Here is a 57,671-nt window from a genome sequence, read left to right as displayed (position 1 = left end):
CCCGCGGAGCGGTCCAGCAGCGTCCAGCGGTTGTGGGTGACGACGTACTGCGCCTCGCCCGTGGCGACGAACCGCCGCAGCAGCCCGACCGGCCCGCCGGCGACCCCGACCGCGCCGACGACGCCTTGCTCGCGCAGGTCCAGCAGCGCCCGCCACGGCCCGTCCGGCGCCACCGCGTCCTCGAAGGAGATGCGCTCGGGGTCGTGCAGGGACACCACGGGCAGGTGGTCCATCCCCAGGCGCTCGCGCGACTCCGCGATCGAGGTGCGCACGCGCTCGGCGTCGAACGGCCCGCTGGGCAGAGGGTCCACCTTCGTGGCGAGCAGCGACGCCGTCCCCGGGCGCTCGGCCCACGCCCGGCCGACGCGGACCTCGCTGTTCCCGCCGCCGTACTCGTTGCTGGTGTCCACGGTAAGCCCCGCGTCCAGCGCGGTGGCGAGCACCTGCGCGGCGGTGTCGTCGTCGACGCGCTCGGTGCGGCCCAGCGCGGACGTGCCGAGCGTCAGGGCGGTGACGTCCGCGCCGGTGGCGCCGAGCGGTCGGGTGCTGGTTCCGGTCACGGTGCGGCTCCTCGTCGTCGGGGGTGCTCGCACCACCCTGGCAGGTGGTGCGGGCGGTTCAGCCGCCGGACCGCGGGCGGCTGACCACGACGAGCTCGACGGACGTGTCGGTGGCGGCTGCCACCCTCCTGCGGGACCGGTCGGGGAGGGAGTCGGGTGGGCGCGTCGTGGCAGGAACCGGGCCCCGCGCCGCCCGCGTCGTCGGCGGCGACGGCGACGCTGATGCGGCGCACGGGCCGCCGGGACACCCGCCCGGAGCTCGCGCTGCGCCGCGAGCTGTACCGGCGGGGCCTGCGCTACCTCGTGGACACGACCCCGCCGGGCACGAACCGCCGTCGTCGGGCCGACCTGGTGTTCCGCGGCCCGCGCGTCGCGGTGTTCGTCGACGGCTGCTTCTGGCACTCCTGCCCGGTGCACCTGCACCCTCCGCGCGCCAACGCGCAGTGGTGGCGGGTCAAGCTCGCCAGCGTCGTCGCCCGCGACCGCGACACCGACGAACGGCTCGCCGAGGCCGGGTGGACGGTCGTGCGGGTGTGGGAGCACGAGGACGTCGCGGCGGCCGCCGACCGCGTCGAGGCCCTCGTCCGGCGACCGCGCCCGGTGACCGCGGCGGTGCCGACGGTGGCCTGACGGCGCGGACGGGTGATCACCGGGTGCGGCCGGGCGCCGTCCGCGATCTCGACTGGCGGGCGCTGCTGGAGGCTCCTACGGTCGCTGGCCACCGAGGAGAGGAGAACACGATGCGAGGCAGCGGACTCATCTGGACCATCGTCGGCATCTTGCTGGCGGTCGCCCTCATCATCTGGATCGCCGGCGCGCTCTGACCCGGCAGCCGCCCCGGTCCCGGTTCACGGCCGAGCCGTGGTCCGGGACCGGCGCGGGGCCGCAGGAGGTAGCGCAGCGGGGCCGCAGGAGGTAGCGCAGCGGGCTCCTGGCGAGACGTCAGTGGACTCCAGGCCCACCTCGAGAACGTCCCCGCGGGCGGTCACCCACCCGCGGGGACGCGGCCCTCAGGACTCGAACGCGGTGGGCAGGTACTGGTCGACGTTGTCGGCGGTGACCACGGGCGCGTACAGCTGCACGGTCCGCGGCACCTCCACCTCGACGAGGTCGCTCATCGCCTTGCCCTGCACGAGCAGGCGGGCCAGGCGGATGCCGTCGGCTGCCTGGGTGGACGGGTAGATGACGGTGGCCTGCAGGACGGACCCGCCGGCCTGGATCTCCCGCATGACGTTCGCCGAGCCGGCGCCGCCGACCATGACGAACTCGTCGCGCCCGGCCTCCTGGATGGCGGCCATGACGCCGACGCCCTGGTCGTCGTCGTGGTTCCACAGGGCGTCGATCTGCGGCGCGGCCTGCAGGAGGTTCGCGGCGGCGGCCTGCCCGCCCTGGACGGTGAAGTCGGCGGCGACGCGGTTGTCGACGTCGAGGCCGCAGTCCTCCAGGGCGTCGGCGAAGCCCTGGCTGCGGTCCTGCGTCAGGGGCAGCGAGTCGATGCCGGCGATCTCGGCGACGACGGCGTCCGGGTTGTCGCCGACCTGCTCGCAGATGTACGTGCCGGCCGAGACGCCCATGCCGTAGTTGTCGCCGAGGACGGTGGTGCGGGCGGCGAACGGGGTGGAGAACTCGCGGTCGACGTTGACGACGGGGATCCCGGCCTCCATCGCGCGGGTGGCGACGTCGGTGAGCGCGGCGCCGTCGTAGGGCAGCAGGACGATGGCGTCGACGCCGTCGTTGATGAACTGCTCGACCTGGCTGATCTGCAGGTTGACGTCGTTGGTGCCCTCGGCGACGCGCAGCTCGACGTCCTCGTAGCGCTCGGCCTCGGCCTGCGCGGCGGTGGTGATGGCGCCCATCCAGCCGTGGTCGGCGGCGGGGGCGGAGAAGCCGATGACGACGGTGTCGCCGGGCTCGTCGTTGGCGCCGGCGGGGGCGGCGGGTGCCGCCTGGCCGCCGCCGTCGCCCTCGGGTTCGGCGGGGGTGTTGGACGTGCAGGCGGTGAGCAGGGCGACGGTGCTGAGCGCGGCGCCGGTGGTGACGAGCCACCGGCGCAGGCCGGTGCGGGGTGCGGACACGTGATCCTCCTCGATCGGTGGTCCTCGGGCGGTGCGGGGTGGTGGGGTGGTGACGGGGGTCCTGCGGGGGTCAGGTGCTGCGCGAGCGGGCGGCGAACCGCTGCTGCAGCAGGACGGCGATGACGATGATCGCGCCCTTGGCGATGGACTGCGCCGAGATGGACAGGTTGTTCTGGGTGAAGACGTTGGTGAGGGTGGCGAAGATGATGACGCCGAAGACGGTGCCGACGATGGTGCCGCGGCCCCCGGCGAGCAGGGTGCCGCCGACGACGACGGCGGCGATGGTGTCCAGCTCGTAAAGCTGGCCGTTGGTGGAGGAACCGGCGGTGGTGCGGGCCAGCATCATCACGGCGGCGATGCCGGCGGTCAGGCCCGCCAGCGCGTACAGGTAGGTGGTGTGCCGCTGCACCTTGATGCCGGCCAGGCGCGCGGCCTCCGGGTTGCCGCCGACGGCGACGGTGCGGCGGCCGAACGTCGTGCGGTTGAGCAGGAACCAGCCGCCCAGCGCCACGAGCCCGAACATCCAGACGATGACGGGGATGCCGAGGACGCTGGCCTGGAACGTCTCCAGGAACGGGCGGACGGTGACGATCTGCGTGCGGCGGTTGGCGATGATTTCCGCCAGTCCCCGGGCGGCCACCAGCATCGCCAGGGTCGCGATGAACGCCACGACCCGCCCGTAGGCGATGAGGACGCCGTTGACCACCCCGCACGCCGTCCCCACCAGCAGCGCGGTGCTCACCATGACGATCCAGTGGAAGTCCGCCGCGATGGTCTGCGTCGCCAGCGTCGTCGCCCACACCGACGCCAGGCCGAGGACGGAACCGACGGACAGGTCGATCCCACCGCCGGTGATGACGAACGTCATGCCGACCGCCAGCACGCCGTAGACGGCGGCCAGCCGCAGGATCGTCAGGAGGTTGTCGACGCTGGCGAACCGTTCCCCGGCGGTGGCGTACCCCACCACGCACAGGGCGGCCAGGGCGATGACGAGGCCGATGCTGCGCCCGGCGCCGCCGCTGAAGGGGCTGCGGCGGGCCGGCGGCGCGCCGGGGGCCGGGCCGGTGCGCGCCAGCGGTGTCTCGCGGTCCGGGTCGGGGGGGACGCTGCCCGCCGTGGACAGCGGCGGCGGCTGCTGCTCGCTCACGCGGCACTTCCTTCCATGACGAGGTCGAGCACCCGGTGCTCGTCGATCTGGGCGGCCGGGCCGCTGTGCACGACGCGGCCCTCGGCGAGGACGAGGACGTGGTCGGCCAGGCCGAGGACCTCCTCGATCTCGCTGGAGACCACGACGACGGCGTTGCCGGCGCGGGCGAGGTCGTTGACGAGCGCGTACATCTCCGCGCGGGCGCCGACGTCGACGCCGCGGGTGGGTTCGTCCAGCAGCAGGACGCGGCAGCCGTGCACGAGCCAGCGCGCCAGCATCGCCTTCTGCTGGTTGCCGCCGGACAGGGTGCGGATCGCCCGGTCGGTGTCGGCGGGCCGCACGTCGAGGGCGTCGATCTGCTCGCGCGCGCGGGCCCGCTCGGCCCGCTCGTCGAGGACGGGCCCGCGGGCGAACCGGGAGAACGTCGAGAGGGTGATGTTGCGATACACGGGTTCGTCGAGGAGCAGTCCCTGCGCCTTGCGCTCCTCGGGGGCCAACCCGATCCCGGCGCGCACGGCCGTCGGCACGGAACCCTGCCGCAGCTTCCTGCCGTCGACGAGGACCTCGCCGGCGGTGGCGCGGCGCGCCCCGTAGACGGTCTCCAGGACCTCCGAGCGCCCGGAACCGACGAGACCCGCGAGGCCCACGACCTCCCCGGCGCGCACCGTGAACGACACGTCGGAGAACACCCCGCGCAGCGCGAGGTCGCGCACCTCCAGCAGCGCCGGCGCGTCGGCGGGGACCGGCGGGCGGGAGGGGAACACCCGCTGCACCGAGCGGCCCGTCATGAGGCGGATGAGGTCGGCGGTCGGGGTTCCCGCCACCGGCAGGCCGGAGGCGACGGTGCGCCCGTCCTTCAGGACGGTGATGCGGTCGCCGATCTGCCGGATCTCCTCCAGCCGGTGGGAGATGTAGAGGACGGCGACCCCGTCGGCGGTGAGCTGGCGCACCACCCGGAACAGGTTCGCGACCTCCTCGGAGTCCAGCACCGCGGAGGGTTCGTCCATGACGATGAGCCGGGCGTCGTGCGAGAGGGCCCGCGCCATGCTCACCACCTGCTTGCCGGCCGCGGACAGCGTGCCGACCTCGCGGGTGGGGGACAGGTCGCCGTGCCCGAGGCGCCGCAGCAGTTCGCGGGTGCGGGCGTGCGCGTCGTGCCGGCGGGTGACCCCGCCGCGGGACAGCTCGTGCCCCAGGTAGACGTTCTCGGCGACCGTGAGGCCGTCGACGACGTCCAGTTCCTGGTACATCGTGGCGATGCCGGTGCGCAGCGCGTCCACGGGGGAACTGGGGCGGACCTCCTGCCCGCGCCACTCCACCGTCCCGCTGGTGGGGCGGTGCGCGCCGGCCAGGACCTTGATGAGCGTGGACTTCCCGGCGCCGTTCTGCCCGAGCAGGCAGTGCACCTCCCCGGGGCGGACGTCGAGGTCCACCCCGTCGAGCGCGCGCACGCCGGAGAACTCCTTGACGATGCCCCGGACCGCGAGCAGCGGGGCGGTGGAACTGCCGGGCGCGTCGGCCCTCGTGCGGTCGTCCTCGACCATGCGGTGGAAACTAGGACCGCTTCTGCCGGGCGTCAAGCAAAAGTCGCGCGCTTCCTGCCTCCGGCCCCCTCCCGGGTGGCGGAACCCGTGCTTCACTGTCCGCCATGCCCGGGCACGTCGGCGTCGACGGTCTCAGCTCCACCCTCCAGCTCCTGCGGGACGGGCGGCCCCGCACGCGCGCCGAACTGGCCCAGCTCACCGGGCAGGCCCGCTCGACGGTCTCCCAGCGCGTCGACGCGCTCATCGCCGCGCGGCTCGTCGCCCCCACCGGGGAGGCCACCTCCACCGGAGGCCGGCCCCCCGCCACGTTCGCGTTCAACCCCGCCGCCCGCGTCGTCCTCGCCGTCGACCTCGGCGCCACCCACGCCCGCGTCGCCGTCACCGACCTCGCCGCCACCGTCCTCGCCGAGGACCTGCGCTCCATCGTCATCGGCGACGGCCCGGCCCCCGTGCTCGACGTCGTCGCCGCCGTCGCCCACGAGGTGCTCGCCGCGGCCGGGCGCTCACCCGCGGACGTCGCCGGGATCGGCGTCGGCCTGCCCGGCCCCGTCGACCACGCCACCGGCCGCCCCACCAACCCGCCGATCATGCCCGGCTGGCACGACGCCGACGTGCGCGGCGAGCTGCGCGCCCGCCTCGGCGTCCTGCCCGTCGTCGTGGACAACGACGTCAACGCGATGGCCGTCGGGGAGCACGCCGCCGCCTGGCCCGACGTCGACCACCTCGTGTTCGTCAAGGTCGCCACCGGCATCGGCGCCGGCATCGTCAGCGACGGGCGCATCGTCCGCGGCGCCCAGGGCACCGCCGGCGACCTCGGCCACGTCGCCGTCCCCGGCGGCGCCGACGTCCCCTGCCGCTGCGGCAGCACCGGGTGCCTGGAAGCCCTCGCCAGCGGCCGCGCCGTCGCCGCCGCGCTGCGCGCCGAGGGCCTGCCCGCGGAGGGCGGTGCCGACGTCGCCGCCCTCGTCGCCGCGGGGGACGCGCTGGCCGCCGCGGCGGTGCGCGACGCCGGGCGGGCGATCGGGCGGGTGCTCGCCGGGTGCGTCAGCCTGCTCAACCCCTCGGTCATCGCCGTCGGCGGCAGCCTCGCCACCGCCGGCGAGCAGCTGCTCGCCGGAGTGCGGGAGACCGTGTACCGGCGCTCGCCGCCCATCGCCACGCAGCACCTGCGGATCGTCACCAGCCGCACCGGCGCGCGGGCGGGGGTGATCGGGGCGAGCACGATGGTCATCGAGCAGGTGCTGTCGGGGGAGCTGCTGGACGGGATCGTGTGAGGGGTGTCGTGGGCGCGGCCGGCGGATCCCCTCAGCCCCGCCGCGCCAGGTCCTCCAGCGCCGCGGAGAAACGGCCGTTCCACGTGCCGAGGTGCGGCCACACCGCCGCCACCCGCTGCGTCGCCTCCTCCGCGCTGAGCCCCTCCTCGCGCACCAGCCAGGCCCGCAGCACCAGCCCCGTGCGGGAGGCGCCGGCGTGGCAGTGCACGAGCACCCGCCTGCCCTCGGCGCGCAGCGCGGCCACGTCGCCGAGCACGTCGTCGAGGACGGTGGCCAGCTCGGTGTTGCTGTCGTCGTCGGTGAGGTAGGCGAAGCGCTGCACCTCGTGGCCGAAGCGACCACCGGTGCGGCACAGCGAGACCACCGCGAAGTCGCGGTCGCTGCGGCGCGCGCCGTCGAGGTCGGCCGCCCACACCCCCGGGGCGACCTCCGTGGCGGGCAGGCCGGGGGTGGGGGCCGGTTCGTGCGGGCGCAGGTGGCGCTCGCCGTCGAGCTGCGCGGCCAGCAGCTGCAGGTCGCGCAGCTCCCACGTCCGGTCCCCGGACCCCGGGACCCGCCCGTGGACGACGGAGGTCCAGCGGACCGGGATGCCGGTGATGCCCGCGCGGGCGCCGGCGAGCGCCCCGGTGACGCAGGCGACGGTGTCGGTGTCGCCGCCGAGGTCGACCACCAGGCGCAGCGCCCCCTCGAACGTCGTCGAGCTGCGCAGCGCCCACAGGGCCGACCCCAGCGTCGGCCACACCGCGCCGTTGCCCTCGGTGGCGTCCTCGGGCCTCCAGCCCGGGTCGCACACCCGCGCCCACTTCGCCCGGTGCTCCTCCGCCACCAGCGGCAGCGCCCCGGCGACGGCGTCGTCGGCGTCCCCGCCCTCCAGCAGCACCCGCAGCACCTCGTGGAACAGCGCGCACCCCTCGCCCGCCGCGGGATCGCCGTGGGTGAGGGCGCTGATCCGCCGGGCGGCGTCCATCGTCACCCGCTGCCCGGCGCGGGCGAAGAACAGCGCCGCCGGGGTGGCGCGCATCAGCGAGCCGTTGCCCGCCGCGCGGTGCCCGGCGCGCACGTGCTCGGCCGCCGCGGTGTCCCACGGCAGCCCGGAGCCCAGCACCGCGGACGTCTGCACTCCGATGTCCGGCGGGCCGGCCTGCGCCCAGCGCTGGAACCGGGCGAAGACGTCGGCCTCGTCCAGGCCGTCGCGCTCCAGCAGCGACTGCGCCAGGAGCAGCGCCGTCTGCGTGTCGTCGGTGAACTCACCCGGTGCCCAGCCCAGGGAGCCGCCGCCGCACATCTCCGTGGCGGTCCCGCGCGCGGCGGTGGGGAAGCGGGTGCTGAACGCGCCCGGCGGGCCGAACTCGAACGGGGCGCCCAGGGCGTCGCCGACGGCGGAGCCCACGAGGGCGCCCATCACGCGGTGCTGACGGTCCACGGCCGCCTCCTCGGTCAGCGCAGGATGAGGATAGATCGACATTAGCGCACATCTGCGACAACATCGAGGGGTGGACGCGGACCTGTCGAGCTACGTGCGCCCGTCCGTCGCCGTGGACACCGTGGTGCTCACCGTGTCCCCCGACGGCGACCTGCGCGTCCTGCTGGTGCGCCCGCGCGACCTCCGGCACGGCGACTGGGCCCTGCCCGGCACGTTCCTGCACGAGGGCGAGACCCTCGCCGACGCGGTCCTGCGCTCGCTGCGCACCAAGGCCCACGTCGAGGGCCTGCGCCCGCGCCAGCTGCACGTCTTCGACGACCCCCGCCGCGACGACCGCGGCTGGGTGCTGTCGGTGGCCCACCTCGACCTCGTGCCCTGGGAGCTCCTCGGCGACGCGCCGGAGCGCGACGACGTGCGGCTCGCCCCGCCGGACCGCACCGGCCCGCTGCCCTTCGACCACGCCGCCGTCGTCCGCCTCGGCGTCCAGCGCGCCCGGCAGGACTACGCCACCGCCCCCGACCCCGCCGGCCTGCTCGCCGGCCCCTTCACGCTGCGGCAGCTGCAGCAGGTGCACGAGGCCGTCGCGGGCGAGGCGCTGCCGCGCGACACCTTCCGGCGCCGCGTGGAACCGGCCCTGCGGGCGACGGGGCGGATGAGCAGCGGACGGGTGGGGAAACCGGCCCGGCTGTTCGAGCGCCGCTGAAACGCAGTCCGCGCGCCGCGCCAGCGCACGGTCACGCGGCGAGCCCCTCGAGCCACGCCACGACCTCCGCCGGCAGGTCCGCGCGACGCCGCCACGACTGCTCGACGCCCGTCACCGACCGGGTCCAGTGCCAGGAGCGGTGCGCGCAGACGTAGAAGTCCACGGGCAGGTCGAAGTGGTGCCACGCGTTGGCGCGGCGGAAGACCAGGACCGCGGCGTTGCGGTCGGCGGCGTAGACCTTGCCGCAGCGGCAGAGCCGCACCCGGTCGCGGCGGACGCGCTGGTGGGACATCGGGTCTCCTCCCGTCGTGGTGGGTGGGGAGACCGTGGGGGACGGGTCCGACACGAGGGGTCCGGGCATCCAGTGCGCCGGGGAACCGAGGACGTTGCGCCACAACGGTTCGGCGGGAGAGCCACCGGACGTGCCGCCGTGGTGGGCGCTCCAGGTCCACCCGTCCGGAGCAGCGTCAGGCGGTCACGCACGCCGCTCCGAGGTGGCGCGAGCGCGTGGCGCCCGTCCCCGGGTGGTGGTGGGCGTAGGCGACGCGGACGGGGGCGGCGATCCCGGCGATGAAGTCCTCGACCTCCGCGACCCTGCCGGAGCTCGCGCGTGCCAGGTGGACGAGGTACGGGTGCCGCACCCGGCTGTTGCGGAACTTGGCGTCGTCACCGCGCAGGTGCTCCAGGCCGTAGTCGAGCCCCAGCTCGACCGCGATCGGCGCCTCGATCCGTCCGTCGCGGAACTGGCGACGGCCCGCGCGCGCGAGCTGCGTCGGCGCCAGGACGACGAGGTCGAACAGTCCCCGGCCGCCGCCCTTGTGCGCCTGCGGTCGCGTCTCGGGCCACTCCTTGTGCACGAGCTGCGTCGTCAGCCGGCCCCCGTCGAACGGGTGGAGGCCCGAGAACACGTCGTGCTGCTTGAGCAGGGTGAACAGCTCGGCGTGCAGCGAGTGCTCCACCCGGTGCAGGTAGGGGTGGGCGAGGAAGCCGTCGACCAGCGCGGTGATGGCCGACTCGACCGCCGGCACCGCCCGAGCGATCCACTCCTCGTCCTCCGCTGTGACGTCGACCAGCGGCTCGACCGACGCCCCGCCCGGTGAGGCGTCGTCCAGGAGGGTCCCACCGCGCTCGACCAACCAGTCCCGCAGCGCCTCGACGTCCTCGGCGCCGACCTCCTGCAGGAGGTCCACGCTCACCTCAGCCGTGACGGGCAGGCGGTAACCGACCTCCACCCCCGTCGCCGGGGGCGCGCGGTGGATGCGCACCGTCTGCGTCAGCGCACCGACCGCGTGCACGACCTGCCGGCCGGCGATGACCGTCTTCCGCGTGGAGGTCACTCGAGCACGCTAGGACGGGCCAGCCTTCCGTCCGCAGTACGGCGTGTCGCTCTCACCCCGCCGCGAACTTGAGGAACGTGCGAGGTTCGCACTCGCGTCTGCACGGCGCACTCCTACCCGGAGCGATGACCGGAGACTTCCTGCGCCGATCACTCACACACCGATCACTTGACCCTCGACGGGGGGACATTGATGCAGGCCGTGACTGTCCGCCCGCCTGATGTCACCCAGAGATGCCATGATGAAGGTGCAACGACGTGCGGGGCTCGCGGGTTCTGCACCGACGACGGGCGAGGCCGCCCTCGACCGGTGAGGTGGGGCGGGCGTTGAGGGGGACGGTCGTGAGTGACTGGACGGGCACGGCGGGCGAGGTCGCTCAGACGGTCGTCGAGCAGTCACGACGGTGTCTCGCCGCCTACCGGGAGGATCCCAACCGCGTCGAGTCGGACGCCGTCATCGAGATCTCCACGGCCGAGGGCGGCTACGGCCGCAAGCAGATCCACGAGCTGATCCAGAACGCGGCGGACGCCCTCAACGGCGGTTCCGGCGAGGTGCAGGTCCTGCTCACACCCGAGTGCCTCTACGTCGCCAACGAGGGGCGGCCGATGACCGTGGACGGCGTGAGCGCGCTGATGGCCTCCCACCTGTCGAGGAAGAGGTCCGACGAGATCGGCCGCTTCGGCCTCGGCTTCAAGTCGGTCACCGCCATCAGCGACAGCCCGCAGATCCTCAGCCGCTCGGGCTCCTTCGGGTTCGACCGGCACGCCGCAGCCGCCCGCATCAAGGAAGTCGTACCGTCGGCGCCGAAGACCCCGCTCCTCCGCATCGCCGAACCTCTCGACCCGGAGGAGCTCGCTGCGGCGGACCCGCACGTGCGTGACCTGATGCGGTGGGCCACGACCGTCGTGCGCCTCCCGCTGAAGCACGACGCCGTCCACGTCGCCGAGGACATGGAGAAGTTCCCCGAGCAGTTCATGCTCTTCGTGCCGCAGGTGCGGCGCCTGCGCTTGTCGTCGGTGCCCACCGAGCACGAGCGCGACATCACCCTGGACCGCCGGCCCGACGGCGTCCTCGCGCTCTCGACCGGCGGTGCGACGACGACCTGGCGGGTCCTCAGCAAGCAGCACAGGCCGAGCGCCGCGGCGTTGAAGGACGCCGGGGAGATCTCTCGACGCGACGTCGTCGAGCTGCAGTGGGCGGTACCGACCAAGGCCGTCGGTTCCCTCGGGCAGTTCTGGGCCTTCTTCCCCACGGAGTCGCGCACCACCCTGTCGGGCATCGTCAACGCACCGTGGAAGGTCAGCGACGACCGGCTCAACCTCCTCAAGGGAGCTTTCAACGAGGAGCTGCTCGTCGAGGTCCTGCCCACCATGCTCAGCCGTGCCCTCCCCGAACTGGTCGACCAAGAGGATCCCGCCGGCTTCCTCGACATCCTGCCCGCCCGTGGGCGGGGCGAGATCCGCAGCTGGGCGGACGGCACGGTCAACGAACCCGTCTTCGAGCGCTTGCGCGCCGCGCCCTGTGTCCCGGACCTCACGGGCACGCTGCGGACGCCGGTGGACGTCCGCCTGCATCCGAAGGGCTTGGAGCAGGAGTGGCTTGACGAGTGGGCCGCAGCGTCCGACGAGCACCACCGGTGGGTGCACCACGGCGTGGACCGCACCCTCGAGCGACGGCTGAAGGCGGAGCGGCTCCTGATCGCAGGGGACCGGGGCAGCGAGTCGGTCCGCGAGTGGATCGAGTCCCTGTGCACCTCGGGCACCGTCGACGCCTCAGCGGCGGCCGTCCAACTCGTCGCGCGCATCGTCCGAGAGCGCCCCGCGCTCGCCGACGAGGTGACGCAGGCCCGCGTCCTCCGCCTGGAGGACGGCAGCCTGGTGGCCCCGCGACCCGGCACCGTCTTCCTCAGGACGACTCCGGACGAGACCGGGTACTCGTTCATCGACGAGCGCCTGGCGCAGGTGCCGGTGGTCGTCGAGGCGCTCGGGAGCTTGGGCATCAAGGTCTTGGACCGCAGCGGGGAGCTGCGACACGCGCTGCGGTCGGTCGCGACCAGGGCGGGCGCGGACTGGAGCGACGTGTGGCGCCGCAGCAGGCAGGTGCCCGTCGAGCTGGCCGAGGCGATCTTCCGCGAGTGCGTCCCGCACCCCGTGTCGCGGTGGCTGCAGGTGCGGACCGCCGCGGGGCGGTGGCGCTCGGTCGCGTCGGCCTTCCTGGGGGGACTCGTCATCCCTCCGGACGGCCGCCGGGACAGGGAGCACCTGATCGATCCTCAGTACCACCAGCAGGACGTCGAGCTGCTCACCCGGCTCGGAGCGGTCAGTCAACCGGTCCTCCGGCACGACGCCCCCGACGAGGAGTGGCTGCGGGAGTACCGGGAGGTGATCGGCAAGGCGTTCGCCCGCTCGGCGACGGGGAGCAAGCCGGCACTGGACCGGCTGAACGTCGACGGCCCTCGGCCCCCGTGGCCGCTGCAGGTCCTCCCCGACCTCAGCCCCGAGGGTCGAGTCGTCGTGACGGAGCAGGTGCTCATGGTGGACGGCGGTGCCTCCTGGACCGTCCGGCACAGCTCCAACGCCGGGTACGGCCGCAAGAACTACGAGGGACCCGTCAGGTGGTGGCTGCGGCGCCACGGCATGCTGCAGACGTCGTGCGGTCCGTGGCCCGTCACCGCCTGTCTCGCACCCTCCGACGAATGGCCGAGCGACGTGCTCCCCGTGCCCGACGTCAGCGAGCGCATGGCGGCGCGCCTGGCCATCGCCCAGGAGCCCAAGGAGCTGGCCTCCGAGGTCTGGGCGGCTCTCCTGCGCGTCGCCACCTCGTGGCCCGACGAGGTCCGGCGCACGAGTCTCTACACGTGGGCGGTGCACTTCGCCGACAAGCCGACGAGCATCCGTGTCAGCGACGGGACGCGCGCGGTCGACGCGCCTCCCGACGAGGTGGCCGTCGTCGGTGACGCCCTGACCTACCAGTCGCTCCTCGCGCAGGGCAGTCCGACGTTGCACGTGGAGGACGAGGACGACCTCGAGGCCCTGGTCGACCGGTGGGGCCTCGTCCGGGGAGCTCGGCTCCTGCAGCGCGAGCTGGTCGTCGAGCCGGCCGGTGAGCCGGTCGCGCTCGCGGACGCGTTCCCGACGCTGCGCAACTACCTCCGCTCGGAACACGCGCACGTCGAGCTCCTGACGTGCACCGCGATCAGTCAGATCACGCCCACGCCGAAGGGGCAGGTGGTGACCTCCATCCCGTCCCTGCTGCACGAGGGACGGGTGGTCCTCACCGCGACAGACCCCGCGGAGGTGCTCCGGCAGGTCTCCGACGTCCTGGACCTCGGCCTGCAGGCGGCCGACGTCCGGCACGTGCTCGACGCGCAGGAACAGCTGAAGGTCAGGCAGCTGCGCATCCGCATCAGAGCTGCCGCCGACGACGACACGCGCCTGGCGGTCGCCGTCGGGCCGGACGCGCTGCGTCGGGCCGTGCCACAGCTGGCGCTCCAGGAGGCCGAGGAGTCCTCCGGCCGGTCGCTCACCGACCGCGAGCTGGCCGCCATGGTCCGGGCGGTCCACGGCACGGGGACGCTGCAGCACTTCCAACGCGTCCTCGAGGACCAGGGCCTGCTGCCTCCCGTCCGCTGGGCCGGTGTGACCGGCGCGCGCCGCTTCGTGACCGAGCTGGGTTTCCCCGTCGAGTTCGCGGGCATGCCGTCCGACCGGCGACCCGCTGTCTTCGAGGTCGAAGGGCCTGCCGTCCTGGGGCCCCTGCACGACTACCAGCAGACGGTCCTGGAGAGGATCCAGCGACTCCTGGACGGTGAGGGTCCTGCACGCGGGATCGTGTCGCTGCCCACCGGGGCCGGGAAGACCCGCGTCGCGGTCCAGGCGATGGTCGAAGCCGTCCGCGCCGGCAGGCTGTCGGGGCCCCTGGTGTGGATCGCGCAGAGCGACGAGCTCTGCGAGCAGGCGGTCCAGACCTGGGCCTACGTCTGGCGTGCACTCGGCCCCGGGGACAAGCTGTCGATCAGTCGCTTCTGGGGCACCAACGACGTGTCGGAAGACCCGTCGTCCTTCCAGCTCGTCGTGGCCACGGAGGACAAGCTCCGCGGTGCCGTCGACCACGCCGTCTACGCGTGGATCACGCAGGCGCAAGTCGTCGTCATCGACGAGGCGCACACCTCCATCAGTCCCACCTACACGAAGATCCTTGAGTGGCTCGGTCGGCAGAGCCGTTCTCGGGCGGAGCGTCGACCTCTGATCGGTCTGACGGCCACACCCTTCCGCAACACCAACGAGAAGGAGACCGAGCGGCTCGTGGGCCGCTACGACCGGCACCGCCTCGACGACGGTGCCTTCGACGGTGACCCCTACGCGGTGCTGCAGGAGCGCGGCGTCCTGGCGCGGGTGCGGCAGGAGGAGCTGCCCGGTGCGACGGTCGCCTTCTCTGCCTCCGAGCTCGCGGAGATGGGGCGCATGGGCTCGCTGAGCGTCGGCACTCTTCCCCGGAGCGTCGAGACTCGCCTCGGCGAGGACCGTGACCGCAACCGCCGCATCCTCGAGTCCATCGCCTCCCTGCCGGAGGACTGGACGGCCCTGCTGTTCGCCACCTCCGTGGAGAACGCCCGCGTGCTGGCGGCGCAGCTGACGCTGCGGGGCGTGCCGTCGGTTGCCGTCTCCGGTGACACCGACGCAGCCGTGCGCCGGCAGAGCATCGCCGACTTCCGCGCCGGCCGCATCCGCGTCATCACCAACTACAACGTCCTCTCGCAGGGGTTCGACGCTCCCGCCGTCCGTGCCGTCTACGTGACCCGACCGACCTTCAGCACGAACCTGTACCAGCAGATGATCGGGCGAGGCCTGCGTGGGCCGCTCAACGGCGGCTCGGAGGAGGTGCTCATCGTCAATGTGCGCGACAACCTGCAGCAGTACGGGGACCGCCTGGCGTTCGACGACTTCGACTACCTCTGGAACGGCCGGTGACGGACTCCGTGGCACTGGACGCCGAGCAGCGGCTCGCGGCCGAGGTGAGCCCCGAGACCCGCCAGGTGGTCACCGCGGGGCCCGGTGCCGGCAAGACGGAGGTCGTCGCGAGCCTGCTGCGCCACCTCGTCGAGGAGGAGGACGTCGAGGCGACCGACGAGCTGCTCGTCATCAGCTTCTCCCGGGCAGCGGTCGCCGCGGTGCAAGCCCGATCGCGCCGGGAGTCCGGGCGGTCCCGTCTCGTCACGGTGCGGACCCTCGACTCGTTGGCCTCCTCCCTGCTCGACGAGGCCGGGGAGCCCGAGGAGTGGCGTCGCTGGTCTTTCGACAGGAGGATCCAGCGCGCCACCGAGGTCCTGCGCGACGACGGGTCGGACGAGCTCGAGGCGCTGCGGCACGTCGTGGTGGACGAGGTCCAGGACGTCGTCGGCGTGCGCGCGGAGTTCCTGCTGTCGGTCCTCGAGGCGCTCGAGGACGACGCGGGTTTCACGCTCCTGGGTGATCCGCAGCAGGCCATCTACGACTTCCAGCTCCGCAGCGCGAACGACACGACCTCGGCGCAGCTGCTCGAGCGGGTCCTCAGCGGGGAGGGCGTGCGGCAGGTGGTCCTGCGCGGGCAGTACCGCGCTGCGAGCTCCGAGGCCGTCGAGGCCACCGCGCTCGGGCGTCGGCTCGACACCGCGCGGGCCGCCGAGCAGCCCGCTGTCGTCGAGGGCTTCGTCGACCGCCTGCCGCTCGTCGGTTCGCTCGACGAGCTGCGTCGCCTGCTACCGCGCTGGGAGGGCCGTACGGCCGTGCTGTGCGCGACCAACGGCGAGGCCCTGGAGGTGACCCGTTCCCTGCGGGGGCTGGGCGTCGACGTCGTCCAGCAGCGCTCCGCGCAGGACCAGGCACCGGCGCGCTGGATCGCCGACGTGCTGGCGGAACGAGCACGCCCGACCGTCTCCCGCGACGAGGTGCTGCTGGACCTCGAACGCGCGGGCGTCGACGCGGCCGCGTGGGGCTGGATGAGGTCATTGGCCGGCGGCAGGGGAGCCGAGCTCGACATCCCGTCCCTGGCGCGTCGGCTCGCCGCCGGCATCGTGCCCGTGGAGCTGCAGGCCGTACCCACTTCCGCGGTGGTGGTCTCCACCGTGCACCGCGCCAAGGGGCTGGAGTTCGACAACGTCGTCCTCATCAGCCCGGAGAGCTGGGTCGCCGCCGAGGGGGAGGACCCGGGTGAGCGTGTGCGGACGACCTTCGTCGCGGTGAGCCGTGCGCGCAGCAGGCTCGCCGTCCTGTCCCTGCCGTGGAACTGGCGCCTGCGCCACGACGGTCGGACCGACCGCTGGTACCTCGGCGGCAGGGAGAAGTACATGACCCTCGGCCTGGAGCTGGCCGGCTCCGACGTCTCCACCGAGGTGCCGCCCGGCGAGGACCTCCGGCTCGTCCAGGACCACCTGCGCGCCCGGGTGCTGGTGGGCGACGAGCTGACGTTCGCGCTCGACCCGCGCCGGTCGACCACCGAACGGCCGGTGTACTCCATCCACCACGACGGGCTGCTCGTGGGCCGGACCGGCGAGTCGTTCGCCGACACCTTCACGCGCCGCATCCGCCCCCGCCGCACCGGTCGACCCTGGCCCGACCTGGGCGCCGCCGCGGTCGACGGCGTCGTCACCGTCGCCGGGACGCCGCAGCCCGGATCGGCCCAGGCGTCGACAGTCGGCCGGTGGGGCTTGTGGACCGGGATCAGGATCAGCGGGCTGGTGGACCTGCAGTGGTCGAAGGAGGAGAAGTGAGCCCGTTGGACCCGTGGTACGAGGCGCGCGCCGAGGTGGTGCGGGCGCTGGAGGCCGACCTCCTCGGGGGACCCGAGGACGAGCTCCTCAGCGAGGCGCCGCTGGACCGCTTCATCGTCGGCATCCTGCGACCCCGCTCCGCGGGTGAGGTGTCACCGGAGGAGCAGGACACCCCGGAGGACGGCTTCAGCGGGGCGGACGCCGTCTTCGACCCGGCGGTCGCCCTCACCCGCACCCGGTACCCCTCCTCCATGGGGCTGACCTTCGCCGTGGACGCACGGGAGACGACGTCCGTCACCGTCTTCGTCGACGCCGCCCGCTACCGCCTCGAGGAGGGTGCCGGTGATGCCGCTGAGCCGGTGCCGGAGCCGGCGGTGATGGAGCGCGGCCGTTCGCTGCGCCGCCACGACGAGCGCTGGCGGAGGGTGCCGCTGACGGTGTCGGACCTCGACGTGCCGATCACCCCACCCCGCAGCGAGTCGATCCCAGTGGCTCCAGGGCTCGACCTCCGCATCGTGGCCCGTCCTCCGGCCGACCACGTCATCAACGTCACCGCCGTCCTCGTCAACACGCTGCCCGAGGGGCCGGACCGCCAGGACGGTGCGTGCTGGTTCCAGCCGCGCCTGCGGGTGCGGACCGGCGCAGGAGGCTTCGCGGAGCGTCCCCGTCCCCGACCCACGGGCGTGGACGACGAGGACCTGGACTCCTACGACCTGCTGTTCCGCGACGTGCGCAACGTCGCCGTCGGCCACGGCTGCGCGGTGGAGTGGCGCGACGCACCTGTCGTCACCGAGGTGGCCACCACCTTCGTCCCCCGCCACGACGTACCCCTCTCCCGACCGGGTGGGTCGAACACCGACGGCCTCCGGATGCAGCACCTCGCGACCACCGGCGACACCGATGGTCTGCGCGCCCTCCTCTCCTCCTACCGGTCGTGGATCGACCAGCAGGAGCGGGACACCCTCGGTCTCCCCGACACGCTGCTCAAGACCGCTCGACGACACCTGGACTCGGCTCGCCACGCCGCTGACCGCATCGAGCAGGGCATCGACCTCCTGGAGCGCGACCCGCAGGCGATGTCGGCCTTCCGCGGCATGAACGACGCCATGCAGCTGCAGCGCAGCCGCCAGGAGATGATCCGGTCCGGCGCCTCGGTCCCGAGCGACGAGCAGCACGCGTGGCGCCCCTTCCAGATCGCCTTCGTCCTGCTCAACCTCGTCGGACTCACCGATCCCGAGTCGTCGGACCGCGAGACGGCCGACCTGCTGTGGTTCCCCACCGGTGGCGGCAAGACCGAGGCCTACCTCGGCCTCATCGGCTACACCGTCCTGCTGCGCCGGTTGCGCGACCCGCAGGACGCCGGCGTGTCGGTCCTCATGCGCTACACGCTCCGGCTGCTCACCATCCAGCAGTTCGAGCGGGCCGCGGGGCTGATCTGCGCCCTCGAGAAGGTGCGGCGCGAGCGCGTTCCCGACTCGCGGGGCATCAGCCTCGGACTGTGGGTGGGGCGCGCGGCGACGCCGAACACCGTCAAGGAGGCCCGGCTCGCCCTGAGGGAGTCGAACCGGCGTGCTCCCGAGGACGACCAGGGCAGCCCGATGCAGCTGCTGCGGTGCCCGTGGTGCGGCACCCGCCTCGGTCGTGAGCAGTACGTCGCGGAGGCCGGTGACAGCCGGCTCACCGTGCGGTGCGCGGACGCCGAGTGCGACTTCGCCGATGCCCTTCCCGTCTTCGTCGTCGACGACGACGTGTACCGCGAGCGCCCTTCCCTGGTCATCGGGACGGTCGACAAGTTCGCCATGCTCGCGTGGAAGCAGGAGGCAGGTGCCCTGTTCTCGACGGACGGACGGGACTCCCCGCCCGACCTCGTCGTCCAGGACGAGCTGCACCTCATCAGCGGGCCGCTCGGCACCATGGTCGGCCTGTACGAGACGGCGGTGGACGCGGCGTGCGCCCGCCTCGGGCAGAAGCCCAAGGTCGTCGCCTCCACCGCGACCATCCGCCGCGCCGGCCGGCAGGTGCAGGCGGTGTTCGCCCGCGAGGCGCAGCAGTTCCCGCCCTCGGGCATCGACGCGGCCGACTCGTTCTTCGCCGTGCAGGCCTCCCCGGAGGAGAAGGGCACCCGGCAGTACGTCGGCGTCCTCGCCCACGGGGTCAGCCAGGCGACACTCCTCGTCCGCTCCTTCGCGGCACTGCTGCAGGCGGCCCAGGAGCTCGAGACGACCCATGAGGTGCGCGACGCCTACTGGACGCTGCTCGGGTACTTCAACAGCCTGCGCGTCCTCGGCGGTGCCTACATGCAGGTCATCGACGACGTCCCGGACCGTTTGAAGGTCCTCGCCGAACGGCACGGCGTCGATCCCCGCCGCATCGGAACTCCGCGGGAGATGACGTCGCGCGTGCCGTCGAGCCAGATCCCGCGCGAGCTGGAGATCCTCGGCACGGCCCACCCGGACGAGGCCAGCCCGCCGGTCGTCCTCGCCACGAACATGATCTCCGTCGGCGTGGACGTCGACCGGCTCGGCCTCATGGCCGTCGTCGGACAACCGCAGACCACCGCTGAGTACATCCAGGCCACCAGCCGGGTGGGTCGCAAGCACCCCGGCCTGGTGTGCGTGCTCTACAACGGCTCCCGCACTCGCGACCTGTCGCACTACGAGAGCTTCGCCACCTACCACCGCAGCCTGTACCGGCAGGTGGAGGCCACCGGTGCCACCCCGTTCGCGGCGCGCGCCCGTGACCGCGGCCTGCACGGTGTGCTCGTCGCCCTGGTCCGCCTGCTCGTGGCGGACGCCTCCGGGGACCGCAGCGCCGGCGCCGTCGACAGCTGGGGGGAGGACCTGGACCGCGCGGTCGAGGCGCTGGTCGAACGTGCGCGCTACGTCGACGAGGGCGAGGCCGCCGACGTCGAGGAGCAGCTCGACCAGCTCGTCGAGATGTGGCGACAGGCCGCGGACGACGAGGAGGTCGAGCACTACGCGGGGTGGCGCGACGCCCGCAAGGCCTTGCTCGCACCGTCCGGCTCCGCCGTCGACCGCGAGCGGGCGCCGTTCCCGGTCGACCTCCCGCCGTGGTCGACTCTGACGAGCCTGCGGGACGTCGATACGGAGACCACTCTGCAGCTGCGTCGAGAGAAGAGGGCCCGCACCCGTGGCGAGTAAGAAGGTCGCGTCGGCCAGGACGACCCAGCTGGTCTCCACGTACGGTGTCGGTGCCCTGTTCCCCGCCATGGACGAGAGCTTCATGGTCCTCGGGCTCAGCGAGTGGCCGGACCAGGAGGGGACCGAGATCGCCGAACCGCGCTTGGCGCGCGCCCTCGGCGTCCAGGGCTTCCGCACCCCGCCCAGCGGCGGTACCAAGGGACCGAGCGTGCCCGTCATCCGGTTCCCCCGGTGGTACTCCTGCCCGCAGTGCCACAGGCTGGACGAGCTGCAACGCTTCTGCTCCTGGGACGAGCACGAGTGCCCGGACTGCCACTGCACCCTGGTGCCGTCCCGCTTCGTCGCGTGCTGCCCCCGCGGTCACATCGAGGACTTCCCCTACTTCGCCTGGGTGCACGCCGGCCAGCGCGATCAGCAGCGCCAGGGCGATCACCGCATGCGCCTGCGCAGCAGCGGCGGCAGTTCCTCGCTGGGGGCGATCTCCGTCTCCTGCAGCTGCGGCGTCCAGGACGTCTCGATGGCCAACTCCTTCAACTCCGACGCCTTGAAGAAGCTGGCACCCTGCCGCGGGCAACGGCCGTGGCTCCACGGTGCCACCGACGAGGACTGCTCGGAGACGCTGCGGACCCTGCAGCGAGGCTCGTCCAACGTGTGGTTCTCCTCCGTGCGCTCGGCCCTGTCCATCCCGCCGTGGTCCCACACCGTCCAGCGGCTCGTGGACAGGCACTGGAAGATCCTGCGCAACGCGGGTTCCGACTCCCTGCCGAGCCTGGTCAGGGACCTGGCTCTGCCCGGCATCGACGTGGACGACCTGGTGGCGGCCGTCGAGGCGCGCCGCGCGGGGGAGACCTCCGAGGTTCCCACCGAGCACGACCTGCGCCGGGACGAGTACAAGGCCCTGTCGGCCGGCCAGCCGGACGCCTCCGTCCACCAGCAGTTCGTCGTGCGTCCCGTCGGGGCCCTGCCGGAGACGGTCGGTGACTTCGAACTCGTGTCCGAGGTGGCGCGGTTGCGAGAGGTCCGGGCGCTGGACGGCTTCACCCGGGTCCGACCCCACGACCCTCAGGAGGGCCTGGACCGTCGGGCTCGCCTCACCCTGGGCAGCCTCGACTGGCTCCCCGCCATGGAGGTGCTCGGGGAGGGGATCTTCCTCCGCTTCGATCCGCAGCGTCTGGCCGAGTGGGAGACCGGCGACTTCGCCCGTCGCCGCACCGCCGCCGTGCAGCAGGCCGAGGACCGCCGGGCGAAGGACTGGAACCTCACCGAAGCGGTGGTCGTGCGTGCCCGCGAGCTGCTGCTGCACACCTTCGCCCACGTGCTGCTCAACGAACTGAGCCTGGACGCCGGCTACCCGGTGGCCTCCCTGCGCGAGCGCGTGTACGCCGACGACGACCAGGCGGGAGTCCTCCTCTACACGGCCTCGTCCGACTCCGCCGGCAGCCTCGGCGGCCTCGCCGCGCAGAGCGCGCCGGAGCGCATCGAGAGCGTCATCACCTCCGCGGTGCGCCGCGCCTCCTGGTGCTCCTCGGACCCGGTGTGCATCGAGGCGACGTCCACGGGTGCCGACGGGTTGAACCTGGCCGCCTGCCACGCCTGTGTCGTCCTGCCGGAGACCAGCTGCGAGCGGCAGAACGTGCACCTGGACCGCGCCACGCTCGTCGGCACGCTCGACGACCCGTCGGTCGGCTACTTCGGAGGGCGACTGCTCACGTGAGCGTGGTGTCACCGCCTGCCCCGACCACTTCTAGGTGGGCTGGTCGGGGCCGCACCTTCCGCGTGCTCGACCTCTTCGCCGGGTGCGGAGGTCTCACGAGTGGCTTCGTCGCCTCAGGGGCGTTCGAGCCCGTCGGGGCGGTGGAGCTGGACGTCGACGCCGCGGCCACCTACGCGGTCAACTTCGGCGAGCACGTGCACGTCGGTGACATCGCAGGCTGGACGTGGCGTGGTGGCCCCCCGGTCGACGTGGTGGTGGGTGGCCCCCCCTGCCAGGGCTTCTCCGGGCTCGGCAGGCGCGACCCCCACGATCCGCGCAACGTGCTCTGGCGGGAGTACGTGCGCGTCCTGCAGAGCGTCCGGCCCGCCTTCTTCGTCCTGGAGAACGTCCCGCTCTTCCTGCGGTCGGGACAGTTCGCCCTCCTGGAGGACGAGACGCGTCCCGGTGGGCGCCTGGAGGGCTTCCGCCTGGAGGCGCACGTCCTCAACGCCGCCGACTACGGCGTCCCGCAGTCCCGCCGGCGCGCCGTGGTCGTCGGGCGACGCCGGGAGCTGCCGGAGATCGGGCCCCCGCCGCTCGCTGAGGCGTCGCCGGTCGACCTGGCCACGGCGCTCGCCGGGGTGCCAGGCCGGGCGGACGTCGCCGAGCTCCCCCTGCGTTCACGCACCGTCAACGGCGCTCCAGTGGCCGGCACCTACGCCATGGAGGAGCTGCACGTCACCCGCCGGGTCTCCGACGTCTGGCGTCGGCGCTATGAGGCCGTGCCGCCGGGTGGCAGCCGCCACGACCTGCCCCACGAGCTGCGTCTGCCGTGCTGGCGGGGCGACTTCGCGGGAGCCGGAGACGTCATGGGCAGGCTCCACTGGACCAAGCCGTCCGTCACCGTGCGCACCGAGTTCTTCAAGCCCGAGAAGGGCCGCTACCTTCACCCGGAGGAGCACCGCGCCATCACTCACTACGAGGCGGCGCTCCTCCAGGGCTTCCCGGCGGACTTTCGCTGGTGCGGCAGCAAGGCGTCCATCGCCCGGCAGATCGGCAACGCGGTGCCGCCGCCGTTGGCGCGGGCGATCGCCGAGCACCTCGCCGCAAGGCTTTGTTGAAGTGTGCTCCGATGACGAGGAGTCACCGCCGTGGTCATCGACCACCATCGACGAGGATCGGTGAAGGCAGCTCCGCCGACGGTGATCGAGCCGCCTCACATCAGCCGTGGCGCGTGATTTGCTTCACCAAGGTGTGGTTGTAGTGAGCCACGCGGCTGGGGCTCGCAGCGCCGGACGTGCTGCGACGAGGACTCATCCGGTGGACCCAGCCGACGTCGCAGGCGTCGCAGTAGGCGTCCATCACCTCGAGAGTCTTGTTCCAAAACCGACCCTCGTGCCACGAATGGCCGTAGTGCTCGCCGACGATGTAGTAACCGAACCGGCAGTCGATGGTGCATTCACCGCCGTGGAGGCTGCAGTCCCACGCGAGGACGGTGCCTTCTTCGGCCAGCTCCTCCTCGGCGATTGCGACGTCGTCGAGGTCTTCGGGTGACAATGGCGTTCGGACGAGCTTTTCGAAGTACTCGTCCTCGACGAGCCTTGCGACGTGGTCGGTCATGTGTCCTCCAGCGTGACGGTTGCCACCCTGCATCGAGTACATCCGAGGCGCGCTAAAGACTCTTAAGAGCGAATCACTCGCGTGGCGGTCCGTTAGTACACCTGCTGCAGCAGTGGTCGATCTCATCCAGTACTGGAGCTAGGTGCTCTCGATGACTGATCACAGCGTGTCTGGAGGAACTCAGTGACCGCGGCTTTCGAGTTCAGACTTCACATGGAACGCTATGGCCCTGGCCAGTCCCACGGGTACGGCATTGCCGATCTGTCGAGCGATGGACACTTTCGTGCCGTACCACTTGTACTCCCGAGGGAAGTCTTGGAGGAGGGCTGCTTCCAAGTGGGTGATCGGTCTGTTAACCGAATTGCTGGGCTCGTCCGGATTCCACCGTGGGTGCAGGGCAGGGTTCCACTGAGGGTGGAGGTAACGTCCCTTCTCGGGCTTGAAGAACTCTGTCCGGATGGTCGGTGATGGCGCATCCCAGCGCATGCGCCCCATCACATCCGTCGTGCCCTTGGGCTTGTTGCGCCAGCAGGGCGAGAGGAGCTCATCAGGCAGGTGATGCCGACCGCCGCCCGGGTGGATGTGCGCGTATCGCTGCAACGACATGGGGACGGGATTCCGGCCCACGTGGATCTCGAGTCCGGTGAAGGGCCCTGGGATCGGCTTGTCGAAGATCGTCTTGACCTCCTTGGTGGGGAGGTCGGTCACTTGAACGTCCCACGGCAGGTCGTAGATGCGGCTCCTCACCGTCTCCCACTCCTTGAGACCGAGCAAATCCGGCACCCGCGCGTGAGTGGGCTTCGGCGGTGTGATCGGTCCCATCTTCGGGTGCTCGTCGACGATGTCACGTCGCGTGCCGATGACGATCGTTCGTGGGCGACGCTGAGCGACGCCGTAGTCCGAAGCGACCAGGAGGGCGTGCTCCAACACGTAGTTTTTGAGGAGACCGCCATCGGCTTCTCTCAGGAGGAGATCGAACTCGCTGCTCCGGCGGAAACGGTCGACGTTCTCGAGGACGAACACCTTGGGATCGGCTTCGTTGACGAACCGCAGGTACTCCTTCCACAGCTTGTTCCTAGGGTCGTTGACGTCCTTGCTGCCGAGGTTGGAGAAGCCCTGGCACGGCGGGCCACCGATGACGAGGTCCGCCTTCGGAATCTCAGCCGTCGGGACGTCTGCGATGTCCTGACAGAAGACCTTCCCCTCCATGTGGGGGCGATTGGCCACGTATGTGGCCGCGGCGTGCGCATCGAACTCAACCGCCATGATCGATCGGTAGCCTTCGCCCTCGAAGCCCAGCGACATCCCGCCACACCCGGCGAAGAGGTCGATCATGGTGAGTGCACGTGGCATGCCAGCAGTGTAATTTACGCCGACGACACAGCTGTGGAGGCGACCTACCATGGACGCATGTGTCCCGCGTCGTGGGCCTCGTCACCTGGCGTAGCCGCCAGCATGCGGGGCAACAAGGGGCGGGACACGTCGCCGGAGCTCGCCCTGCGTCGAGCCGTCCATGCGCTCGGCCTGCGCTACTTCGTCTCCCGACGGCCCCTCAAGTCGCTTCGGCGGACCGCCGACCTCGTCTTCCCGAAGGCTCGGGTCGCTGTCTTCTTGGATGGGTGCTTCTGGCACGGATGTCCCGTGCACCACACGGTGGCCAAGACCAACGCCTCCTTCTGGGCCGAGAAGGTCGACGCCAACCGCCGCCGTGATGCGGAGACCAACCGGCTGCTGCAGGAGGCGGGATGGACCGCCCTGCGAGTCTGGGAGCACGAGGAGGTGGGACAGGCCGCTGCTCGGGTGGCCACCGTCGTGCGTGCTGCACGCGGCGCGGACGACGGCGATCACTCCTCTCCTCCTGCTGTGAAGTGAGCAGCTGGGGGGTAGCGCCGCGCCACCCCCCAGCTCGTCACGCGGCGTCAGTGGCGTCCGACGGCCCCGCGGAGCGGTCACGGCGCTTGGCGGCCCGCAGCAGCTCATCCATCAGCTCGGTCATCTTGTCGATGCTGTGCGTGGGGACGCGTGGATCATCGGGTCCCTCAGGCATCCGGTCGACGATCCGCAAAGCATCGACGGCATCCTTCATCCACGCCTCGCGGCTGGAGGCGTCCAGCGGCTCATCAGGGGCGATCGCGTCGACCAGCAGGGTGGACGCGGCGGCATTCGCGGCTTTGGCGAGTGCGTTGGCCGCGTCCCCGCCCAGGGGCTTGCCCCCTTCGGGGAAGAGGACGGTGACAGCGGCCTGCACGGTCGGTCTGTGGTGCGCGATGTCCATCCTGAACAGGTTGTTCATCAAGTCCTGGTTGCCGTACGCCTTCACCACGGGGGTGTAGTTGGGACCGTCGCGGAAGAGCTCTGCACCCCACCACAGGCGCGCCAAGGCGTGCTTGGTGGGATCACCGTGGAAGCGGTCCGCGGCCGCCGGCTCACCCGGCACCGGCTCCCCGCTCTTGATCGGAGCCCATCGCCACCTCACGTAGTCGGGACAAACCACCAGACTCACGTACAACCAGAACGGTCGACGTGCCGCCTCACGCCGCGACAGGCGCAGCACCGAGTGCAGTCGCGGTGCCAACCAGGCGTCGCTCTTGGCGCGCTCCTCGAGCGTGAAGAGGTCCATGGCCTCCGCCACGATCCGCCGGGCACTCTCGGCTTCGACCTCCGGAAGACCTTCTTCTCGATCGGCGTCCCTGCGGTAAGCGCTGAGGTCCAAGGCCCCGCCGTTCAAGCGCCACCCCGTGGAGACGTGGCTCGCGGCGGCCGGGTCCAGACCCGGGATGCTGCTGGGCATGCTCATCACTCCTCGTCCTCGGTGCCGCTGCGACCGATCGCGTCGAGCGACTTGCGCAGGGTCTTTCCGTACCCGACGTGCTGCCGCACCGCAGGTAGTAGGCGTTCCTGCAGTCGCGCCGCGCTCGACGGTTCACGACGAGCCTCGAATGCTTCGCGCAGCGCCTCGTCGAGCGACATCTCTGGGTACAGGCGCGGCAGCAGTGCGTCCAGAGCGTTGCGCTGCCACTGCTCGTCAGGTCGTCGGAGGTCGCCCTCCTCGTCGAGCACGGCTTCCAATGCCGCAATGAAGAGGGCGGGCCAGACGTGGGAGGCGACGTCGCTGAGCACCTGATCGCGCAGGACCCGCTCCGCGAGCGGACGCCGTGCCTTCTCGGTGAGCAGTGCCTTCAACGTGGAGAACCCCTCGTTGAGGTACAGGTGCGGCTCCTCCGCGTCCAGGCGCAGGAAGCAGACCTCGTCCTCGAACGCCTTGAGGTAGTGCACTTCTTCCGGTGGGTTGACGAAGTCGATCCAGGTCGTCCGAACGCTGTTCTGCGGCTCGCGGGGCGGCCGGTCGTCGAAGGACACCGACCAGGGCAGCGCGAAGCCCGCTTGGCGGTTCGCCACCCCCTCGATGCCGGCGACGATCGTCCCGCGCAGCGAAGCGTCCCCGTACCAGTCGCTGCGGTCGATCTCCAACTCCCCTTGCCACCGTGCTCCCTCACCGGTGCGGTGCAGTGGGACGGAGACGCGTGTGTTGGATGGACCGCAATTCAGCACGACCAGTGCGCGGACGTCCTGCAGGTCGGTCTTGCGCTGCTCGAACTCGGCAGCCGGCCCGTCCAGTTCGACGGCGAGGCGTGCCGTGCTCCATCGGCTACCGTCCTGGGTGCGCAGTTCCACGGCACGGGAGTCGTGGAAGATCGTCGTCCACGGCATCTCCTTGCCGTCGAGCTCCACGCGCGTCACCCGCAGGGTGACCGTGCCCTGAAGCTCCAGGTACGGGAAGAGCTCCAGGCTCATGCCCGTCCTCCTTCCTGCGCGCGGACGTCGATGAGCGCCTTGGAGTGGTGCGCCTCGACGGGGTGGGTGGATGGATCGCTGCGCCCCTTGAAGACGAGAGTCCTGGTGCCGGGCGGAGCCACGAGCCGGCCGTCCTGCACGGTGCACGACCGCACGGCCTCCAGGTCCGCCCAGTCGACGCTGATGGCGGCGCCGCTGTCCGTGGCGAACTTCAAGGTCGGCACGAGGCGCCACTCCGTGATGCCGCGCTGGCGCGCGCTCGGCAGTGAGATCGTGGCCTGGACTACCCAGGCGCCTGCCTCCAGCTTCCCGCTTACCTCCTTCACCTGCGGGCGAGAGACCTTCGTGACGGGAGCGGCACCGAGGCGCAGGAGCCGCTTGAGATCCTCCGGACCGTCCGACTGGTGCATCGACGGCCGGCTGAGCGCCTCCCGGACGGCCTTCTCCGCGGCACGACGGAAGTCCTCCAGCCGCTGTCGAGCGCCCCGCGCGTACGATGTCGTCAAGTCGCCCGTGGCGGTCCACTTGTCGTGCGCGGGCGGCTCGGAAGCGCGCAGGAAGGCCTCGGCGGCCAGGTCGGCGGTGTTGTCGCCGGACGCACCGCCCGCGAGCAGGACGGCGTGGAACGGAGGGGCTCCCACCGGCAGCGCTGCGATGCGCTTCTCGCAGATCGTCATAAGGCTGCCGCGAAGTTGCGCCATGCTTCCCAGGTCCGCTTCGTCCGGCTGAGCCAGTCGAATGAGCAGGGTGGCCTCGTGTTCTTGCTTGCCCTGCTCGCGAGGGGGTAGGCGCTTGGGGACGCTCAGCGGGATGGGGATGCTGAGGACGTCCCCGGGCTTCTCCAGGAGGTCGGGACGGTCGACGGTGTCGCCGGCGTAGTGCTTCTCCAGGGCGTCGACGAACCCGGGCTTGGTGCCCCCGTGGGCCACGACCTTCGAGCTCTTCTGCACCCGGTTGTACTGGGTACGGACTTCGACGCGGAGCCTCGGGGCGTGCCCGAGCGGTGGTGTCATGGCCGCCCAGAAATTGCGGGCCATGCTCTCCGCCAGGCGTTCAGCCATGCCTTCGACAGCCGTCTCCTCGCCCGACGGGTCGAAGAAGCCCACGATGAGGAATGAGGTGCCGGGATCGTCCCCGTCCCGCCTGAGGAAGAGGTCATCGGCGAGGACTGGGTTGTCGAAGACGGACTGCACAGGGCGCTGCTTCAGTCGAGCGTCGTACCGGCTCGGATCATCGTCGGGTCGACCAACCCACACCGGTCCGGCGTAGTCGACGCCGTCGATGGTGTGCGCCGGCAGCTGGCCGCGCCCGAAGAAGCGTTGGGTCCCCGCCGCGTCGGACACCGACAGTCGACTGTGCGCGAGGACCAGTGAGAACTCGCTGCACCCCCACATAGCGTTCTTACCGAGGCCGAAGCTGCCCCCGGCCCCCTCGCTCTTCTGGCTGTCGAGCTGGTTGCGCAGGACTGCGGTGAACGCACCGGGCCCGTACTCGGGCCCGGTGAGTCCGCCGGCGCCGTAGTCGTCGATGCGCAGGAGCAGGAGACGTTCCTCCTCATCCAGTCGCTTCAACGCCTGCGCAATCTGACGGGCGGCCTTCCGTCCCGTCTCACGAGAAGCGGCCTCAAGGTGACGCCGGTAGCTCCTCCACCAGGCGGCGTCCTGGAAGTCGGCGAGGTCGCTCCCCGACAACTCGATCACGGTGAAGACCATGCTCACCCCCGACCCGTCGTCGGTGGCCGCGTCGCCGCTGTTCTGGCCCACCTCGCGCGCAAGGATGCGCAAGTCCAGCTCGAAGGCGTGCTCGGCCACGTTGCCGAACTCACGACCACCATCGGGCGGCGTGGGCCTCGCGTAGGTGGTCAAGCTCCCGCGGTACGCGTCTCGCAGGCCCTCGACATCGATAGGGATGGTCCCCTCCCCGTCGAGGAGGAAGCGCGGTGGTACCTCCAGCGCCTCGGCGACCTGCTGCAACCGGGTGCGCGCCGGCACGGTGCCCCGCATCCACGTGCTCACGGCCGCTGCAGTCACGCCGACCGCGTCGGCGAGAGCTGCTTGCGTAAGACCACGTGCGCTGAGGGCAGCCTGGAGGCGGCTGGCGAAGTCGTTCATGAACCGCCGTTCTCGGGATCTTGATGGTGCGATCACCATAGCGGTATGGATCACGGTCTAGTCAAGTAGGACTTGATGATCGAGTCGACAGTCATTTAGATGGCCCAAGAACTCAAGTCTCACCTTGTGTGAGCGTCGTTCTGCACGGGGGACCCCTGAACGGGCCATCAGGTCGCCACCGACCTGCGTCGTTGCCTGTCGTGAAGACCTAGACGACAGGGGGTGCGGGGTGGCTCGGCGCCGACGGACTCTGCAGGTGCCGTCTCCAGCCGACGGTGGAGACAGGACAACACGCAAGGTGCGCGCGGAGATCGCCGCCTTCGGCCACGACTTCTTCGAGCTCGTGGACGTGCGGCTCGCCACGACACACGGCGAGGCATGGTGGGGCGGAAGCGAGACCAGCCCTCTCAGGCAGCGGAACGGCTTCGACATCCGGCGAGTCCCGGCCCTGCTGGGCGAGCTCTTGAGCGGTGGCCCGATGGCCACACTGCTGCCGGCTGACGACGCGTTCCTGGGACTCGTGGCGCACGTGCGCTTCGAGTGTGCTCGCTACGAGCAGTTCGAGGACCCTGACCCGAGTCGGGCGCGGCGCCTGCTCGAAGACATGAGGGAAGTGAGTCGTCGCTCCAGGAACGTCCGAGCGGCGACCCCGGTCGGGCACTCATCGACGTCGGCGCACGAGTCGGCCGCCCACCTTCGCCGGACCGGGGTGACCGTCGTATCGCCGGTCGGCCCGGAACCGCGCCGGGGGACGGCCGTGAAGGGGGCGGCGAAGACCGTCTCGTTCGAGGAGCCGACCTCGCCGGGCCTGCCGCTCGTACCCGGGGCCGTCGTCACCGGACCCCCGCGAGGAGAGCGCTGCACGATCACCGTCTACGGCGACATCGTGCACCGGGCGACCCGTGACGTCCTCGGAGACGCCGTGGGGGAGTTGGCTGCGGCAGTCCTGAACCGCATCCGTGTGATCAAGCCGACCGGTGCGATCTGGGTGGACACTGCAGGCGTCGTGACGACCGTCACCGGCGACAAGACCCGGTACGTCACCACGGTTGCGCCGTGGGAGTGGTTCCCCGGGCACGTCACCCCGCCGCCGGCCCCTGTGGTGGTGAAGCGTGTCACCGACAGGATCGGCCTGCGTGGCTGTCCGGTCGACGCGTCCGTGGTGCGCTCCTGGGGCCGAGCGCAGGGGTACTCCGTCGCTGAGCGAGGGTCCCTCAGCGCCGCCCTGGTCAGGGCGTACAACGCTGTCCATCCGCGCACGCCCTACTCGGCGTGAACCGTCGATGAGAATGCGTTGCTGACCGATGGGGGTTTTTCATTCAGTTCTCTGCCCATCCCTCCAGATGCCCCGGCATCCGTGGTGCAGAATGAGTCAGCTCCCGTCGTAGCTCGCTTCGAGGAGCGGGCGGGCGCGCTCGAGGTCGGCGATCGACTTCAAGGTGATCTCCAGGTCTCCGGTGCCGTAGTGGCCGATTCCCTTCATGTTCCGCGTGAAGCCGGGCTCGAACGTCATGTCGGTGTCGACCACGCGAGCGTAGACGACGATCTTCTGAGCTTGTGGATGGACCTCGACGCAGGCAAAGTTGCGGAGGCGACGGAAGGCGAAGTAGAACTTCAGCACCTTCTTGGTCACGTCATCTCCGAAGGAGATGGCCAGTTCCTCCACGGCGTCGTACAAGTCCCTGACGTGTTGGGGTGCCTGCGCGTACAGCTGTGCAGCCGTCTTCTCGCCGCTCGCGCTCTTCGATGACACCTGAGCAGGTGATGTTGCACTGCCGCCATCTCCACCAGCGGCCGTAGCCTGCGCGCCGGTGGAGGTGAGCAGTTCGAGAGCCAAGTACTCGCCGCTGTAATTCCGGTACCGCACGAGCTCGATGTTGCGATCGATCTGCAACACCGCGTACTGGTCGTACTTGGTGAAGTCACCGGCTACGCACACCAGTCGAGGTCTCGACCAGTCGATGTTGTCCGCCGCCTCTTTGTCCAGTCGATCGAGCGTCAAGAGCTGGAACTCCGCTCGATGGTCCAGCAGCCAGTCCAGGTAGAACAATCCCTGGTTGATGACGTTCTCGTTGGTGGAGCGTTTGTACTCGAAGATGACTGGGGTGCCGTTCTCGTCGAGACCCAGCGAATCGATGCGGCCTCCGTGCTTCTTCCCGGTCGAGTACTCCGATGCGAGGAAGCGCACGCCGAAGAAGGCTTCCATGTGCTTCTCCAGAAGTGCTTGCAGAGACTTCTCAAGTGGCATCGCAGTGCCCTTGAGCTCGTGCGCACCCGTGGCGTCGATGGCGAACAGCTTCAGGTCACTCACCGAGCCAGCTTGGTGGTGTTGCTGGCTCCGCGCAACGAGATGTTGCCGTGAGCGACGAAGATGGTGGTGTGTCGGGCACACTGGTAGCAGGACGTCAGAGAGGTCGTGCAGTGACTCAGGAGTGCCTCCTTCACCAACTGCTAATACGGGCACGGTCGGCTCCGCTGGCAGCAGTGCGACGAGGGGGTGTGCCGGCGTGATTGCTCTTGATGACGTGAAGGCAGTGGACTTCACCGCAGCCCCCGGCTCCGTGGTCGAGGTCCGTGACGAGCAGTGGCTCGTCACCGGCGTGGAGCGGGCCAGCGACGGCTGGATCGTCCACGTCCAGGGCCTCAGCGAGCTGGTCCGCGAGACGACGGCCACCTTCTCCACCGCTCTGGACGACGTCGCGGTGGTCGACCCTTCCGCTGCCCGGGTGGTGGCCGACGGTTCACCGGGCTACCGCACGGCCCGGCTATGGCTGGAGGCCATGCTGCGGAAGTCGCCGGTCCCGCTGACGGACCCGGACCTCACCGTCACCACCCGGGGGCTGGCCGACGCCCTCGGCTACCAGCAGGCCGCCGTCCGCAAGGCGCTCGATCCGGACAACCTGCGCCCCCGCATCCTGCTGGCGGACGCCGTGGGTCTGGGCAAGACCATCGAGATCGGCATGATCCTCGCCGAGCTGGTCCGTCGCGGTCGCGGTGAGCGCATCCTCGTCGTCACCCCCCGGCACGTGCTGGAGCAGATGCAGTTCGAGCTGTGGACGCGCTTCGCCCTGCCCTTCGTGCGGCTGGACTCCACGGGGATCCAGCGCATCCGGCAGAAGCTGCCCGCCAACCGCAACCCGTTCACCTTCTTCAAGCGCGTCATCATCTCCATCGACACGTTGAAGTCCGACCGCTACCTCGCGCACCTGCAGAAGCAGCGGTGGGATGCCGTCGTCATCGACGAGTCCCACAACGTCACGAACTCCACCTCGCAGAACAACCGCCTGGCGCGGCTGCTGTCGTCGCGGACCGACGCGCTGGTCCTGGCGTCGGCCACGCCCCACAACGGCAAGGCGGAGTCCTTCGCCGAGCTCATCCGGATGCTGGACCCGAGCGCGGTCGGACCGGACGGGACGCTGGACGAGGACCAGGTCGAGCGGCTCGTCATCCGCCGGCACCGGCACAGCCCCGACGTGGCGAGCGTCGTCGGCGGGGACTGGGCCGAGCGCCTCGAGCCGCGCAACGTCCTCGTGCCCGCCTCGCCGCAGGAGAACGAGGTGGCCCGCGAGCTGGAGACGACGTGGCTGCACCCGGAGGGCGGCTCCTCGCCGTACTCCGGCTCCACCGCTGCCCTCTTCCCGTGGACCCTGGCGAAGGCGTTCCTCTCGTCCCCCGCTGCCTTGCGGGAGAGCATCGCGGAGCGGACCAAGCGGTTGGGCACGTCGCTGACGGCCGCGCAGCAGCAGGAGGCAGATGCACTCCAGCGACTGGACGAGCTGGCTGCCGCCGTCGACTCCTCGACATCGGCGAAGTACCAGCGACTCGTCGAGCACCTGCGCTCCATCGGCGTGGGGCCGCAGCAGCAGGTGCGTGCGGTCGTCTTCGCCGAGCGCGTCGCGACCTTGAAGTGGCTGCAGGCGTCGCTGCGCCAGGACCTGAAGATGCGCGCCGACCAGGTCAAAATCCTCCATGGTGGTCTGACCGACGTGGAGCAGCAGGAGATCGTCGAGTCGTTCAAGCAGGCGTCCTCACCGATCCGTGTCCTCGTCACGGGGGACGTCGCCTCGGAGGGCGTGAACCTCCACGCCCAGTGCCACCACCTCGTGCACTTCGACATCCCGTGGAGCCTCATCCGCATCGAGCAGCGCAACGGTCGCATCGACCGCTACGGGCAGAAGTCCCGCCCGCAGATCACGACGCTGTTGCTGGACCCGGACAGCGAGCGCTTCGCCGGTGACCTGCGCGTGCTGGAGCGGCTGGTGGAGAAGGAGCACGAGGTGCACAAGGCGCTCGGTGACTCGGCTTCCCTCATGGGCAAGTACGACGTGGCCGCGGAGGAGGACGCTATCCGCAAGGTCCTCGCCCGCCAGGCCGACCTCGACCAGGAGGTGCGCACGGTCGCGCAGGTGACCTCCTCCGGAGGCATCGCCGGCTTGTTCGCCAAGCTGACGGCGACGGCACCCGCGGCGCCGGCAGCGCCCTCGACGGGCACGGCGCCGACCGGCGTCTACGCCGGTGACCTCGACTTCGTCCGCGAGGCGCTGACCGAGGCCTTCGTCACCCCGGAGGCGTCGCCGCCCAACGGCATCGGGTGGCGCGAGCACACCGGTCACGCGATCGCCGAACTGGTGCCGCCGGCGGACCTGCGCCAGCGCCTGGAGGTGCTGCCGCAGTCGTACCTGGCCGAGCGCCGGGTGACGCAGAAGGTGCTGCTGGCGACGACGCGGCAGTGCGGCCTGCAGGAGCTCGCGCAGGCTCTCGCCGACGAGTCGACGTCGCTGTGGCCGGAGGCTCACTACCTCTCCCCCCTGCACCCGGTGGTGGAGTGGGCGAGCGACCGCGCACTGGCCAGCCTCGGGCGCAACCAGGTCTTCGCCGTCCGCGGGGACGTGGAGGACATCAGCGTCCTGCTGCAGGGCACGTTGACCAACGTCCGCGGTCAGGTCGTCGCGCAGTCCTTCCTCGTGGCGACGCACCCCAACCCGGACAACCCGGCGTTCGCGCTCGTCGAGCCCTTCGCCTCCGCCGCGGCCGCGCTGGAGCGGATCGGGTTCGCCGGCCCGCAGACCAACCCGGGTGCTCTGCCGACCGCGGACGAGCTCACCCGCTTCGTGGCTCCGGCCGGCCGGGCGGCGGAGCAGCAGATGGAGACGGTGGTCGCCGCGGCGGAGCAGGCCACCCGTCGACGGGTCGCGCAGTGGGCGCAGCGCACCGACCAGTGGGATCACGACGCCGGTGCGCTGATCCAGCGCTCCGAGGTGCGGGACCGACGGCGGCGCGTGGAGGAGGAACGAGAGGTGGCGCAGACGATGCTCCCGGAACGGCGGCTCGTCCGCCCGCTGCTCGTGGTCGTCCCCCGCGACGCCGGTGTCGAAGGAACGGGAGAGAACTGATGGCGACCAGCGACGCGATCCTCATCGGTGAGGACTGGATCTCCGAGCACTACGTCAACACGGATGCCAAGAGCCAGTCGTTCCAGGCGAAAGTCCTCGAGCGGCGCAAGACGTGGGACGAGGCCGGCGAAGGCGGCACCCGCGCCCGCTTCGTCGAGCAGCGCGGCTGGCTGCTCGACCAGCTGTCCGTCCTGAGCGCCGGCGGCGACGACGCCGACGTCCTGACCGACGCGGACGCCGGCCTGCCGGAGGTGTACGCCCGTCTGCGCCAGGTCCTCGGCTACGACGGCACCGGCCTGCACACCATCCGCACCGGTCCGGTGCTGCACGTCAGCGCCCCCGGCATGGCCGAAGGCGCTCCCTTGGTGATCATCGAGGGTCGGGCGACCACCACGGTGGAGGCTCTCCTCGCCAAGGACCTCGCCACCCTCCTCACCCCCTACCCGGTGGACGAGACGACGGAGCTGCGCTCGGTCGTTCGCACGGTGTCCGCCCTCTTCGTCGCCGACCACGCCCCCGACTACGCCCTGGTCCTCGCCGGGCGCCATCTCCTCGTCGCCGAACGCGCCCGGTGGGCGGAAGGCCGCTACCTGGCTGTCGATCTGCAGCTCGTCTGCGAGCGCAACGACGCCAAGCGCGGCGGCGAAGTGGACCGGGCGCTCACGTGCGTGGCGGCGGAGTCCCTCGCTCCCGACGCTGAGGGCGACGTGTGGTGGACGGGGGTGCTGGAGGAGTCCATCAAGCACACCGTGGGGGTTTCCAAGGACCTCCGCGAAGGGGTGCGCCTGTCCATCGAGATCCTCGCTAACGAGGTCGTCACCCGGCGCGCGCAGCAGGGCCTCGACCCGTTGCCGGCCGATCAGGCGCAGCCCTTGGCCAAGCAGTCGCTGCGCTTCCTCTACCGGATCCTCTTCCTCCTCTACGCGGAGGCCTCTCCTGAGCTGGGGGTGCTGCCGGCTGGGGCCCCGGAGTACGAGCAGGGCTACAGCTTGGACCGCCTCCGTGAGCTGACCCTCGTGGAGCTGGCGAGCCCGGCCGCGAAGGACGGCACCCACCTCTACGACTCCCTCGCGGTGCTCTTCCGCCTCGTCGACCGCGGCCACGACCCCGGTGCGGTGGACGCCGAGGGTGTCGTCCGCGAGGGGCTGACCTTCCGCGGTCTGCGTGCCGACCTCTTCAAGCCGGAGGCCACCGCGCACATCGACGCGGTGAAGCTCGGCAACGACGCCCTGCAGCGGGTGCTGCGCCACCTCCTGCTGAGCAAGGAGCAGCGCGGCCGGGACCGCGGCTTCATCTCCTACGCCGAGCTGGGCATCAACCAGCTCGGCGCCGTCTACGAGGGCCTCATGAGTTACACGGGTTCCTTCGCCGAGACGGACCTGTACGAGGTCGCCAAGGGCGGCGACGCCTCCAAGGGTTCGTGGGTCGTGCCGGTCGACCGGGCCGACGGCATCTCCCCGGCCGACTTCGTCCGTGTCGAGGACCCGGTGACGGGGGAGGAGACGCCGGTGCTGCACGAGCGCGGCACCTTCGTCTTCCGCCTCTCCGGCCGGGACCGCCAGCAGTCGGCGTCGTTCTACACGCCGGAGGTGCTGACGCGCTTCGTCGTCTCTCAGGCGTTGGAGGAACTGCTCGACCAGGACGGCACCACGACGCCCGCCGCGGACATCCTGCAGCTGACGGTGTGCGAACCGGCTCTCGGCTCCGGCGCGTTCGCCATCGAAGCGGTGCGGCAGCTCGCCGAGCAGTACCTGCGCCGCCGCCAGGAGGAGCTGGGCGAGCGCATCGACCCAGACGAGTACCCGCGCGAGCTGCAGCGGGTCAAGGCGTCGATCGCCCTGCACCAGGTGTACGGGGTGGACCTCAACGCCACTGCCGTCGAGCTGGCGGAGATCTCCCTTTGGCTGGACACCATGGTCGCCGGGCTCGAAGCGCCGTGGTTCGGCCTGCACCTGCGCCGCGGCAACTCCCTCATCGGCGCCCGCCGCACGGTGTTCCGCCGTGACCAGGTCGCCAAGGGCGAGTCGTTGACGGCCATGCCGACCGACGTGCCGATGACCTCCCTCGCCCAGGACGTCGCCGACGGCACGCTCGCCACAGGCGTCGGGGGAGGGGTGCACCACTTCCTGGTGCCGGCGAGCGGCTGGGCCTCTGCCGTCGACGCTAAGGAGGCGAAGACGCTCGCACCGGAGGCGCTGGACCGGCTGAAGAAGTGGCGCCGCGCCGTCCAAGCCAAGCCGACGAAGGCGCAGGCCGATGCCCTTGTCGACCTGTCTTACCGCGTGGAGGCGTTGTGGCAGATCTCCCTGCGGCGGTTGCAGATCGCCGAGCAGGAGATCCGTCGCGCTATCCCGCTGTGGGGTATGCCAACGCCGACCGGCGGTGGCGCAGTACAGCGGGAGCAGATCGAGGCGGCCCTCGCCGACGCCAGCGGCGCCTACCAACGGCTGCGGCGCGTCATGGACGCCTGGTGCGCGCTGTGGTTCTGGCCGCTTACCGACACGGTGACGACGCGAGTGGTCGACGGGCGCGAGGAGCGCATCGACCCGCCGAAGCTGGCGCAGTGGATCGACGCACTGCAGGGGCTGCTCGGGCGGCACGAAGGCACGAAGCGTAAGGCGACAGTAGGACACGACACCCTAGTCGCCGGCGCGACATGGGATGAGCTGGGCGACCATGAATCGATTGACTTGGGTTTCGCCAGTGCCAGGACGATCGACAGTGTGCTGCGCGATCACCCATGGCTGGTCGTGTGCGAGTCAGTTGCCAGACGGCAAGGATTTTTCCACTGGGACCTTGATTTCGCAACGGTATTCGTGCGAGGCGGTTTTGATTTGCAAGTTGGTAACCCGCCATGGGTGCGGCCAAGCGTGGATATCGACGCCCTTTTGGCAGAGGGGGACCCCTGGTGGCAGCTTGCGCTGAAGCCCTCCGAGAGCCTGCGCGCCTCGAAGCGGGTTGAAACGCTCGCCTTGCCTGAAGTTGCTGACTTGGTCACTGATGGCGTATCGGAGGCATTATGCACGGGGGCTTTCGTGGGCGCCGTACAGCAATACCCCCATCTGGCGGGTCTGCAGCCGGACTTCTATCGCTGCTTTATGGCGAAGACTTGGCGCCATTGCTCAGCGCGAGGTTCCATCGCACTCATTCACCCAGAGACGCACTTTACAGATGAAAAGGCAGAGCGGCTGCGCGCGGCGGCTTACACCCGGCTTCGACGGCACTGGCAGTTCATCAACGAACTTCAACTGTTTGATGTTCACCACCTCGTGAGCTACGGGGTGCATGTGTACGGCGCTACCCGCCCTAAACCCTCGTTCCGGATGGCCACGTCGCTATATCACCCGGACACCGCGGTGCGGTCAATGGCACACGATGGCTCAGGTCCTGAGCCAGGGCTCAAAGATTCAGAAGGCCGATGGGACTTGCGGCCACACTCCAGTCGCGTTCTTATGGTCACTCCCGAAACTCTTGTGACGTGGCACTCCATCCTTGAAAGCCCAGACCGTGCAGTCGATTCAACTCGCATGGTCTATGCGGTCAACAAGTCAACGGCTGCTGTCCTGGACAAGCTATCGCGTGGGCAGCGTATCGGTGATGCTGCATTAGAGGTTTCCTCGGGATGGCATGAGAAGAATGATAGGTCGAAGGGACTCTTCGAACTCTCGTGGGGTCGCGCCTCGTCATGGGACGATGTGATTCTCCAGGGTCCACACCTTTTCGTTGGAACGCCTATCTACAAAACACCAAACAAAACACTGATGCATAACCAGGATTGGTCGGCCACAGATTTCGAAACTCTTCCGCCTAATGCAATCCCAGTGACGGCTTACAAGCCTTCTGGTGACCGTTATGAGTATGATTGCAGCTACACGCATTGGGGAGCCGAGGAGGATCCCAAACCCTCGCGGGATTACTACCGCGTCGCTTGGCGGTACATGGCGGCTAATAGTGGTGAGCGAACATTGCACCCCGCGATGATTCCTCCTGGTGCTGCGCACACAGATGGTGTTGTGTCGATGGGGGGCCCTGAGGTGCCCCTGCGACTGTTGGCGGCCATTGCCGGCCAGATGTCTTCACTCGTACTTGATGCTTCCGTGCGATCGGCTCCTAAGTCGACCATTCGCGGAAGCACGGTCCGGCGGCTTCCGGCGACGGTGGATCATGAGCTCTTAGACGAGCTTGTGCTGCGCACTCTCCGATTGAACGCTGTTACCGAAGAATACTCGGAACTTTGGGAAAAGTGCTTTGTCTCTCAATGGAAGTCGGACACTTGGGTTGGAGGACTTGAGTATCTAGGTCGACCGTCAGTTGGGAACGTCGGGGAGACTTGGTCTCCCCAGTCGACGCTACGTCGGGCGGCTGATAGACGACAGGCATTAGTCGAGATTGACGTGCTAGTCGCTCTGATGCTCGGTCTAACCGCTGATGAACTGTGTGCTATCTACCGCACTCAGTTTCCCGTCCTTTATGGCTATGATCGCAACGTCTATCTATACGACGCTAACGGCCGTCTGGTGCCGAATTCCGTCCTCACCGTTTGGCGTAAGAAAGGCGACGTCATCACCGAGTCCGAGCGCACCGCCACGAACCAAGCGGGCAACACCTACACCTACGAGCTGCCGTTCGTGACGCTCGACCGTGAGGCGGACATGCGGCAGGCATACGCCGTCTTCGAGCAGCGCCTCAAGGAGCGTTCGTGAGCGAGTTGCTCCCTACCGTCCAGGCCGAGGACGTCCGCGGCAGCCTGCTCGACTACCTCACGACGACGTTCGCGCTCGCCGACGAGGACGCCCGAGCAGCGCTCACCGACTTCCTCACCGACCCTGAGTCGGGGCTGTTCAAGGGGCCGTACGTACGGCTGCGCCTGCCTTTCCGCCCGGCGGACGAGGGGTGGCGTGAGTCACTGGATTGGTACAGCGGCTTCCCGCCGTACGGGCACCAGGCTGCCGCGTTCCACCGCCTCAGCAGCGCCAACCTCGGGCCGGCCAAGCCCTGGCCACTACCCACGCTCGTCACCACGGGAACTGGCTCTGGCAAGACCGAGGCGTTCCTGATTCCGATCCTCGACCACGTGCTGCGCGCGAAGCGTGCGGGGGAGACGGGCACCAAGGCGGTCGTCCTCTACCCGATGAACGCCCTGGCCAACGACCAGGCCAAGCGCCTCACGCAGCTCCTGACCACCGACCCGGGCCTCGCCGGCGTCACCGCCGCCCTCTACACCGGTCAAAAGGGTGGAACCCGCACCAAGGTGACCGTCGACGGGTTGATCACCGACCGCGCCGTCATCCGCAGCGACCCGCCCGACATCCTGCTGACGAACTACAAGATGCTCGACCAGCTCCTGCTGCGCGCCGACGACGCCTCACTGTGGGCGAAGAGCGCTCACAGCCTGCGCTACCTCGTCCTCGACGAGTTCCACACCTATGACGGCGCCCAGGGCACCGACGTGTCCATGTTGCTGCGCCGCCTCGGCCTCGCCCTCAAGAGCCACTGGAAGGACGGCGACGAGCGCCTCACCGCCGAGGACCGTCAGCGCCCCCTTGGTCGCATCACGCCGGTCGCCACCTCCGCGACCCTCGGCGACAAGGGTGACCCCGAGGCGATGCTCCACTTCGCGACCACCGTCTTCGGTGAGGAATTCGCCGCCGACGGCGTCGTCACCGAGTCCCGCCTCACCGTGAAGGAGTGGATCGGCAAAGCGCCCACGACGGTCCAAGAGCGCGGGTACGAGGCGATCCCGGTCGATGACGACCTCGCCGCACAGGTGGTCACCGCGGTTGATGCCGTCGACGGGCACGCCGACGGCCGGCTCCTCACGGAGACCGTCGTCTCCCACCTCTACGGCACGACCGGCGCGCCCCCAGCGCTGCGGGACGCCACGCCGACTGAACTGCTCGACCTGCTCCGTGTCCACCCCGTCACCGAGCGCCTGCTCGCCGCCGCTTCCCACGCGGTGTCGTTGCGGGACCTCGCCGCCGCCCTCGTCCCGGTGAGCCTCGGTGCGCGCGACGGTGCGGCCCGCCAGGAGCGGGCCGAAGAGTTCGGCATCGCCCTGCTAGCCGCCTTCAGCCACCTGCGCGCCGCCGTCGGGCGGGACGCCCCTTCCGTCGACCTGCACCTGTGGGTGCGGGAGCTCACCCGCATCGACCGCTCCGTCTCCCACGTCCCCCGCTACCTGTGGAGCGACGACGGTGACCTCGTGACTGCGGACGGGGACGACCCCACCGACGCCGGCAACGCGCCCGCCCTGCCGGCGCTGTACTGCCGGCACTGCGGCCGCTCTGGGTGGGGCGCCGTCCTCGCCCCGACCGGCTCGGACCTCGACACCGACGACGCGAACATCCGCCGCCGCCGCATGGCCCGCGACGAACGCTTTCGCCCCCTCGTCTACGCCCCCACCGAGGGCGACCGGGCCGTCGCCGACCCCGGCGCGCGCGTGCAGAACCTCATGTGGTTCGCCGTGCGCGAGCGCCGCCTGCTCGCCACCGCACCCGACGAGACTGCTCTGCGCGGCGGTGGCGTCCTGCCCGTCCTCACCCACCTCGGCGCGGACGCCGGGGAGCAGTCCCTCGACGACACCTGCCCCTCCTGCCAGCAGACGGACGGCATCCGTTTCCTCGGCTCCGCCATTGCCACCCTGTTGTCGGTGACCCTGTCCACCCTCTTCGGCGCCCACGACCTCGACGCGCAGGAGAAGAAGGCCCTCGTCTTCACCGACAGCGTCCAGGACGCCGCCCACCGGGCTGGGTTCGTGCAGACCCGCTCCTTCAGCCTCACCCTGCGTGCGGTGCTGCGCGAGGCGGTCGGCGAACACGACCTCAGCCTCGACGACCTCGCCGACGAGGTCCTCACCCTCGCCGGTGACGACCCCCACCGCCGCTACCGCGTCGTGCCGCCGCAGCTTGTCGACCACGAGCAGTTCACCCCGTTCTGGCAGGCGCCTCGCCAGCGCGACGTTCCTGCGACCGTCCGAGCTCGCGTCAAGCGCCGGCTCCAACTCGACGCGGCTCTGGAGTTCGGCCTGCAGTCCCGCACCGGCCGGACCCTCGAACGCACCGGCAGCGTCGCCGCCGAAGTGGCCGTCGCCGCTCCTCAACTGCTGCGCGCGGCGGAGCAGGCGCTGGAGGAAGCCGGCGAACTCCCCACCCTGGAGGGCCTCGACGAGCCGGGCGCACGGGAGAAGGCCGCCTGGGTGCGCGGCGTGCTGGAACGCATGCGCCAGCGCGGCGCCATCGCCCACCCCTGGTTCGAGCGCTACCAGCGGGAGGACGGCAACCGCTACAGCATCTGGGGCGGCCGGCCCCGCTCCGACGGCATGCCGGCCTTCCCCAGGGGCCGTGCGGCGCCCGGCTACCCGCGCATCGGCGGAGCACGCCTGGAGAAGTCCACCGACCTCGACGCCGTCGCCACCCCCCAGAGCTGGTACGCGCTCTGGACCGCGCGCACCCTCGGCGTCTCACCCCAGGACGGTGCCCGGCTGGCCCGGCTGCTGTTCCAGCGGCTCGCGCACCTCGACGTCCTCGGCGTCACCACCAGCAGCAGCAATGCGCAGATCTACCAGCTCCGCCCCGCGTCCGTCGTCCTCACCCCCATCCGCCTCGAAGCCCTGCGGGCGGGGGAGCACACGCTGGTCTGCGAGGTGTGCCAGGCCCTGGAGCCGGTGAGCCGGACCGTGGCCGGTCAGCTCGACGGCGCACCCTGCATGGTCGCGCGTTGCGCCGGTCGCCTGGTGCGGGGCGAGCGCGACGACAACTTCTACCGGCGGATGTACGCCTCCACCGGGATCCAACGCGTCATCGCCCGCGAGCACACGAGCATGCTTGAGGACGAGGTGCGGCTGCGCTACGAGGAGGCCTTCAAGCAGCAGGACCGCGACCCGCAGGCGCCCAACGTGCTCGTCGCCACCCCGACGCTGGAGATGGGCATCGACATCGGTGACCTCTCCACCGTGATGCTGGCCGGCCTGCCCAAGACCGTGGCGTCCTACCTCCAGCGCATCGGCCGCGCCGGCCGCCTCACCGGCAACTCCCTCAACCTCGCCTTCGTCACCGGTCGCGGTGATCAGCTGCCGCGCCTCGGCGATCCGCTGTCCGTCGTCAACGGCAAGGTGCGGCCACCCGCCACCTACCTCGACGCCGAGGAGATCCTCCGGCGCCAGTTCGTCGCCTTCCTCGCCGACCGGATCGCGCGCACCTCCTCCGCGCCGCACCCCCGTTCCGCCCTCGAAGCCATCGGCAGCACCGACCCCGGTTCGTACCTGCAGGCGCTCATCGCGGATGCGGAGGAGAACACCGAGGAGCGCCTCGAGAGCTTCCTCGCCGGTTTCCCCACCCTCACCGACGCCGCGCGCGAGCGCCTCCGCGCGTGGGTTACCCCGTTGCCCGACCTGCCGGGGGCCAGTGGTCTCGCGACGCGGTTGCACGCCGAGTCGCAACGCTGGCAGCACACCGTCCAGACGCTCACCTTCCGCCAGCAGGAGATCGAGAAGTCCCTACCCGCCCTGCAGCAGATCGCCGCCTCCCCAGCCGCCACCGACGCCGACAAGCGCGCCGAGCGCACGGCCAAGGCGGCGCTCCGCCTCACACGCGGCGAGCTGGCCGAGCTGCGCGGTGAGTACTGGATCGGCGTGCTGGAAGGGCACGGCCTCCTGCCGAACTACACGCTCCTCGACGACAGCGTCACCCTCGACGTCACGCTCAGCTGGACCGACCCGGACACCGGTGAGTACCAGAACGACCCCGTCAGCTACCACCGCGATGGTAGTCAGGCGCTGCGCGAGTTCGCACCGGGCGCCACCTTCTACGCCGGCGGCTACCGCATCGTCGTCGACGCCCTCGACCTCGGCCACGACGGTGAGGCCGTGCACACCCTCGTGCTGTGCCCGGCCTGCGGCTACGCCACCGATGCCGCGCCGCCCCCGGCCTGTCCCCGGTGCGGCAGCACCGCCATCGCCGACACCAAGCAGCGCTTCGACGTCGTCGAGCTGCAGCGGGTCTCCTCGGCCATGCGCCGCGACGACGCCGTCATCACCGACGACCGCGACGACCGCATCCGCGAGCCCTTCACCATCGTCACCGCCGTCGACGTCGACCCCGACCGCGTCACCCGCCGCTGGTACGTCGAGGGGTACGGCTTCGGCGCCAAGCACCTGCGCGACCAGACCATCCGCTGGATCAACATCGGCAAGGGCGGCGTGCGGGCGACACCGCGGACGCTGGCCGGCGAGGACCTGCCAGCACCGCTCTTCCGCGTCTGCTCCTCCTGCGGGCAGCTCGACACCGACACCCGCAGGAACCGGCCTGAGGAGCACCGCCCGTGGTGCCCGCGGCGCTCTGCGAGCACGGAGGACACCCGGAGCGTCGCCCTCACCCGCACGCTGAACACCGAGGGCCTCGTCGTGCGCCTGCCCACGTCCGTCACCCTCGGGGACCACTTCGCCGTTCCGAGCCTCTCCGCGGCGATCATGCTGGGGTTGCGGGAGCACCTCGGGGGCGCTCCCGACCACATCGCGGTGACCACGATCGTTGACCCCACGCCCACGAACGGGGGTGACAACAGCGCGGCCCTGCTGCTGCACGACGTCGTCCCCGGCGGTACCGGCTACCTCGCCGAGCTGGCCGACCCCGAGACGGTGTGGACCATCCTCCGCGCCGCGTGGGCGGTGTTGAAGGACTGTCCGTGCCAGCGGGAGCAGCGCCTCGCCTGCCACCGCTGCCTCCTGCCGTTCGCTTCACCCCACCAGGTGCGCTCGGTCTCCCGCGCCGCGGGGGAGCGGCACCTGCGCGACATCCTGCTCGCCAGCGGACCGGTGGACGCCGAAGAGCCCCCCGTGGACATGGCGTGGAAGTACACCCAAGACGAACCGGACGGCGACGACCCGGAGTCCACCCTGGAGAAGCGCTTCCGCGTCGCCTTCACCAAGCGGCTGCAGGCGATGGGGGCCACGGTCAAGGACCAGCCCACCAGCTCCGGGAACCGCTCGATCATCACCCTCGGCGGCAACGGGCGGGTCTGGACGCTCGAACCGCAGCAGATCACCCTCGGCTCCAAACCCGACTTCATGCTCCGCTGCAGCCAGGCCGGCATTCCCGAGGTCGCCATTTTCACCGACGGCTGGCGCTACCACGCCAGCCCGGTGATCAACCGCCTCGCGGACGACGCGACCAAGCGGGCCGCGCTGCGGGCCAGCGGACGCATCGTCCTCGGCATCACGTGGCAGGACGTGCAGGCGGCGCAGAGCGGCACGGTCACGCCGCCGAGCTGGTGGGACGCCGTCGCCGCCGGCCACCTCATGGCCGGGTCCGAAGGGCAGCTCAGCCAAGCCCTGCTCGACCTCGTGACGGGTGGCCCCTTCGACCTGCTCATGTGGTGGATCCAGAACCCGGACCCCGACGCGTTGGCGCGCCTCGCCCACTGGCTGCCCTGGTTCCTGCTCGGCTCCGCGTCCGCCACCGGCGTCGCCCTGCCGGCGGGCACACTCACCGCCGCCGCGGACGCCCTCGACGGGGACGTGCCGGTGCAGGACGGCGGTGCGACGTGGTTGTGGACGCAGGGGTCGGTCGCCGTGGCCGCCGACCTCGTGCACCCCGAGACCGGCGCGACGAACGTGGCGCTTGTGCTGGACGACCGCCCTGAGCAGCTCGGCCTCCACCACGCGGACGCGTGGCGGACGTGGCTGCAGCTGAGCAACCTGCTCGCCCTCCGCCAGCTGCCCACCGTCATCACCACCCGCACCCACATCGACACTGCGAGCCCATCCGCTGTCGTCCAGCCGACCGCTCCGGCCGTGACGGCTGCGCTGCCCCCCGAGTGGCAGGAGCTGCACGACCTCGGCACCGCCGTCGAGCAGCAGCTCATCGTGGCGCTCGCCGCCGCCGGCGTCTCCGTGCCCGTCCAGGGCGAAGAGTCGCCCGAAGGCATCCCCCTCGGGCTCGCCTGGCCCGACCAACGCGTCGTCGTCGACTTCAGCATGGACGACGCCGACAAGGTGGAGCTCGACGCGGCGGGATGGCACGTCGTCGAGCCCGACGTCGAGGCCGTGCAGACGGCCCTCACCGCAGGAAAGGCGTAGCCGTGCCCCAGATCGTCATGGGACCCAACCAGACCGGTGCGCTGGACGCCTCGGTGAAGAAGCAGGCCTACGCCTTCCTCGAGAAGCTGACCGAGAACGACGCCCTCCCCGGCCTGCACATCGAGCCCATCAACGGCTCTGCCGACGACCGCGTCCGCACCGGGCGGGTCAACGACTTCTACCGCGCGGTCCTGTTCAAGCTCCAGGGCCAGGCCTCCACAGCCACCTACGTGTACCTCGGCGTCCTGCCGCACGACGACGCCATCGCCTTCGCCAAGAAGGCCTGTCTGACCGTCAACCCGGTCAACGGCATCGCCGAACTCATCATCGCCACCGCGGAAGAGCAGACTCCCGGAAGCGCCAAGCCGCCAGCGGTGAGCCCGAACCCTCCGGTCGTCGATCCCGACACGACGCTGCATGCGCCCCACGCACCCGAGCCTGCTCCCACGCCCAGCCCTCTGCTGCCCTCGCTCGGGCTGGACCGAGCTGTCCTGGTCGACGACATCGGCATCCACCCGGAGGTCGCGGACGCCGCCCTCACCGCGACCTCCGAGGACGACCTCCTCGCCCTCGCGGAACGGATCGTCCAGTGGCAGGGCATCGCCCTCCTCGACCTGGCCAGCGGCAAGAGCGTCCAGGACACCAAGGCCGCGTTGAGCATCGGGGACGACGTACCCGTCCCGGCTTCGCAGACCGCCCAGGACGAGCGTCTCATCGTCGCCCTGCAACACCCCGCGGCGAAGATGCAGTTCGCCTTCATCGAGGACGACGAGGAGCTGCGTCGAGCGATCGAGGACGATTCCTTCGCCGCCTGGCGGGTCTTCCTCCACCCCGAGCAGCGCAAGTACGCCACGACGAGCTACAACGGGCCCTTCCGGCTCTCCGGGGGCGCCGGCACCGGCAAGACCGTCGTCCTGCTGCACCGGGCTCGCCACCTCGCCCGCGAGGACCCCAGCGCCAGCATCCTGCTCACCACCTTCACCAAGACCCTCGCCGAAGCCCTGCGCAACGACCTGCGTCGGCTCGACCCGGACCTGCCGTTGCCCACCAGCATGGGCGATCCCGGGGTGTACGTGTCCGGCATCGACGCCGCCGTCAGCGCCGTGCTGCGCACCCGCAGCGAGGTGCAGCCCGCTGTCGAGCTGGTGCTGGGTCAGCGTTCCAGCGAGATCGGACAGCGCACCAGGGAGGAGGTCTGGCAGGACGTCGCGGCCGTCGGAGACGAGCTGCCGAGCGAGCTGAAGAACCGATCGTTCCTCGTGCCCGAGTACTCCCTCGTCGTGCTCCCGAACCGGGTGACGACCCGGGATGCCTACCTCACCGTCCGTCGACCCGGTCGAGGAGTCTCCCTCGACCGCAAGAAGCGCCTCGGCGTCTGGAAGGTCGTGGAGGCGTACCGGGCCCGGGCGAGCATCGACGGCAGCATCGACTACACCGAGGCCGCCACCATCGCCGCCGCTGCGCTCGACGCTGAGGCCGCCGCCGGGGGAGCCCGACCCTTCGACCACGTCCTCGTCGACGAGGGGCAGGACCTCACCCCGAGCCATTGGCAGTTCCTGCGCGCGCTCGTCCGCGAGCACCGCGACGACCTCTTCATCGCCGAGGACTCGCACCAGCGCATCTACGGCCAGCGTGTCGTGCTCGGCCGCTACGGCATCCGCATCGTCGGACGTTCCCAGCGGCTCACCTTAAACTACCGGACGACGGCGCAGAACCTGCACTACGCGGTGGGGGTGCTGGAAGGAGGGCAGTACGTCGACCTCGAAGAGGGCGCCGAGCAGTCCTGGCAGTACCGGTCGGCTCGCAGTGGGCCAGCCCCTCGCGTCGCGCACTGCGACACGCTCTCCCAGGAGCTCGACACCGCGGCCGAGGCGGTGCGCAGCTGGCTCACCGCGGTGGACTCACCGGAAGCCATCGGGCTGTTGGTCCGCGACGCTCACCAAGCGCGGCAGCTGACCCGCGGGCTCGAGGACCGCGGGATCGACGTGCGGATGGTCGACCACGGGACCGTGCGCCCCGGCCAACCACTCGTCATGACGATGCACCGGGCCAAGGGCATGGAGTTCTCCCGCGTCCTCATCTTCGGCGTCGACGAGGACCTCGTGCCCGCCGCCTACCTGCTCAAGGGACTCACGGACGCCGACCGGGACGACCTGCTGCTGCGGGAACGGTCGCTGCTGTACGTGGCGGCGACGCGGGCACGGGACGAGCTCCTGATCACCACCGGCGGCAAGGCCAGCGCGATGCTGCCCGCACTCCGCCCCGCTCCCTGACTGAGACGAGACGCATCCCGGCGGGTTGATCCGGTCGCAGGCTGCTCCAAGTGGGGCGTCTTCCTCGACCCAGAACCCGAAGCGCCCGAAGTCCTCATGGACAGGGAGCCAGTCGAGCAGGTGCTCCGATGCGGCGGGAGGTGTGTGGTGCAGGTCCAGTACATCGTCGACTTCGACGTCCGCGGGTGCGACCTGCCCGACGGTCGGAGCGTCTTCGACGCCCTCTTGCGGCATGTGCAGGAGTGGCTGGAGTTCGGCCACCTCGACATCCCCGACCTCACCGCTGTGCCGGCCGACGGCGCGTGCGAGCTGCGCCGGAGGGGCCTGCCGCCCGCCGACGCGTCGTGGACGGTGGCGGAGGGACCGCGGCAGCTGTCGTGGCACCGGGTCCGAACACCGTCCAGCGCGGCGGTGCGCGTCGACCTGCGCGCGCCCATCCCCGGCGCCCACGCCGTCCACGTGACCGGCGTGACGATCGCCCACGACGACACCCGCGAGGCGGCGACGCTGCGGGTCGTCACCGGGCGGGAGTCGCTGGGCGGCTGGATCGCGCCTGCGCCACTGTCGTTCCTTCGCCGGCCCGCCGTCGTCCGCCGCGTCGTCGAGGACCCGGCGCTGGACGTCGTCGCCTACGGGCACCCGGTCGACGGCACCCGCAGCGACGTCACCACTCCCGCAGAGGTGCAGGTGCTCGTCGAGTCGTTGGCTCGGCAGGAGCGGCTGCCGGTGCTGCTCGTCGCGCCGTCCCACGTCGACCACGCGGCCTTCGCCGACGCGGCTGCGCTCGAGCTGCCCGGTCTGGCGACCGTCGTGTGCGTGCGGTCCGCGGGTGCCCGGCAGGCGCTCGCCCAGCAGTGGGCGGGTCTGGCCCTGACGCCCGGGCAGGCGCGGCTCGTGTGGCCGGACGCGGCGTCGTCCCGGCACCCGATCCTGGACCTGGGTCGGCTCGAGCGGGAGCCGACGGCGGTGCTGCTCGACGAGCTCGTGCGCACGCTGGCGCCGCTGTCGGTCGTCGCCCGAGGTGTCGACGTGCCGTTCCGGCGCGTCGAGCGGGCCGCGCGGGCGCTCGCGCGCGCCGAGCTGGCCGCCCGCGTCACCTCCGCCGGGGCCGCCGGTGACGAGCACGCCGAGCTGGCCGCGCTGCGCGCGCAGGCCGCGGCGGCCGAGCAGGAGGTCGAGGAGTGGGTGGGGGAGGTGCAGCGCCTCGAGGCCGAGGTCGCCGCCCTGAGCGAGGCCCTCACCCGGCCGGCGTGGACGCGCCCCGCCGAGGAGGCGCTGCCCGACTGGGACGACGCTCCGGCGCTGGACCCCTCCAACGCCGGCCCGCTGCTGGACTTCCTCGAGCAGCGCAGCGGCGGGCGGCTGCGGTTCACCGCCGACGTGGCCCGCACGTGGCGCAAGTCCGGGTACGCCCACCCGCACCTCATGCGGCAGGCGCTCGTCGACCTTGCCCGCGCCGCCGTCGCCTTCGCCGATGCGCAGGGGACCATCACCGCCCGGCTCGGCGACTGGTGCCGCGAGACCGCCGGCCTCGACGTGGCGATGACCGACCTGGCCCTCAAGCGGTCTGGGCGAGCGCGCTTCGAGTTCGAGGGGCGGCAGCTCGACGGCGTCCCGCACGTCAAGCTCGGCGACGCCAAGAAGCCGAACGAGTGCGGGCGGATCTACTTCGCCCACCAGAGCGAGCCGGCGCGGTTCGTCGTCCACCACGTCGGCGTGCACGACCTGCACCCGTGACCGCCGTCGTCAGCACCACCGAGCCGGCCGGCGCCTCGCAGCTGCGGCTCGCCCGCCGCGCGAAGGCCGAGGCCGCCGAGTACGCGCGACTGCTGGAGGACGCGCAGCGCCAGTACCGCCGCCACCGCGCCGCAGGCGTCTCCGAGCAGCGCGTCTTCCGCCTCCTCGCCGCCATGGAGTCCCTCGGCTGGCGCACCCTCGCCGACCGCAAGTGGCCCGGCACCCGCGCCGCCAACGTCGACCTCCTGCACGTCGGCCCCGGCGGGGTCCTCGTCGTGGACGTCAAGAACTGGGCGGAGCCGGAGGTCGTCGGCGGTCGCCTGCAGCGCGGTCAGGACGACGCTCAGGACGACGTCGACAAGCTCCTGCGGATCGCGGACCTGGTGGAGGAGAGCACCGCCGACGTCGGCCTCGCGCCCAGCCAGGTCGTGCCCGTCCTCGTCTTCGCCGGCCGCAGCATGCAGGCGCGCATCGGGCGGGTCGTCGTCCTCGGTGAGCAGGACGTCGTGCCGTGGGTCAACCGGCTGGGCGGTGCGCTCACCGCCCAGCAGGTGCGCGAGGTGGCCGACGTCCTCGACCGGGACTTCGCACCCTACGAGGATCCCGGCGCGGTGGAGGACCCGCCGCAGCTGCCCGTCGTCGTCCCGCTGCCCGAGACCGCAGCGCAGGGGGAGCAGCTCGCCCTACCGACGCTGCAGGACGTCGAGCAGTCCCTCCTCGACCGCGCGTACAGCACCTCCGTCGAGGAGTGGATGACGTTCCTGCACCCCGCGCAGGTCAAGGTGGTCCGGCAGAGCCGCAACGGACCGGCGCGCCTGCGCGGACCGGCGGGAACGGGGAAGACCGTGATCGGCCTGCACCGCGCCGCGTACCTCGCCGCCCGGCGGCCGGGGCAGGTCCTCGTCGTCTCCTTCGTCCGGACCTTGCCGACCGTCCTGGAGGGCCTCTTCGCCCGGCTCGCCCCCGAGCACGCCGGGAAGGTCGTCTTCACCGGGCTGCACCGGTGGGCGTCGACCTTCCTCGCCGACCGGGGTGTCGCGGCCGGCGTCGACGGCACGCGCGCCGACACTTGCTTCTCGCGGGCCTGGATGGCCGTGGGGCGCGACAAGCTCGGGGACATCGAAGGCGTCGGCTACTGGAAGGACGAGGTCTGCAAGGTCATCAAGGGGCGGGGCCTCACCGAGTTCGAGCAGTACCGATCCCTGCGGCGCGTCGGGCGCTCCACCCGGCTCGACGCGGCGCAGCGGGAAGCGGTCTGGGAGCTGTACGTCGCGTACACGGTGTTCCTGCGGGAGGCGGGCGTCCGCGACTTCGACGACCTGCTCCTCCTCGCCCTCGACGAGGTCCGTCGACGCCCGCTCGACCCGCCGTTCTCCGCCGTCGTCGTCGACGAGGTGCAGGACCTCAGCCGCGTCGGCGTGCAGCTGCTGCACGCCCTCGCCGGCGACGGCCCGGACGCGCTCACCCTCATCGGTGACGGGCAGCAGTCCGTGTACCCCGGCGGGTTCACCCTGTCCGAGGCCGGTGTCAACGTCCGCGGGCGCTCGACCGTCCTGCGCACCAACTACCGCAACGCCCGCGACGTCCTGCAGGCGGCCTTCGACGTCATCTCCGCCGACGAGTTCAGCGACCTCGACGACGACCTGCAGATCGGGCAGCGCGACGTCGACACCGCGCGCGCCGGCGGCGTGGTGGTCCGCGTCGACGCGGCGGACCCGCGGAGCCTGGACGCGGCGCTGACCTCAGCCCTGGAACGCGCTCCCGACGACGGGGTGGCGCTCAGCGACTGCGCCGTCCTCGCCACCACGACCAAGGAGGCCAACCGGCTCGCCGGGGTCCTGCGCCGCAGCCGCCTGCCCGTCGTGCCGCTGGAGGACTACGCCGGCCGGCCCGTCGACGCCGTCAAGGTCGGCACCATCAAGCGGTCGAAGGGGCTGGAGTTCCGGGCGGTGTTCCTGTCCGGTGCTCAGGAGCAGCCGCCACCGCGGCGGGCGGGGGAGTCGGACGAGGCCCACCGCGACCGGTGCGCGCTGCACCGGCGGGAGTTGTTCGTCGGGATGACGCGGGCGCGAGACAGGTTGTGGCTGGGACGGCTGAATCCGTGACGAATCGCCGCTCCGGATCCGAAGCCGCGGTCACGTCGTCGCGGCGTCGTGCTCCAGCGAGGCGCGCAGAGCAGCGATGAGCGGCTTCAGCTGGAACTCGGCGTTCCCCCGCTCGATCCTGGGGCGTCGCTTGGCGATGTGCTTGCGGTACGTGTCCTCGAAGGTGAGGGCCGCTTCCTCGGCTTCCCCAGGCGCGACCAGGCGGCACTGCGCCACCACCAGGCTGAAGTCGTCCAGCGCGCGCTGGAACGCCGCCTTCTTGTCCGCCGTCGGGTCGAGCGTCCACTCCGACGATGCCCGCTGCACCCGCCGGTCGCGCTCGACGACCTGTGTGGAGAATTTGACCATCCGCGTCCGGTCGGCCGCACGCAGGGTCAGCCGCGCGAGATGCTCGGCGTGCTCCCGGCCGCGCTTGTTGGCCAGGTGCGCGAACGCCAGGCCTGCGATGCCGATGACGACGGTCGACACCGGAGCGATCCACTCAGCCGCCACTACGGACCTCCTCCAGACAGTGCTGAGGAGGCTACCGTCCGTGTCCGTCATCGGACCTCCGATGCATCGCGGCGCCAGCCTTCCCGGCGCAGCTGACGAGGAAGTGGTCATAATCAAGGTTCTTGCTCAACCTTGATTATGATGCTGACATGGTCCGCCTGATGAGCGCCGTCTGGAGCCCTGACCCGGCCGACGTGGTGGGGCTGCCGCGGCGGCACCGGCAGCCCTGCCGCTACGACGCCTTCGTGCCCGACACCCTCGTGGGACGGGAGGTGCTCCTGCCCGCCGACGTGATCGCCGACGTCTCCGACGCCGAGCGCGCCGTGCAGCGCCTCAACTCGACAGCCTTCCGCGGTTGTGAGGCGATCGCCCGGCTGCTGCTGCGCGCCGAGGCGGTCGCCTCCTCCCGCATCGAGGGACTGGAGATCGGTGGCCGTCGGCTGGCGCGCGCCGACGCGGCACGTGCCGCGGACGGCTCCTCGCCCGACGAGGGCGCCGCGGAGGTCCTCGGCAACATCGACGCGATGCGCGCCGCCGTCGACGACGTCGCCCGCCGGCCCCGCGTGGGCGTCGGCGGCATCCTCGACATCCACCGCGCCCTGCTGGGCGGTACCCGCGACGCCTCCTGGGCGGGCCAGGTGCGCGACCAGCAGAACTGGATCGGCGGGTCCAGCTACAACCCCTGCCGCGCGGACTTCGTGCCCCCGCCGCCCGGCGAGGTTCCGGCGCTGCTCGACGACCTGGCCGCCTACCTGGAGTCGGACTGGCACTCCCCGCTCGTGCAGGCGGCGATCGCCCACGCGCAGTTCGAGACCATTCACCCCTTCGCCGACGGCAACGGCCGTACCGGCCGCGCGCTCATCCACGTCATCCTCACCCGCCGCGGCCTCAGCCCGCGGCACGTGCCGCCGATCAGCCTGGTGCTGGCCACCCGCAGCGCCGACTACGTCGCCGGCCTCACCGCCTACCGGGCCGACGGCCTCGCCGACTGGCTCGCCGTCTTCGCGGCCGCGACGACGGAGGCCTGCGAGCGCGTCGCCGGGCTCACCACCGGCCTCGCTGAGGTGCGGCAGCGGTGGCGCGACGCGGTCGGCGCCGTCCGCGCCGGCTCCACGACCGCCCAGCTGATCGACGAGGTGCTCCCGCAGGCGCCGGTCCTCACCGTCACGCAGCTGGTGCGGCTCACCGGACGCTCCGCCCAGGCCGTCAACGAGGCCGTCGACCGCCTGCACACCGCGGGCGTCCTGCGGCAGACCACCGCCGGGCGGCGCAACCGCGCCTTCGAGGTCGACGGGCTCATCGACCTCATCACCGGCTTCGAACGGTCCCTCGCGTCACCGGCGGGCGACACGGCAGTCGAGCCGCCGGCGCGGCCGGTGCCGCGACGACCCCGGTGATCGAGCTGCGCTTCGTCGTAAATTGCAAGCAGTGGCGCTCCGCAGACGATTGCTTGTGATTTACCGAGCCGGGAATCACAAGCAGGAGCGCCGGGGTCGAGAAGTCGCGACGTCACCATCCTCGGCAGCGCCATCATCACCAGTGAGGCCTCGCGCAGGACGTCGACGGCTCTCGCTCCCTCCCGCGGTGCCCCATGCTCGGCCAGGTCGGCCGCCGGCAGGAGCGGTGAGGCCACCGGTGGCTGGGCGGGCACCGGCAGGTCCACCGCGTGGAGGACCACGTTCACCTCCTGCTCGCCCAGGCTGCTGTCGGCAGTGCGCTGCCGGACCCGTTGAAGACTGACCTCGAGGGCTCCTGCGGCTCCCGCCACGCCGAGCGAGCGCATGGCACAACCTGGCGGTCGAGCAAGGGTTGTGAGAGACCCGGTGCCCGAGATCAGCCTCCCGACATCCTCCGCGCCACGTCCCGCACCAGCTGCCGTCGCCGCGCAGGCGAGCCTGAGGACCCCGTCGACGCCGCTTCCATGCTCGCGCGCAACCCCACCTTGAGCGGTTCGGGCGATGCCAGGACCGCCTCGTTGCGCGCGACGAGCGCCTCGAGGTCCGCCTCCCCGGGCAACCGGTCGGACTTGCCGAGGTTGCACGCGGCGCAGGCGGCGACCAGGTTCCACAGGCCGTTCAGGTCCAGGTCGCGCAGCTGCAGCCGGTTCATCAGCGACCAGGGGAAGACGTGGTCGACGTGCGCGGCCCCGGGCTCAGGGCTCAGGAGCGCGTGGCAGTAGAAGCAGCGACCGTGCTGGAACCCGCGCAGGGCTGGCAGGGAGGACGCCACCGCCGCACGCCGGTGCGGCATGAACAGCTCGGTGCCGTCCGCCGACGGGTACAGGCCCACCGACCGGCTGCTGACACCCGCGGCGAACGCGGACTCCACGATCGACCACCGCGACGCCAGCTCACCCTCGAGGGCGTCCGTGGCGAAGACCACCTCCAGCATCGCCGGGGTCAGGCGCACGACCCGCAGGCCCCGCACGCCCTCCACCTCGAAGAAGCGGTGCGCCACCCCGCCCTGGGCGTTGTGGAAGTGCTTCATCGGCATCGTGACGATGTTCTGCACCGCCATGCCGTGCAGACGGTCCGAGGGGCCGCGGTCCTCCAGCAGCGCCTCCCGCTCCTCGCGCACCACGTTGACGAAGTCCGTCGGCCCGGACAGCGTTCTGGCCGACGCCTGGCTGACATCGGGAGAGCGCCCGGCGAGCTCCCGCACGTACCGGGTCGCCAGGTCTTCGACGGGCACCTCGTCGCGGCCGGCGCGGGCCTCCGCCAGCAGCGCCGCGGCCAGCGCGAACTTGTAGGTGCGGCTGTTGTCGCCCATGAGGACGGCCATCCGCCACGAGGTGGCCGCGCTCGGCTCGGCCCGGTAGAACGAGGCGCCGCTCATCGACGACGACCGGAGGCCGCAGCCACGTGGGCAAGCTCGTGCGGGACCGCATCCCCGAGATCATCCGTGCGAGCGGCCGCGACCCCGCGGTCCGCCTCCTCGGCGAGGACGAGTACCCGCCGGCCCTGCTGGACAAGGCCGTCGAGGAGGCGCAGGAGCTGCGCTCCGCGACCACGGCGCAGGAGCGGCTCGCCGAGGCCGCCGACGTCTACGAGGTGCTGGTCGCCGTCGCCGCTCTGTCGGGCGCCTCGATCGAGGACGTCGCGGCGCTCGCCGCGGCGAAGCGTGCAGAGCGCGGCGGCTTCGAGGGGCGGATCTGGCTCGACGGCTGAGCGGACGAGGAGTGAGAGCACCGTGAGGTCATCGGCAGCTCACAGCACGCCTGGAGCGCGCGGATGATGCAGGTCTCGAAGTGACCGATTTTCCGTACAGCTGACTGCTGCAGTGGTCACCGTGCCCTCGGCCAGCCCCTACGAGCCGGCGTCTCTCTCCATGACACCGTGGTAGGAGGCTCCGCGCAGCTTCGTGAAGATCCTGGATCAAGCGCATCGCGCAGTGACGATGGCCTCCACCGCCCGAGACGGGCGGATCGTCCGGGGGACCGCCGGCCTCCACGTCTTCACGCCTGCGCCCGCCGGTCGTGCCCGTCGATCCAGCGGAGCACCCGCGTCGTGCGCGACCCCGGCGGTGGCAGCAGCGCGGCCCGCTCCCGCAAGGTGTCGCACGAGACCAGCCCGACCTCGATGAGCGCGGAGACGAACTCGTAGTCCTTCATCCGCGCCGCGACGAGCTTGGCGACCGCCAGGTCGTGCGCCTCCAGGCAGTGCGCTCGTTCCGGCTCGCTCGAACGGCTCTCCCAGACGACGACCCGCTCGCGCCACCCCTCGGGCAGGACGGCGGTGCTCACGGACACGCCCTGGGCGTAGTAGCCGTTCATCTGGTGGAAGGGGCTGTCCTCGCCGATCGCGCCGTCCACCGCGTCGGACTTGCGGTCGTCGGGATCGTCCCAGAAGGTCACGTCTGCTTCGACGGAACCGATCACCGGGTCGGGCAGGTCGTCCTCGTCGAAGGACCCCAGGATCGACTGCGAGCCGATCACCACCACGTCAGGGTCGTGGGCGATCTGGCTCGCCGCGCGCAGGATGTGCGCCAGGTGCGCGCGCTTCACGCCGCGCCCCACGGCGAGGACGCCGAGGAGCGCTGGGCGAAGGCCTCACGCACGCGCCGACGCTCCTCTTCGGACAGCACGGCGGCGAACGGGGAGTTCTGACGCAGCTCCCGCGCCCGCGGGGACGGGGAGGTCAGGGCCGTCAGGACGCCCTCGACGGGTCCGTCGAGAAGGTCGGCCCACTCCGCCAGCCACTTCGCCACCTGCCCGCGCGGGTGGCGCTCGCGCAGCAGCGCCAGGTTGGCGCGCGCCCGGGCGATCGTGGTCTCCGGATCGGTGACCAGGTGGCCGGCGACTGCGTGCCCCAGCCACAGGCTGCGGCGCTGGTCCCGGCTCATCCGTGCGGACGTGGCGCGCAGCGCCTCCAGGTCGGCGCGGCGCACCCGGCGGTGCACGCCCGTCGTCGTGTGGGGCAGATCGCCGCGCTCGCACAGGTTCACGACGTGCTGGCGCGAGACCCCGAGGAGGCGCGCGGCCTCGCCGGTGGTCAGCCACTCCTCGCTGACCGAGGATCGGGTGTCGTCGAAGACGGCGGCGCGCACGCCGCTAGATTACGTAGCAAACGCTAAAAACACAACGTCCGCACTGACTGGTTGTGTCTGTGGTGGATACCCACCCTGAGAGCGGTGCGTGGGTACAGGCTTTCAACCATCCATGATCACCACGGGGCGAGGGAGGGGGCTGACAGGGAGCCTGCAGGGGTGAGGGGACACGCCGTCGTCCGAGAGCGCTGGAGCGGAGTGTCGAGCGGTGCGTGCAGGCTGGCTGTCAGGCCTCGTGGTGGGCGACGAGCGTCAGCTGCCAGGTGAGGTCGGCGTCGAGCTGACCGGTCTCCCCGGCGCCCGCGGTCGCCAGGTCCGCGGCCGCGCCGAGCAGCGGCTCGACGCCCACGGACCTGTAGGGCGCTGCCTCCGGCCACCCGCGGAGGTTGCGCCACACCACGAGCGACACCGGCGCGCCGCCGCGCACTACCCGCCACCGCAGGGACAGCCGGTCGGCACCGTCGAGCACGTCGACGCGGTCGGTGGCGACGACGGTGCAGCGGGCGGTGCCGTCGTCGGGGCCGAGGACGTCGAGCGGGACACCGGCGCCGTCCGGCCAGGTGGTGCGTACGAACTCGCCGGGCACCGGCTGGTCGAGGACCGTCACGGCCGGCGCGCCGGGCACGACGAGGCGGGCGGCGGGGGAGAGGTCGAGGAGGGCGTGCACGGCGTGCAGCACGCGCGCGCCGGGCGGGCCGGACACGTCGTAGGTCGCGACCACGGCCCTGTCCTCCACTGACAAGGTCCGTCGCAGCGACAGCGAACCCGTCCGCACCGACGTGCACCCCGGCCCGACGGGGGTCCACGCCCGCGACCACACGTCGCCGTGGTCGGGCGCCCCGCGCAGGGTGGGGAAGCACT

General features: G+C 71.2%; 37 protein-coding genes (2 of these 37 cut by a window edge). 19 read left to right on the top strand and 18 right to left on the bottom strand.

Going from position 1 to position 57,671, the window contains the following annotated elements:
- Positions 1 to 560, bottom strand: the 5' portion of a protein-coding gene (locus AB8M62_RS01190; protein WP_369068382.1) for an aldo/keto reductase. 376 nt of this gene lie to the left of the window's left edge; only the first 560 of its 936 coding nucleotides appear in the window; it begins with the start codon at positions 558 to 560; its stop codon lies off the left edge, out of view.
- Positions 561 to 716: 156 nt separating this feature from the next.
- Between AB8M62_RS01190 and AB8M62_RS01185 the strand changes: the two genes are divergently transcribed.
- Together AB8M62_RS01185 and AB8M62_RS01180 are read left to right on the top strand one after the other, a co-directional pair.
- Positions 717 to 1,190, top strand: a complete 474-nt coding sequence (locus tag AB8M62_RS01185) for a very short patch repair endonuclease (RefSeq protein ID WP_373694820.1) — start codon at positions 717 to 719, stop codon at positions 1,188 to 1,190.
- A 23-nt stretch (positions 1,191 to 1,213) separates the two neighbouring features.
- Complete coding sequence (locus tag AB8M62_RS01180) at positions 1,214 to 1,384, top strand: hypothetical protein (protein WP_369055605.1); 171 nt, start codon at positions 1,214 to 1,216, stop codon at positions 1,382 to 1,384.
- Positions 1,385 to 1,570: 186 nt separating this feature from the next.
- On the opposite strand, the gene AB8M62_RS01175 is transcribed toward AB8M62_RS01180, so the two are convergent.
- The 3 genes from AB8M62_RS01175 to AB8M62_RS01165 all read right to left on the bottom strand — a co-directional run bounded on the left by AB8M62_RS01175 (position 1,571) and on the right by AB8M62_RS01165 (position 5,326).
- Positions 1,571 to 2,635, bottom strand: a complete 1,065-nt coding sequence (locus AB8M62_RS01175) for a substrate-binding domain-containing protein (RefSeq protein ID WP_369068381.1) — start codon at positions 2,633 to 2,635, stop codon at positions 1,571 to 1,573.
- A 70-nt stretch (positions 2,636 to 2,705) separates the two neighbouring features.
- Positions 2,706 to 3,782 (bottom strand): ABC transporter permease, encoded by a 1,077-nt coding sequence (locus AB8M62_RS01170; protein ID WP_369068380.1) that lies wholly within the window; start codon positions 3,780 to 3,782, stop codon positions 2,706 to 2,708.
- Entirely contained in the window at positions 3,779 to 5,326 is a 1,548-nt protein-coding gene (locus AB8M62_RS01165; RefSeq protein WP_369068379.1) for a sugar ABC transporter ATP-binding protein, read from the bottom strand. Before AB8M62_RS01165 ends, AB8M62_RS01170 begins: the two co-directional genes overlap by 4 nt.
- A 104-nt stretch (positions 5,327 to 5,430) precedes the next feature.
- On the opposite strand from AB8M62_RS01165, the gene AB8M62_RS01160 reads away from it, so the two are divergent.
- Positions 5,431 to 6,600, top strand: a complete 1,170-nt coding sequence (locus AB8M62_RS01160) for an ROK family transcriptional regulator (RefSeq protein ID WP_369068378.1) — start codon at positions 5,431 to 5,433, stop codon at positions 6,598 to 6,600.
- Between the two features lie 31 nt (positions 6,601 to 6,631).
- Here the strand turns inward: AB8M62_RS01160 and AB8M62_RS01155 are convergent, their stop codons facing one another.
- Positions 6,632 to 8,023 (bottom strand): ADP-ribosylglycohydrolase family protein, encoded by a 1,392-nt coding sequence (locus AB8M62_RS01155; RefSeq protein ID WP_369068377.1) that lies wholly within the window; start codon positions 8,021 to 8,023, stop codon positions 6,632 to 6,634.
- A 70-nt stretch (positions 8,024 to 8,093) separates the two neighbouring features.
- On the opposite strand from AB8M62_RS01155, the gene AB8M62_RS01150 reads away from it, so the two are divergent.
- Positions 8,094 to 8,726 carry an NUDIX hydrolase gene (locus AB8M62_RS01150; protein WP_369068376.1) on the top strand — a complete coding sequence of 211 codons (633 nt, stop codon included), beginning with the start codon at positions 8,094 to 8,096 and terminating at the stop codon, positions 8,724 to 8,726.
- 31 nt (positions 8,727 to 8,757) lie between these two features.
- On the opposite strand, the gene AB8M62_RS01145 is transcribed toward AB8M62_RS01150, so the two are convergent.
- Positions 8,758 to 9,018 (bottom strand): hypothetical protein, encoded by a 261-nt coding sequence (locus tag AB8M62_RS01145; RefSeq protein WP_369068375.1) that lies wholly within the window; start codon positions 9,016 to 9,018, stop codon positions 8,758 to 8,760.
- 175 nt (positions 9,019 to 9,193) lie between these two features.
- Positions 9,194 to 10,063, bottom strand: a complete 870-nt coding sequence (locus AB8M62_RS01140; protein ID WP_369068374.1) for a hypothetical protein — start codon at positions 10,061 to 10,063, stop codon at positions 9,194 to 9,196.
- A 341-nt stretch (positions 10,064 to 10,404) separates the two neighbouring features.
- Here AB8M62_RS01140 and AB8M62_RS01135 point away from each other — a divergent pair, with 341 nt between their 5' ends.
- From AB8M62_RS01135 to AB8M62_RS01115, 5 genes are read left to right on the top strand one after another with little or no spacing between them, the layout of a single operon-like run.
- A complete protein-coding gene (locus AB8M62_RS01135) occupies positions 10,405 to 15,033 on the top strand; it encodes a sacsin N-terminal ATP-binding-like domain-containing protein (protein ID WP_369068373.1) in 4,629 nt (1,542 codons plus the stop codon).
- Positions 15,030 to 16,811, top strand: coding sequence for a UvrD-helicase domain-containing protein (locus tag AB8M62_RS01130; RefSeq protein WP_369068372.1), 1,782 nt, complete (start codon positions 15,030 to 15,032; stop codon positions 16,809 to 16,811). Before AB8M62_RS01135 ends, AB8M62_RS01130 begins: the two co-directional genes overlap by 4 nt.
- A complete protein-coding gene (locus AB8M62_RS01125) occupies positions 16,808 to 19,972 on the top strand; it encodes a helicase-related protein (RefSeq protein ID WP_369068371.1) in 3,165 nt (1,054 codons plus the stop codon). Before AB8M62_RS01130 ends, AB8M62_RS01125 begins: the two co-directional genes overlap by 4 nt.
- Entirely contained in the window at positions 19,962 to 21,686 is a 1,725-nt protein-coding gene (gene drmB / locus AB8M62_RS01120; RefSeq protein ID WP_369068370.1) for a DrmB family protein, read from the top strand. The genes AB8M62_RS01125 and drmB overlap by 11 nt, the downstream gene beginning before the upstream one ends.
- Positions 21,683 to 22,786, top strand: coding sequence for a DNA cytosine methyltransferase (locus AB8M62_RS01115; protein WP_369068369.1), 1,104 nt, complete (start codon positions 21,683 to 21,685; stop codon positions 22,784 to 22,786). Before drmB ends, AB8M62_RS01115 begins: the two co-directional genes overlap by 4 nt.
- A gap of 100 nt (positions 22,787 to 22,886) precedes the next feature.
- On the opposite strand, the gene AB8M62_RS01110 is transcribed toward AB8M62_RS01115, so the two are convergent.
- Together AB8M62_RS01110 and AB8M62_RS01105 are read right to left on the bottom strand one after the other, a co-directional pair.
- Positions 22,887 to 23,285, bottom strand: a complete 399-nt coding sequence (locus AB8M62_RS01110) for a hypothetical protein (RefSeq protein WP_369068368.1) — start codon at positions 23,283 to 23,285, stop codon at positions 22,887 to 22,889.
- A 180-nt stretch (positions 23,286 to 23,465) separates the two neighbouring features.
- A complete protein-coding gene (locus tag AB8M62_RS01105) occupies positions 23,466 to 24,638 on the bottom strand; it encodes a DNA cytosine methyltransferase (RefSeq protein WP_369068367.1) in 1,173 nt (390 codons plus the stop codon).
- Between the two features lie 57 nt (positions 24,639 to 24,695).
- On the opposite strand from AB8M62_RS01105, the gene AB8M62_RS01100 reads away from it, so the two are divergent.
- Positions 24,696 to 25,157 (top strand): very short patch repair endonuclease, encoded by a 462-nt coding sequence (locus AB8M62_RS01100; protein WP_369068407.1) that lies wholly within the window; start codon positions 24,696 to 24,698, stop codon positions 25,155 to 25,157.
- Between the two features lie 37 nt (positions 25,158 to 25,194).
- On the opposite strand, the gene AB8M62_RS01095 is transcribed toward AB8M62_RS01100, so the two are convergent.
- Genes AB8M62_RS01095 through AB8M62_RS01085 form a run of 3 tightly spaced genes read right to left on the bottom strand, consistent with a single transcriptional unit; the run spans position 25,195 to position 29,191 of the window.
- Complete coding sequence (locus tag AB8M62_RS01095; RefSeq protein WP_369068366.1) at positions 25,195 to 26,076, bottom strand: DUF6339 family protein; 882 nt, start codon at positions 26,074 to 26,076, stop codon at positions 25,195 to 25,197.
- Positions 26,077 to 26,081: 5 nt separating this feature from the next.
- Complete coding sequence (locus AB8M62_RS01090) at positions 26,082 to 27,080, bottom strand: hypothetical protein (protein ID WP_369068365.1); 999 nt, start codon at positions 27,078 to 27,080, stop codon at positions 26,082 to 26,084.
- Positions 27,077 to 29,191 carry a helix-turn-helix domain-containing protein gene (locus tag AB8M62_RS01085; protein WP_369068364.1) on the bottom strand — a complete coding sequence of 705 codons (2,115 nt, stop codon included), beginning with the start codon at positions 29,189 to 29,191 and terminating at the stop codon, positions 27,077 to 27,079. The genes AB8M62_RS01090 and AB8M62_RS01085 overlap by 4 nt, the downstream gene beginning before the upstream one ends.
- A 298-nt stretch (positions 29,192 to 29,489) precedes the next feature.
- Here AB8M62_RS01085 and AB8M62_RS01080 point away from each other — a divergent pair, with 298 nt between their 5' ends.
- Complete coding sequence (locus AB8M62_RS01080; protein ID WP_369068363.1) at positions 29,490 to 30,467, top strand: Lsr2 family DNA-binding protein; 978 nt, start codon at positions 29,490 to 29,492, stop codon at positions 30,465 to 30,467.
- Positions 30,468 to 30,563: 96 nt separating this feature from the next.
- Here AB8M62_RS01080 and AB8M62_RS01075 read toward each other — a convergent pair whose 3' ends face one another.
- Entirely contained in the window at positions 30,564 to 31,502 is a 939-nt protein-coding gene (locus AB8M62_RS01075) for a DUF5655 domain-containing protein (RefSeq protein WP_369068362.1), read from the bottom strand.
- A gap of 223 nt (positions 31,503 to 31,725) precedes the next feature.
- Here AB8M62_RS01075 and AB8M62_RS01070 point away from each other — a divergent pair, with 223 nt between their 5' ends.
- The 6 genes from AB8M62_RS01070 to AB8M62_RS01045 all read left to right on the top strand — a co-directional run bounded on the left by AB8M62_RS01070 (position 31,726) and on the right by AB8M62_RS01045 (position 51,773).
- Entirely contained in the window at positions 31,726 to 34,584 is a 2,859-nt protein-coding gene (locus tag AB8M62_RS01070; protein WP_369068361.1) for a helicase-related protein, read from the top strand.
- On the top strand, positions 34,584 to 39,287 hold the full coding sequence (locus AB8M62_RS01065; protein WP_369068360.1) for a DNA methyltransferase: 4,704 nt from the start codon (positions 34,584 to 34,586) through the stop codon (positions 39,285 to 39,287). Before AB8M62_RS01070 ends, AB8M62_RS01065 begins: the two co-directional genes overlap by 1 nt.
- The gene (locus AB8M62_RS01060; protein WP_369068359.1) at positions 39,284 to 45,658 is read left to right on the top strand and encodes a DEAD/DEAH box helicase; all 6,375 of its coding nucleotides are present in this window, start codon (positions 39,284 to 39,286) and stop codon (positions 45,656 to 45,658) included. The genes AB8M62_RS01065 and AB8M62_RS01060 overlap by 4 nt, the downstream gene beginning before the upstream one ends.
- Positions 45,659 to 45,660: 2 nt before the next feature.
- Positions 45,661 to 47,931 (top strand): 3'-5' exonuclease, encoded by a 2,271-nt coding sequence (locus AB8M62_RS01055; protein ID WP_373694819.1) that lies wholly within the window; start codon positions 45,661 to 45,663, stop codon positions 47,929 to 47,931.
- 147 nt (positions 47,932 to 48,078) lie between these two features.
- Positions 48,079 to 49,668 carry a hypothetical protein gene (locus AB8M62_RS01050; RefSeq protein ID WP_369068358.1) on the top strand — a complete coding sequence of 530 codons (1,590 nt, stop codon included), beginning with the start codon at positions 48,079 to 48,081 and terminating at the stop codon, positions 49,666 to 49,668.
- Positions 49,665 to 51,773, top strand: coding sequence for a nuclease-related domain-containing DEAD/DEAH box helicase (locus AB8M62_RS01045; protein WP_369068356.1), 2,109 nt, complete (start codon positions 49,665 to 49,667; stop codon positions 51,771 to 51,773). Before AB8M62_RS01050 ends, AB8M62_RS01045 begins: the two co-directional genes overlap by 4 nt.
- 30 nt (positions 51,774 to 51,803) lie before the next feature.
- On the opposite strand, the gene AB8M62_RS01040 is transcribed toward AB8M62_RS01045, so the two are convergent.
- Positions 51,804 to 52,241 carry a hypothetical protein gene (locus AB8M62_RS01040; protein WP_369068355.1) on the bottom strand — a complete coding sequence of 146 codons (438 nt, stop codon included), beginning with the start codon at positions 52,239 to 52,241 and terminating at the stop codon, positions 51,804 to 51,806.
- 185 nt (positions 52,242 to 52,426) lie between these two features.
- Between AB8M62_RS01040 and AB8M62_RS01035 the strand changes: the two genes are divergently transcribed.
- Positions 52,427 to 53,662, top strand: coding sequence for a Fic family protein (locus AB8M62_RS01035; RefSeq protein ID WP_369068354.1), 1,236 nt, complete (start codon positions 52,427 to 52,429; stop codon positions 53,660 to 53,662).
- Positions 53,663 to 54,098: 436 nt separating this feature from the next.
- Here the strand turns inward: AB8M62_RS01035 and AB8M62_RS01030 are convergent, their stop codons facing one another.
- The gene (locus tag AB8M62_RS01030; RefSeq protein ID WP_369068353.1) at positions 54,099 to 55,100 is read right to left on the bottom strand and encodes an HNH endonuclease; all 1,002 of its coding nucleotides are present in this window, start codon (positions 55,098 to 55,100) and stop codon (positions 54,099 to 54,101) included.
- 26 nt (positions 55,101 to 55,126) lie between these two features.
- On the opposite strand from AB8M62_RS01030, the gene AB8M62_RS01025 reads away from it, so the two are divergent.
- Positions 55,127 to 55,432, top strand: coding sequence for a nucleoside triphosphate pyrophosphohydrolase (locus AB8M62_RS01025; protein WP_369068352.1), 306 nt, complete (start codon positions 55,127 to 55,129; stop codon positions 55,430 to 55,432).
- 287 nt (positions 55,433 to 55,719) lie between these two features.
- Here the strand turns inward: AB8M62_RS01025 and AB8M62_RS01020 are convergent, their stop codons facing one another.
- The 3 genes from AB8M62_RS01020 to AB8M62_RS01010 all read right to left on the bottom strand — a co-directional run.
- Entirely contained in the window at positions 55,720 to 56,268 is a 549-nt protein-coding gene (locus AB8M62_RS01020; RefSeq protein ID WP_369068351.1) for a DUF6036 family nucleotidyltransferase, read from the bottom strand.
- Complete coding sequence (locus AB8M62_RS01015) at positions 56,265 to 56,810, bottom strand: helix-turn-helix domain-containing protein (RefSeq protein WP_369068350.1); 546 nt, start codon at positions 56,808 to 56,810, stop codon at positions 56,265 to 56,267. Before AB8M62_RS01015 ends, AB8M62_RS01020 begins: the two co-directional genes overlap by 4 nt.
- A gap of 226 nt (positions 56,811 to 57,036) precedes the next feature.
- On the bottom strand, positions 57,037 to 57,671 hold the 3' portion of the coding sequence (locus AB8M62_RS01010) for a hypothetical protein (protein ID WP_369068349.1). It continues 178 nt past the right edge of the window; the window shows 635 of its 813 coding nt (coding positions 179-813); its start codon lies off the right edge, out of view — the gene reads right to left on this strand; the stop codon is at positions 57,037 to 57,039.

Origin of the sequence: Kineococcus terrestris, assembly GCF_041020755.1 — a bacterium.
GTDB classification, from domain to species: Bacteria; Actinomycetota; Actinomycetes; order Actinomycetales; family Kineococcaceae; genus Kineococcus; species Kineococcus terrestris.
The sequence above is the reverse complement of the archived record's forward strand: the minus strand, read 5'-3'. Positions and strand labels throughout refer to the sequence as shown.

Coding starts and splice junctions, on each gene's coding strand:
- AB8M62_RS01095 (WP_369068366.1), bottom strand. CDS start 26,076: ATGCCCAGCAGCATCCCGGGTCTGGACCCGGCCGCCGCGAGCCACGTC.
- AB8M62_RS01030 (WP_369068353.1), bottom strand. CDS start 55,100: ATGAGCGGCGCCTCGTTCTACCGGGCCGAGCCGAGCGCGGCCACCTCG.
- AB8M62_RS01165 (WP_369068379.1), bottom strand. CDS start 5,326: ATGGTCGAGGACGACCGCACGAGGGCCGACGCGCCCGGCAGTTCCACC.
- AB8M62_RS01110 (WP_369068368.1), bottom strand. CDS start 23,285: ATGACCGACCACGTCGCAAGGCTCGTCGAGGACGAGTACTTCGAAAAG.
- AB8M62_RS01090 (WP_369068365.1), bottom strand. CDS start 27,080: ATGAGCCTGGAGCTCTTCCCGTACCTGGAGCTTCAGGGCACGGTCACC.
- AB8M62_RS01100 (WP_369068407.1), top strand. CDS start 24,696: ATGTGTCCCGCGTCGTGGGCCTCGTCACCTGGCGTAGCCGCCAGCATG.
- AB8M62_RS01105 (WP_369068367.1), bottom strand. CDS start 24,638: ATGCCACGTGCACTCACCATGATCGACCTCTTCGCCGGGTGTGGCGGG.
- AB8M62_RS01035 (WP_369068354.1), top strand. CDS start 52,427: ATGAGCGCCGTCTGGAGCCCTGACCCGGCCGACGTGGTGGGGCTGCCG.
- AB8M62_RS01145 (WP_369068375.1), bottom strand. CDS start 9,018: ATGTCCCACCAGCGCGTCCGCCGCGACCGGGTGCGGCTCTGCCGCTGC.
- AB8M62_RS01065 (WP_369068360.1), top strand. CDS start 34,584: ATGGCGACCAGCGACGCGATCCTCATCGGTGAGGACTGGATCTCCGAG.
- AB8M62_RS01085 (WP_369068364.1), bottom strand. CDS start 29,191: ATGAACGACTTCGCCAGCCGCCTCCAGGCTGCCCTCAGCGCACGTGGT.
- AB8M62_RS01160 (WP_369068378.1), top strand. CDS start 5,431: ATGCCCGGGCACGTCGGCGTCGACGGTCTCAGCTCCACCCTCCAGCTC.